Origin of the sequence: Sphingopyxis selenitireducens (genome assembly GCF_051550705.1) — a bacterium.
GTDB lineage: Bacteria > Pseudomonadota > Alphaproteobacteria > Sphingomonadales > Sphingomonadaceae > Sphingopyxis.
Map to the genome: position 1 here is coordinate 57,672 of NZ_JBPULG010000001.1, position 57,223 is coordinate 114,894.

The window sequence follows — 57,223 nt, forward strand, 5'->3', positions numbered from 1 at the left end:
ATGGCGATCGATGCCGCGGAAATCGCAATGATGGCGTTGACGAAAATGCTGATGATGATCTGGGTCATCCCCAAGGCAAGCGCCTGCCCCAATATGCTGCCATGCGCCGGATCGATGAACTGCGGTAGCAATGACAAATACATTACGGCGATCTTGGGGTTCAGCAGATTGGTCAGAAACCCCATGAGGAAAAGCTTGCGCGGACCGTCCCGAGGCAGGCTTCTGACCTCGAAGGGCGAGCTTCCGCCGGGACGGACCGCCTGCCACGCGAGCCACACCAGATAGAGAGCGCCGGCAATGCGGATGGTGTCATAGGCAAAAGGCACCGCCATCACGAGGGCGGTAATGCCGAAAGCAGCACAAAGCATGTAGAAGACGAAACCCAGCGCGACACCGCCGAGCGAAATCAATCCGGCGATTCGTCCCTGAGTGATGGACCGCGATATGAGATAAATCATGTTCGGCCCGGGTGTCAGGACCATGCCCAAGGCGATGGCGGCGAAGGTCAACAGGCTGGCCATGTCGGGCATATGCTCACTCCATTTTCAAGGCTGCCGGACGCGGTGCTTCTTTAACCCTAAGGCTGGATCCCCACCGGCGGGGCGTCATCGTCGAAGAAGGCGCAAGAACGTCCGCATGTCTTCGGCAAGCAGCTCGAGCTGTAGCGCATATCCGATGCCGCAAATCGACAAGAACCTTATCGGCAATTGCCAGCGAGAGGTCTCATTTCAAAGCAGGGCAATAATTTGTTCCCGCCAAAGGGACTTGGAAATCATATTTGCCAATTCAACCATTCGCCCGGTTGCAGCGCCGTCACGGATGGGCCGCCCGGACGGCTCGCATCATATAGGGCGGCAAGAGGGTCGGGCACTTCGGCGTAACCGTCGGCGCCAACCACTCCGTAATGGATCGGCACGATCCGCTCCGCACCGAGGATTGTGGCCGCGGCGAATGCCTGTTTCGGCGTCAGCACAGCGGGTTCATCCGTCGCTGGCTTGCGCCACGAAAAGGCGGCGCCGTTGATGGGCAAAAACGCGGCGTCAAAAGAACCGAACTGCCGGCCTGCGCGCCACCAGCCACCATGCATCATCGTGTCGCCGCCATGGAATATTCGGCGTCCGCCCCCCGATACGACCCACGAAACCTGAAGATCCCCATAACCATCCGACGCGGGAACCGGAGTTGCGGTAAAATCTCCCAATATTTGCGGCTCCCAAAGTGGGCACGACCGCTGGCGCACATTGTCAGGAAGCCCGCTGATCGGCTGCGTTCCGGCGGCATATGCCAGCGTCCCGCCCCTTTTCAACGCTGCGGCAATGGCGATGGGATCCCCATGATCCGAATGCCCGTGCGTAATCAGGACAACGCTATCGCCAACCGGGTCGTCCACGGCAATCAGCTTGTCGGGAAGAGAAGCTCCCCAGATAGCCGGGTCGGTCAGCGGATCGATGAACAAGGTCGCGGTCGGCAATTGCAGACGGATGCCTGCCCATGCCAAACGCTGAATGCGCAGCCGGGACGGCGTCGTGGCGCGCACGAAGGGACATCCCAAAGAGGCGACTGCCGCTGCGGCAGCGATTCCCCCGGAGATCATTTGCCGCCGACTTGTGGTCTCGCCGGCATCCCACGAGGAAGGGAGGTTCACAGGAGATTGAAACCGATGAGCCGCACGCCCGACTCCGTCCGCGGCTGGTGCTGACTGTCCGGACCGAAATGGAGATATGTACCGACACCGAACCGCTTGTCGCCTTCGATTACTTCGCCATCGAGAATGAAGACGTCTTCGCCGCCTTCGCGATGATGGTCGACATGCGGCCACACACTGCCGGGCGACATTTCGACGATCCAGGTGCGGACACCGGGACGCGAGGGCAGATCGCGGCGGATGCACCCGGGGCCGATGACGATGGCTTCGCAGGCGTCGAACGATATGGGGGTGAGCCCCTTTGGCTGAAACATGATTTTCTCCTCAGATCGCGCGCACTCTATGAATCGCAAGATCGTTTAGATAGTTTGTCAGGCGCCATGCTTCTGTGCGAAAAACTCACGGCTTGCGATCAGTCAGGGGAGTAGAATTTGTTGAACGTCCCGTCTTCAGAGGCCTTGATCGCTGCGATTGAAGCCGCCCAAACAGGGTCGATGACCGCAGCAGCAGAACGACTCGGCATAACGCACGGCGCTGTCAGCCGCCGAATATTATCGCTTGAGCAATGGCTCGGAACGCCCGTATTCGAACGGCTTGGCCGCGGCGTGCGGCCGACGCCCCAAGGTCTCATTTTCCTGCGCCGCGCTGAACGATCGCTCAACGCAATCGAAGCGCTTCGGTCCGAACTTGGCAGCCGGCACGATACCGGCGCGATCCGCATTTCGGCGCTTCCATCGATGGTCCGCCTATGGCTGATGCCGCGGCTACACCGCTTCGAAGCGATCGTCCCGGGACGCACGATAGAAATCATTCCCGAACATCGTCTGGCGCATGTCCAGAGCCGGGACATGGACATAGCGGTGCGATACGGCACCGGATCCTGGCCCGGCGTCGAGACACATCTCCTCTTCTCCGACATCGCCATTCCCGCCGCGACACCCGAACTGGCGGGGCGATTGACCGGGATTTCAGCGCGGGGCCTGATGAAAGAGACACTATTGATCGACGGCGACAGCTCCGATTGGCAGGAATGGAGTCGTCGTGCCGGTATCCAAAGAGCCCTGTTGGGATCAAAGCGCCAATTCCTTGATCACGACGTCGCGATCGAAGCCGGCCGCCAAGGACTTGGTGTGATCTTGCTGCGCGCACCGATGGCGGCCTCGGCACTCTATGACAAAAGCCTGCAAGTCCTGCCTTTTCCCGCCATATTGAGCATGCGCGGACATTATCTTGCGGTTCGGGCAGGCGAACGTCGTCCGGACGTACTCGCGCTGGTTGACGAATTAAGGTCAATCGGCGCAGAAGCCACGGCGCATTTCAATTTAGCCTTTCCCCAAATTGCCGCCCAAGTCTTCGGCACGCAAGACAAGTAGCTTCGCGGGCCATTCACCGCCAATGAGACATCGAAAAACACAGCCTGTGCCGCGAAATGCCGATGCGAGACGGTGTCACCAACGCAGCTCGACCACCCAGCCGCCTCGCCTTCAATCCGTAATTTGCCGCTCCAGGATCGATTTGTCATGCCTGTCTATTAGACGGTGCAACCCTGATCCTCACGGCCAGTCATGGCCGCGAGCGGATAGTCCGCTTTTCGGCATCAGACCGGCATAGGCGACGTTTAGCAGCAGGTGGTCGTGTCAAACGGCGCGGCCTCTTTGCGAAAACTATCTAGTTTCTCGCATTCCAATTCTAGGTACAGGCGGCAAGCATGGCGAAATAGCGATCCAAGCGGCGGCCGCGCGGGACTCCCCTCGGGAGAAGAGTCGAATGAAGAAAATCTTGATACTTGCCATCGCGCTCGTTGTCGCATCGTGCGGGCAGTCGGCCATCGGCTACGCAACCGAGGCGGATGGGGGCACTCTGTCGGTCGAGGAGCACCGCCTCCTGTCATTCGCGAAGGCCACCCTCACTGAAGAGGTCGGAAGCTCCCACGAGCTCCAGTTCAGAAACCTTGCATTTGGCGACATCTCGGTTTGCGGAGAATATGCTCTAACGGAGCCCGGGGCCGCGATCGAGTTCGACAAGTTTCGATACGCGGCGGGCAATGTCATGCGCCGCACCGACCATGAGAGACACCGGAAGCTACTGCTGAATTCCGGACACACAGAAGCGGAGCTTAAGTCGATGCTCGACGATTTAGATCAGTTTTGGAAGGAATGCCAGAGAGTGGCCCAGCGAACGGATTGAAGACATACAGCGCTTCTGGCCGGTCGCGGACAGTCGGCTTTTTTTCCGCGATCCGCGATAGCTGCCATTCACCCGTTGCCAATTGATAGAGATGCCTCCTAGGTCGAAGCAATGCTTAGGAGAATGCAGTTCACGGGGGGTTGGCGAGGCTATCAGGCTCGCGTGCTCGACGAGATGGAAAGCCATTTCGGCGATAGGCGGCTTCACGTTGTCGCCGCACCCGGCGCCGGGAAGACTGTACTGGGATTAGAGATCATTCGCCGGATCGGGCGGCCTGCCCTTGTTTTTCTCCCACCGTCGCGATCCGGGAGCAATGGCTTCAGAGATTGTGCCCCCTCTTTCATCACGAACCTCCGCTGACATCTGCCATTTCGCGCGATCTCGCCGATCCACGCGAATTGACGTTGAGCACTTACCAGGCACGAGGCGATCCATCCGGGACGGCGATCAGATAAAGGCCGCGCTCCAAAGCTTGTAGGGTTTGGCTTGCGGCTTGGCTTGGGCGACAGCGGTGGCGCTCAACGGCATGGCGATGACTCCTGACGGTAAGTTGGGCTTTTTTAGCTACCGTCAACCATGCAAACAGGGGCTGGGATGCAACAGGGCGCCCTGAGACGCCAGGGGCCGATAAGCCTTTGATTTCAAATCAAAGCCCTGTTTCTCTTGGAATATCTTGAGATGTTCTGATGAGAACAAATGGTGCCCGGGGACGGATTCGAACCGCCGACACTGCGATTTTCAATCGCATGCTCTACCAACTGAGCTACCCGGGCGACGCTGCTGCGACCGGATGGTCGTGCTGGCGAGCGGCGGCTATAGGCAGGGCTTTCGTGCATGTCCAGAGGCTTTGTTGCGGCTTTTTGCGCGCTTAACCTTCATCGAAACGATCATCGTCGGCAGTGCCGTCTGGCGCCTGATCGACAGGCACGCGATAGCCTTCGCCGAACCAGCTCAAAAGGTCGCGATCACGGCAACCGCGACTACAAAACGGTTTGAATTCTTCGACGCGCGGCTGGCCGCACAGCGGGCAACGGCGCGGCTTGGCGCTCGTATTATTGGGCATGCCCCACTCCTTTTGTTTCGGCGTCGGCGACCAACGCCACCGGCCGGCCGGTGCGTTTTTGCAGCGCATCGATCCATGCAGGCCGCGCAGCGATATAATCCACTACGACCGGACGCGCCGTCAGTTGCAGCGCCCCTGCCCCCACGGCCCGCTCGGCGTGGCGCAGCAGCAGCGCGGCATCGGTCGCCACGGGGTCGAATCGCACCTGCTCGATCAGCGAGGGCCGGTGACGGCGGCGAATGATCTGCATCAGCCCAAAGCCGTTGACCCCGGTGCGCTCAAACGGCTGCGGGAGATGTTCGTCGATCAGCGCATCAATCGCCAGTCGTTCGGCGCGGCCGCCAAGCGAGGGAAAGTCGATGCCGATCGATCCCCCGACGTCGCAGCAGCGGATGACGTGGACTGCCGCCTTCGCCCCTGCTTGCGCGAGCGCAAACGCATCCCCCTGCCCATCGATGTCGATCAGCAACATCGCCGGGGTCGCATCGACCCAGAGCGCGCCGCCAGCAAACGGCCAATGGCCGGTGCGGATCTGATCGATGAGTTCGGACCAGCCCGCCTGTTCGAGCGCGTCCGTATCGGTGGTTCGTACCGTAACGACAGGAGCCTCGCTCGCGGCGATTCGCGCGCGCAGGTCCGGGCCATCGGTGACGATTGCGCCGCTTTCAGCGAGCCGGGTGCGCGCAGGCTTGTCACGCCCGCGTTCGCGCAGCGCCATGCGGGTGACTTCGACGATCAGCGTCGTACCGATGGAGGTTGCGGGCGGCATTTCGGCGAGCGTCGCCGTCGGCGTCCCCGGCCATTCGAGTGCGACCAGCGCGCCCTTGCCGCCGCGGCCCGCGTCGATCAGTTTTGCGGCAACGATGGCACCAATGCGTGGCCCCTCGCCGTCGCGCTCGATCCGGGCTTCGATGATTTCATCATTTTCGACCAGCGCAGCTCTCGCCTCGCCGATCCCGGCTTCGTAGAGCCATTCAGCCAAGGGCTATTCCTGCGCTGGTCAGCAACACCCCGGTTTCATAAATCGGCAGGCCGACGACATTCGAATGGCTGCCCGAAAGAAAGCGGACGAAAGTTTCGGCGCGGCCCTGGATCGCATAGCCGCCCGCCTTGCCCATGCCTTCACCGCTGGCGACATACCAGTCGATGTCCGCAGCGGTCAGCACCTTGAACGCAACGACGGTATCGACGACGCGAACGCGCGCACGCGCGTCGGTGCCGACGACGCAAATACCCGAATAGACATGGTGGCGCCGGCCAGAGAGCAGGCCGAGCATGCGGCGCAGATCCGCTTCATCAGCCGGCTTTTCCAATATACGGCGTCCGACCGCAACGGTCGTATCGCCCGCGAGCACGACCTCATCCGATGCGCGCTCGACCGCGAGCGCCTTGCCCTTGGCGAGCCGCGCGACATAGTCGCGGGGCAGTTCGGCCTTCAGCGGCGTTTCGTCGATATCGGGAGACGCGATGCGCGCCGGTTCCACCCCGATTCGCGCCAGCAGCTCGCGGCGACGCGGCGAAGAGGAAGCGAGCACCAGCGCGGGAAAGTTCGCCGCGCTACTCACTTGAAGCGATAGGTGATCCGACCCTTGGTCAGGTCATAGGGCGTGAGTTCGACGAGCACTTCGTCGCCCACCAGCACACGGATGCGGTTCTTGCGCATCTTGCCGGCAGTGTGACCCAGAATCTCGTGGTCATTTTCCAGTTTGACGCGGAACATCGCGTTGGGAAGCAGTTCGACCACCTGGCCGCGCATTTCCAGAAGTTCTTCTTTCGCCATCAATCCTCAGTCGGGTCAAAATCGGTGATGCGCGCCCATAGCCGCGATTGCGGAAAAAGGAAAGCTGGCATCAATCGGCCGGATTATGCCTGGCGAGAAACGCGTCCAGTCGGTCGAACCAGTCTTTCTGATTCAACGGATTGACCAGTCCATGCCCCTCATCGTTATATACCTTATATTCATAATGGGCGTGGCCGGCCTTTTTCAACGCCTCCACATATTTCTTAGACTGGCTGATCGGCACATTGCTGTCATCTTCCCCATGGGCGATCAGAACCGGCCGGGTCAGCCGCGCCGCCAGCGCCATCGGCGATACCGACGTCAGGTCCAGCGCTGCGTCGCCGGTCACTCGCGCTTCCCAACTGGCGCGCCCCTTTTTCGAAAGGAAGCGCCGATCATATTTCAGCATCGACGTCCAGTCGGCCACTCCGGCAAAGCTGGCCGCGCAGCGGTAGCGCTCGGGATTGCGAGTAGCCGCCCAAAGCGCCGCATAGCCGCCATAGGATGCGCCAACGACGCAGACGCGTGATTTGTCGATGATTCCGTCCCCGGCCAGCCAGTCCATGCCGTCGTCGAGATCATCCTGCATCTTCAGCCCGATCTGTCCGCGCCCCGCATCACCAAAGTGCGTGCCATAACCACCTGAGCCCCGATAATTGGGCTGTAATACCGCATATCCGCGATTGGCGAGCAATTGCACCTGCGCGTCATATTCCAACTTGTCGCGTATCCCGTAGGGCCCGCCGTGCGGATAGATAATCAACGGCAGGTTTTTGGGATCGCGTCCCTTGGGCAGCGTCAGATAGGCAGGGATTTCCATCCCGTCGCGCGCCTTGTACGAGACCGCCTTGGTCGCCGCCAATTGCTCCGGCGGCAGGCTGACTTGCAGCGAACCCAATATTGCCATTTGGCGCGTTGTGCGGTCGAGCAGATAATAAACGCCGGGATCGTCGGGCGCGGTGCCGAGAATCAGCATATGCTGACCATCGCGGCTACGCGATGTAACCCATGCCTGTTGCCTGGGGATCGCACGGTCGATCTGGGCCTGCTGAGTTTTTTTGGCCTCGTCGAACCAGTGCACCCGATCGCGATCATCGGTGTAGCTCACACCTTCCAGTGCCGATCCGTCGTCATTTAACCAATAACTATCAATATCATAGCGATCATGGCCATAAACCAGATCGCCGACTTCGCGGGTGCGGTAGTTGAATTTATAGAGCGCCTGACGGCCTGTTTTCTTGTCGCTGAGGATATAGCCGTCATCCGATCCCCGAACCACACGCGCGACGTTGATCCAGTCATTCTCTTCATCGGGCCGCACAGCGCCGATCAACGCGAATCGCTCTTCGGCGGCGCGGCGATAATAATATTTGGATTTCCGGTCTTCCCAGCCCACGCCGATGCGGACGATGCCGGCCTCGTCGGCATACCATTCCCACACCGGCGGCCGCGCCTTGACGATTTCGGTCATCTTGCCGTCGGCCAGCGTCACCCGAAAGACCGAGGGATAGTCATAGATCGTCTTCTGGATCGACAGCAGCAGATATTCGCCGTCGGGATCGACGAACAGGACATCGTCGCCCTCCAGCCCCTGCGTCTTGCGGCGGATAACGCGCGTTTGCTTTGTGGCTATATCGTGCAGGAGCAGGAGAGTGGCCCGCGCCTCTTCGCCGAAATAGATTGTGTTCAGGCCCACGGCGATAAGGATACGATCGTTGCCGGCCCAGCGGATCCAATCCAGCTCGGCCTTTTCAGGAACCTCGAACGCCACTTTTTTCGTCGTGTCGACCGGACGAAAGGCAACATAGGTTTTGCCGTCCGCCTGCTCGCGATAGAGGATGCGCTTGCCGTCAGGCGACAATTTTACATTCGAAAAAACGGGCAGTTGAGCAAGATCGGCAGTGGAAATACGTGCCGGTTTGGCGGGGGTCGCGGCCGTGACCGGCGATGCCGATTGCGCGGCCACCATCGACGCAGCGCCGAGCAAAGCAAACGACACCGACAGTGTCGTCATATATCTTGATATCATCGAATCCCGCCCCATTTCCCCTGGATGCAGGATTGTCCATTATTGTTTTGATTTTCAACCTTTATTGAAACGGCGGACAATTCTCCAGCCAACGGTCTTCGCCCAGGCATAGCTTGGCCAGCGCGGCGGCATCGCAGGGTCGAGCCCCATGCGGCGCAGCGCGGCATTGGCGGCGTGCGCTTCGGATTCGCGATAACTCCATTCGCTGCGCCAGGTGATCGACAGCGAGATCGACGGCGTATCACCATTGGTGACGAAATGCGGTGCCATGACCGGCATCAATACCGCGTCGCCCGGCGCCAGCGGCACCTGCTGCGCGGCATCGTGATAGTCATCGTGCCACGGAAGGTTTCGGTGACCGCCGGTATGATAACGCTCATGCTCGCGGCGATGCGCGAAGCGTTCGTCGCCGGCGGGCCAGACGTTCATTACTTTCGTGCCCTTGAGCTGGAGCAGGATATTATGCTCGGGATCGAAGTGGAACGGCGTGATCGACCCGGGCGAGGAAACGAAGATAAAACCTTGCGGCGTCAACATTGCGCCAGTGCGCGGCTCGACCACCGGCTTAAGCTCCGCGAGCAAATCCATCAGCAGCGTGCGATAGGCCGCTTCGCTTTCGATATTCTTCAGCACCGCCCAGCTGCGGTTTGTGTCGATCGTGCGGATCGTTTGACCAATCGACAGACCGTTCGAGGGCACATCCTCGGGGCGGATGCCGATGGGAACGTCACCCGGGTTAAATTCGACCTGCCCCGCAGGCAGGCTTTCGGCGAGCAACGCAAGCGCTTCGAGCGAAAGCAGCGGATGATCCGGCAAATGATGGTGCAGCAGGCCCGCTTGCGCCGGATAGAGCCCCGTCATCCGCTCCAGCGTTTCGGCGGGAAAGACGGGCGCCGCGATGGTTTTGCGTGCAATCATGACTCTTCCTGCGACGAGGGTGCGGCGGGCATGGGTCTTTTCCAGCGACGCCAGGCACGCTCGGCCCGGACCAGCGCCGAAAAGCGTAGCCGGTCGGCGACGCCCGAGAGCGGGACATTGACCCAGACGAGCCGGCGCCGTTCGCGCCACACGCTATCGATCATCGGATGATCGGGAGCGGCGCAGCTGTCGACCCAGTCGATCCGAGCATCGTCCAGCAGGTCGAGGTTTGCCTGTTGCAGCAACACCCCGGGGGAGAAGCGCGCATAACCTTCATCAAAGGCGGTCTTGAACGAAAAGCCGCCGGGCGGGCAGAGAAAGTTGATGAGCATGGCGAGCGGCCGACCATCGAGATCGATCGCACGCATATCGAGCTTTCCGGCGTTCGCCGCAGCCGGCAATATCGCGCGAAACCATGCCTCGGTATCATTCTGGCTGGCAAGCGCCGACCCCGCGCGCCCTTTCCAGCCGCGCGCTTCGAGTGCAAGAAACGCGTCGATCCACGACGTGATCGCCTCACCCGGCTGCCAACGGCGGAACGTTACTTTACCCTGCTCGGCCAGCCGGTTTGCCTGCCGCCGCAATTCCTTGCGCTTCTTGGCGCGAACCGCAGAGTCCCAATAATCCTGGGGTGAGAGTTCGCTTTCGAGCAGCGCGCGTTCTTCGCGGTGGACAACCACCGCCGCGCCGCTGCGAACCCTTGCGACGTCGACCAGCGCGCGGTGCAGGGGCCCGTCCTCGGTCAGACGCGGTACATGGACCAGCGTTCGCGCCCAAGCCGATGCATCGCACCAGCCAAGCAGGATCGTCCAGAACAGGCTTTCCAGACCCGCACGCACCAGCGGGCTACCGTGAAAATGATTGGGATGTATCCAGCCAGTGACATGGCGCAGCGGCAGGCGGCCATAGCGGTGCGCGAACGCGAGCGGCATCACGCCGATCACCGCCCCGTCATGACCGTCTCGCACCATGACAAAACGCGCACGGCGTTCGGGATCGAGCAGGTGCAGTGCCGATTGCAGGCACCAGCGTTCGGCAAAGGGATTGGGCTCGCTAGCTTCGTCGGCCAGCCGGTCCCACGCCGCGGCAAGTTCGGGCGAAAGCGCGAGCGGGTCGACGATACGCACCGTGATGGGCGCAGCGGGGACAGCATCGACGGGAAAGGCAGGATGGACCGTCATCGGTAACGCCTCTAGCAGCGAGGCGTTAAAAACGGGTGGCGACGCACGTCAAATTCCGAACAATTTGGCCAGCGATTTTTCGAGCATGAAGAATTGCCAGATCAGCCGGCCATGATCGCGGCGACCCGACTGGTGCGCGGCGACAATCCGCTCGATTTCCGCCATATCGAACCACCCCGACCGCGCGAGCGTCGAGGAGGTCGCCAAGGCGCGCGCCTGTTCGACTAGCGGCCCCCGGAACCATTGCGACACCGGCGTCACAAACCCCATTTTGGGGCGATAGAGAATGTCATGCGGCAGATAGCGTTCCATCGCCTGCTTCATGATCGCCTTCCCCGTCCCGCCCTTGACCCGCATCGATGCGGGCAGGCTCGCGGCGAATTCGACCAGACGATAATCGAGCAGCGGCTCACGCGCCTCAAGGCTGACCGCCATGCTCATCCGATCGGTCTTGGTCAATATGTCGCCGGGCAACCAGATTTTGAGGTCGGCATATTGAGCGCGGTCGAGCGGTTCGCGCGCCGGGGCGTCGTGCATCGCCCTCCAGTATCGCGTCTCGGCGACATGATCGCCCAGCGCGTGGTGCGCGGCATCGTTGAACAGGCGCGTGCGTTGCTGGAGCCCGGTGACGCCGACCGCCTCGGCATAGCCCTCAGCCCCGCTTTTCGACAGGCTGGCCAGCGTCGCGCGTGCGCGCAGCGGGCGTGGCGCCCAGTCCATCTGCGGCCAGACGCGCGCGAGCGGCCCCAGAACGCCGCGACGCAAAAAGCCGGGGATCAGCCCGCGGAGCCGTTCTTCCTGATGCTGAAACACCAGCCGGCGGTATCCGGCGAACGCTTCGTCGGCACCATCGCCCGACAGCGCCACAGTGACGTCCTCGCGCGCGAGTTCGCACACACGATAGGTCGGCAAGGCGCTCGCATCGGCAAAGGGTTCGTCGAACATATCGGCGATCCTCTCGACGAGCGCAAAGTCGCTTGCCGACACGGTGCGCGTGCGATGATCGGTCGCGAAACGCTCGGCGATCTGCTGGGCATAGGCGGTCTCGTCGAGTGCGGCCTGATCGAAACCGATGGTGCAGGTCTTGACCGCCTTCGAACTTGCCTCGGCCATCAACGCGACGACCGCGCTGCTATCCACCCCGCCCGACAGAAAGGCACCGAGCGGAACGTCGGCGACCATGCGATCGGTCACCGCCTGCCGCATCAACCAGGTCAGATGCTCAGCCGCCTCGCCTTCGCTCGCCCGGACGCGGCGCGAGAAATCGGGCGCCCACCAGCAGGTCGGCGACGGAACCGGCTTACCGCGCTCGAGAAGCAGAAAATGGCCTGCGGGCAATTTTTCCACGCCGGCGACGATGCAATTGTCATCGGGCACATAGCCAAAGGCCAGGAAATCCTCGATCGCGGTGAGGTTCGCTTCCTGCCGGAGCAAGGGGTGGCGGAGCAGCCCTTTCAATTCCGACGCAAAGGCGACCGACCCGTCGGACAGGCGGACATGGTGGAGCGGCTTGACCCCCAGCCGGTCGCGCGCGAGAAACAAGCATCCGCGCGCATGATCGTGGAGCGCAAAGGCGAACATGCCGTTGAACCGCGAAAGGCAATCGGGTCCCCACTGGCGCCATGCGGCGATAATGACTTCGGTATCGCCGCTGGTGCGGAAACGATGGCCGCGATCCTCCAGCTCGGTGCGCAGTTCCCGGAAATTATAGATTTCGCCATTGTAAGTGAGCGTGACGAGCTCGTCGTCGCTCGCCATCGGCTGCGGACTGCCCGCGATATCGATGATCGACAGGCGCAGGTGCGCAAGGCCGACGCCGGGCGCGGTCCATTCGCCCGATCCGTCAGGGCCGCGGTGCTGCATCGGCGATAGCATCGCACGCAGCCGCGCAGGATCGACCGGCTTGGCCGTTTCCAGATGATAGATACCCGCAATCCCACACATATATTTGTGGCTTAGCGGGTTTTGAGCGCGCGGTCAGCCATTGCCTGCGCTCCGCCCGATGCGGCGACAAAATCGGCGATCGCAGCATCACCGCCCTGCCCCGTCTCGCTCGACACAATCAGCGACAGCGCGCGCGGATCGCCACCGAGCAACCGAGCCTTCAGGCCCATGAATTTAGCCCGGCGCGGGCTGCCGGTGACGCGGCCATCGACGACATACCAGGTCGCGGCGTCGCGCAGCACCGGGCCGGGGTGAAGCAGGCGTTCGGTCCTGGCGCCGTCGACCGCGGCTAGCGCCGCGCTCCATGCCCATCGGCTGTCGGGATCGACCGCGCCCTGGCCATAGCTCACAACCTCACGCCCTTCGGCTTGCCGTTCGTAACCACCGATCGCGACGGCGACGCGTCGCCCGCTGGCGTCTATGAAATGGCGCAGCAACCGCTGATCGGCACCATCGAAACGCGGTGTCCATGGCGCGCCGCCCGCACGTGCGTCGTTCCAGCCCGACGGCGTTTCGATCATCATCGTCGCGGGCAAGGGCGCGGCGCGGCCGCCGACAAGCGCCGCCCACGCCATAAAGACCAGCGGCAACGCAAGCGCAGCGGGAAGCACCGTCCTGGCGGAGCCGGCGAAGCGCACAGCACCTTCCAATCCAGCGACATCGACCGCGAGGTCATTGGCGGGACGATCGAACCAGCGCCGCGCGACGAGCATCACGATCAGCACGACAAGGCCGAAGAAAATCCAGCCGTAAAAAATATGGTCGATCCCGCCCGCCGCTTCGATTCCCCAAATCTCGGCGGCGACCATCGTGCCATAGGCACGAAGCGCATTGGCGAAGATCGTCGTTGCGAGTGCCGACACGACGAAGACGATCCGCCGCGTCCAGCTTTTGAAACAGAGATGTGCGGCAAATACCGCGTAGGCGAGCATCGCGATCAGGAAATTGACCCCCGAACAAGCCTCGGCAACCTCGAAGAAGCCCGCACGCGTGGTGATAAACACGCCCTCCATTTCGGCCTGCAAACCCGACAGGTGGAACAGGAGGACGCTGATATGCGCGGTCAGGGTCTGGAGCAGCGGGACCAGTTCCTCGCCAAACGGCACAAGCAGCAGCGCGTATGCGAGCGGAAAGAGCAGCGCGCGAACGAGCTTTTCGCCCAGAGTCGCAGCCACCGCGCCCTGCAGCATCAGCACCAGGCCGAACTGCCTGAACAGCGCGACCCCCGCCGCTTCGCCGACCAGCCACGCCAGCCCTGCGCCTGCGATCCAGACCAGCGCCGGCCACCAATAGGTGGGCGTCAGTGACCGGATCAGCGGTACGCGCAGCGACACCAGCCAGCCAATCATCGGCAGCATCAACAGGCAATGGGTGAAGGTCGAACTATGCCACCAGAGGCCCGCCATGTCAGCGGCATCACGATAGAAAACTGCGAGCATCGCCCCCGCGAGAAGCGCGAGTGCGGTGAGGTGGCGTTGCCAAGCCGTCATGCCCCCAGCCCCAGCAAGTTGCCGAGCGGTGACATCCGGGCGTCCCAACCATAGCGCGCGATCATCCGGCGGCGTGCCGCAACGCCCATTTGCGATGCGCCTGTCGGATCATCGAAGATAGAGCAGACGGCATCGGCGAGACCCGGCGCATCGTCGGCAACGCGCAGATGTTCGCCGGGCGCCGCGTCGATGCCTTGGGCTGCGGCGGCGCTCGCGACCACGGGACGCGCCATCGCCATCGCCTCGAGCAGCTTGTTCTGCACTCCGCGCGCGAGAAGCAGCGGCGCGACGACGGCATCGGCGGTGGCCAGCCAGGGGCGAACGTCGGCCACCTCGCCGGTTACGATCACACCGGGCGATTTTTCAAGCGCGCGCACCTCGTCGGTCGGCGCACGCCCGACGATAGCGAAGCGTGCCTTCGGATGATGCGCGCGGATCAACGGCAGGACATCGGCAGCGAACCAGCGCACCGCGTCGATATTCGGACGGTAATCCATCTGGCCGGTGAAGACCGCAAGTGGCCCCTGCCCCGCGCCGACCGGATCCAGCGGGACGGCCGGGTCGAAACGATCGGTGTCGATACCATTTTCGACCGCGTGGACGTTGTCGGTGCCGAGGCCACTGCGCTCGCGGAACAACGCCGCCTCGGCCTCGCTAACGAACAGGCTGGCGTCGGTGCGGCGAGCGATTTCAGCCTCATAGGCGCCCAGCTTTCGCGCTTCGCGCGCATGGACCCAATGGAGCGGCTGGCGTTTGTCCTGTTCGGCATAGGTGGCGAACTTAGCCGAATCGACGTCGACGAAATCCATGATGACCGGCCCACCAAAATGCGCCGGCAGATATTGCGCCATCTGCCCCGAAAAGGCTACTATATGGGTTATTTTGCCGTCGCTCAGCAGCTTGCCAACGCGCCGCGCGATCGCGCTATTTTTGAACAAATGGTTCGAGACGGGTTCGCCGCGCAGCACCGCCTGTGCCAAGGCGACGGGGCGCGACACGTTGCGCACCTCGACGCACAGGCTCGCGCACAGGGGCGCCATTTTGTCGCGTGCAAGCGCCGCATCGGCGGCATTGTCGGCGAGTGCCGCGACATGGACCGGCGCAAGCTTCGCCAACGCCTCGAACATGTGCCAGCTGCGGATGCGGTCGCCGCGGTCGGGAGGCCAGGGCGCGCGGTGGACGAGGAACAGGATTTCGGCCATCAACCGAGCCCGCGCGCGATCAACGGACCGATGCGGTTCGCAGCCCACAATGGCAATCGCTTCCACAGGTCGACCTGCAGCCGATATTTGGCGCTGGTCGGATTGGTATCGCGCGGCTTTTCGCCCGGCGCGAGCCAACGCGCGTAGACGAGTGGCTGGGGTTCGAAGCCCCAGTTCTTCTTGTAGGCGAAGGGGCCGGTTCCGGCTTTCGAGCGGCCGAAATCGAAGCGCGTGCAACCTTTCGACCGGGCGTGGCGCATCAGGGCGAAATACATGAGTTCATTGGCGCGCAGCCGCCGGGCGTCGGCGGTGCCGCCGCCCCAATAGGGCATGACGGTGCCGCGCCAGGTGAGACTGAGGACGCTGGCCACAACTTCTCCATCGTTGCGCACATCGAGGATGTCGGCATCGTCGCCAAATGCGTCCATTACTTGTGAAAACAATGACTTAGGGAAAACTGGGGTGCCCAGATTGCGCACGCTCGTCGCATAGGTTCGATGGTGGGCGGTCCGGTGCGCTTCATCGCGTCCGGTGGAGACCGTCAGACCGCTGGCCAGCGCCTTGCGAACCTCGGCGCGCTGTTTGCGCGGAATGGCGAGCAGTTCGGCGTCATCGTCGGCGGCAAGGTCGCGCGCGAAACCGGCGTAGACGCCCTCTTCGCGGTGCCAGCCGTCGGTATCTGGAAGCGGGCCGCCGCGCAGTTCGACCGACGGTACGCCGAGCGATTTCGCAATATCGGCCGCGCCTGCAGCAAGCGTCGCCGCGACCGCATCATTGTCGGCGAGGATGCCGCCGTCGACCGCGAAACCGCTGGCGACCAGCGCCTGCCCGAACAAGGGCGAGCGGATATGATGGAGCGGCAGGAGGCCGGTCAGCGCTCCATGGGCGTCGCGCGCGGTTACCAGATAGCATTGGTGGCCCGTCGCCCTGGTAATCGCCTCGCACCAGGCGCGGCTATGGAACGGCCTCGCGTGCGGATGCGCCGCGACATAGCTGTCCCATGCGGCCGCATCGGTCAGCGGCACCGCAGCCGTCATCGGCGCGTTCACGCCGCCGCGCGCCACGGCTGAGCGCGGGTCTGCTGCGCGGCGAGGAGCGCATCGGCGCGCGTCCATTCGAAATCGCCCAGCAGCCGCTTCAGCTTGCCCGCCATCGCCGACAGGCCGCTGTAATGGCGTATTTTCGATTTCAGCGGCGCATCGGCGACGCGCGGCTGGCCGGGGTCGATTTCCCACGGATGAAAATAGAGGATCGCCGGATGACCTTCCGCATTCATTCGTGCGATCGCCCAGCGGGTGAAAGCATAGGGCAGCATACGCATGAAGCCGCCCCCGCCCGCGGCCAGGGTCCGCCCCGCCACGCTTGCGGTCGTCACCGGCCATTCGACCAGATCGCTGTCGGCTAGTGGGCGCCATGCGTGGCGCGGACTTTGCGGCCAGCCATAATGATCATGCACGACGGGCGCGACGCTGCTGGAATAGGCATAGCCTTGTTCGGCGAGCACCGCATGCGCCCACGGGGTGCGCTGATCGACAGAAAAGCTGGGCGCGCGATAGCCGCGGATCGCGACGCCGCCCAAATCCTCGAGGATCAGCTGGGTTTTCCTGAGGTCGGCCGCGAAGCTGTCGGCGGTCATGTTGAACACGCGCTGATGATCATAGCCATGGCTGGCGAGTTCGTGCCCCGCCGCAACGATGCGCCTGATCAGCGCCGGATAGCGTTCGGCGACCCAGCCGAGGGTGAAGAAAGTGCCGGTGACGCCGGCATCGGCGAAAATCTGCAGCACCGCGTCGCAATTGGCCTCGACCCGGCACTCGAGGCGCGGCCAGTCGCTGCGGTCGATCGTCCGTTCAAAGGCGCCGACCTGAAACCAGTCCTCGACATCGACCGACAGGCCGTTCTGCATCATATCTCACCTTCATCGGTCCGTCGCCGGACGATGCTTAACCCGTCAGGCCGCCCAAGTCTGTGACGATGCCGGATCGGGGGCATTTTCGGGATCGCGTTCGACCCATTCGATCAGCAAATCAATCACCCGGCGCAGCGCGGCATCCTGTTCGGTCAGCCGCGCCTCGAGGCCCGTGATCTGCTCTTGCAACGCCGCCACATGCGCTTCGTCGATCGCGGCGGCGGGTGCGGCGGCAGGCGCGGCGGCAGGCGCCAGTTCCAGCACATTATCGTCGGAGGCAGACGGGGCCAGCGGCGCCGGCGCGACCGCCTTTGGCCATTCGGACGGCGTTTCGGCGGTCGGCGCGGTGACGGCGGCGGCATAGGCGACCAGCTGGTCGATCGGCGGCTGCGGAGGCACGGGCGCGGTCTGATCGAGGCCGCGATCGGCCTCGATCTCTGCAACCACCGAGCGGACCTGCTGGCCGGTGATGCGGTTCATTTCCTCGACCGCACCATAAAGCAAAAGGCGGCTGACCAGCACGTTGAGCTTGCGCGGCACGCCCGCGCAATAGTCGAAGATTTCCTCGAACGCGTCGGGGCTGAAGCTGGGGTTGCCCGTCCAGCCGACCTTGCCGAGGCGGTGCAGGATATAGGGTTCGACCTCCTCCGGCTCCATCGGGTCGAGATGATGGGTCGCGATCACGCGCTGGCGCAGCTGTTCCAGCGCCGGCGAATGGAAGAGCGTCTGTCGGAACTCGGGCTGGCCGAGCAGGAAGATTTGCAGCAGCGAATGACCGCCGAGCTGGAAGTTCGAGAGCATACGCAGCTCTTCAAGCGCAGAGATGGCAAGATTCTGCCCTTCGTCGACGATCAGCAGCGTCCGCTTTCCGGCGCGCGCCTGTTCGCGCAGATATTGTTCCATGGCGCGCAGCAGTTCGGCCTTGCTATGCCCTTCCCACTCCAGCCCGAATTGTTCGGCGACGAGGCGGAGAAGATCGTCGCCCTCGACCTGCGTCGACACCAGTTTCACCGCAGTCAGGCGGTTGGGGTCGATCGTGTTCATCAAATGGCCGACGAGCGTCGTCTTTCCCGCGCCGACATCGCCGGTGATGACGATGAAGCCTTCGCCCTGCGCCAGCCCATAGCCGAGATAGGACATCGCCTTGCGGTGCGTTCCGCTCTCGAAATAGAAATGCGGATCGGGGGTCAGCTGGAACGGGCGTCCGGTGAAGCCATAAAACTGATCGTACATCGTAAAATTCCTGTTTCGGGATCAGAAGTTGTAACGCAGACCCACCAGGGCTGATCCAATAAGTTCGCTGTTGAAGCCATTCTGGTCGAACGCATCGAGGCTCGCTCCCGCGCTCCCCGTCAGGCCGCGCCAGAAGCGCCTCGAATAGGTTGCCGACAGACCCGCCGACTGGACATCGCTGACCCCCGGCGACCCATTGTCGAAATAGTTGAGATAGCCCGACAGGGTGAGGTCGGATTCGGCGTCGAGGCGGCGCCCGGCCGAGAGGAAGAGATAATAGCTCTGATCGGTGATGCCGTTGAGCATGGCGATCGGCGACAGGCGCGGCGTGAGCAGGCGGCGGCGATCATAACCGACCCCGACACCATAGCTCCAGCCGCCGAAGCGCGACGACAGCACCGCCTGGATACCCTGATTGCGATATTGCGCCGAGATCGCGTTGCCGATCCGGTTGTTGAGGCAGCCGCCGCCCTCTTCGCCGAAGACGCACGGATCGACATCGCCGTCGATCGGATTGCGCGTCGGGTCGAATTGGGTCGGGAGGGCCGACAACCCGCCCGACAGCCCGCGGCCGAAGCTGGACAATCCGTTATAAACATCGACTTGCACCATCGTCGCATGGTCGGCGCGATAGGAAAAACGGCCGGTATAAATCGTGTCGCCATAGCGGTGGCCGATGCTGGCGGTCAGCGACGTGCGGCGGCTCGGCTGCCAAAGCACCCCGGCATCCCAGATCAAACCGTCGGTATCGAACGACAATTTGCGCGGCGACGATTTGTCGGTGACATAGCGGCCGTTGCCATCCAGCACGGGGATGCCATTGCCATCGAGCAACGGGTCGCGCTGTCCGATTTCGATATTTTCATAGCCGACGCCGCCGAGCAGCGCGACCGTGCGGCTGATCGGCACCGTCACGTCGGCGCGGGCGAATTTGCCCTCATAACGCTGATCGAGCTGGCTGGCGTCCTCGCGGTCGTAGCCCCCCGACACTCTCCAGCCGAACGGCAGGTCGCCCGGCCGCGCGCCGACGCTGGCCCACGCGCTATGGTTGGTCGAGCTGTCGAAGACATTTTGCGCCACCGCGCCCGGCGGCAGCAGCGCGGGGGTTTCGACATCGACCTTGCTATAGCCGAAGCGATAGCCCGCCGCGACGTCAAGCCCGCCGATTCTGCGCGCCAGCGTCGGCCCCGCATAGACCGAATAGAGATTGGCGACATTGCTCGACCGGCCGTTGATGATGCCATTGCCGGCGCCCTGACCGTCGGCGCGGGTGCGCGTCGCAAGCGCCCCGGCTTCGATATTGAGGCCGCGCAACAGCTGAAGATTTCCGCGCGCAAGACCGCTGATCACATCCTGATCGCTCATCCCCGCCGTCAGGCCGAACTGATGTTCGTACCGCAGCGTTGCAGACAGTTCGACGCGGCGCGTGACGACCGCGGCATCGACCCCGACCGCGACGGTCGTATAGGTCAGCACGTCCCCGCCATTTTTGAGGTCGGCAGTCAGCCGTTGATCGATCGAGAGATAGGGGCTGACATCGACCTGACGCAGGCCACGCGGGCGCTTCGCCTCACCGCCGTCCGTGTCGGCGGCCGCGCGCGGCCTGTCCTGTCCGCCCTCGCCGGCATCGCCCGAAAATTGCGCATGCGCGCCCGTCGCCGTTCCGGCAAGCAGCAGCGCCGCGAACGCGCCCAGCGGGCGTATCGAGGATTTCCTGTAATTCACGCGGGTCCGCCCTGTCCGTAATAGGTGCCGAAGCGGCGGCCGCCCGGCGAGAATTTGACCCCGTTGAGGAGCAGCTGGATATGCGGGCAACCGCCCATCAGCCCGATCGCGTCGCGCAGTCCGCTTTCCAGCGTCTGATCGGCGCGCACGACCATGATCAGCTGGCCGACATGCCCCGCGAGTACGGCGGCGGGCGATGCGGCGAGCACCGGCGGCGAATCGAGAATGACGATGCGCCCCGGGACGCCCTGTTCCAGCTGCGTCAACAGGGCCTCGGTCCGTGCTGAGGCGAGCAATTCGGTGTCGTCCATATGCTGCATGCCCGCCGGCATGACCTTCAGCCCCGGCATGTCGGTCTGGATCAGGCAGTCGCCAAGCGGCAGATGCGGATCGGCGAGCGCATCCATCAGCCCCGGTCCATCCTCCAGACCCAAGGCTTCGAGCACGCTGGGCTTGGCGATGTCGGCGTCGATCAGCAACACGTCATGGTCGGCCTCGGCCGCGAGGCTCAAGGCCAGATTGACTGCGGAGAAGGTCTTGCCCTCGCCGGGATTTGCCGAAGCGATCAGCACGCGGTGGCCGCGCGGCAGCGCGGGGCGTCCCACGCCGCCCGCGAAATTGCGGATCAGCTCGCGCTTCACGATCCGGTATTCTTCCGAAATGCCGGTGACGGGCGCGCCGGGAACGACCATGCCGCGCGCGGCGAGCCGGGCGCGGTCGATCGTGCCCTGCCGCGTCGGAACGATGGCGGGCGCGGCGCGGGCGATATCCTTGCGCGGCGACGGTCGGGCAGCAGGTTCGACGGCGGGTGCGGGTTCGACGACCGCCGGTGCGGGTTCGACCTGCGGCGTTTCGACCACCGGTTCCGCGACCGGATCCATCCTGCGTGCCTTTTTCACTGGCTCGGGCGGCAGTTTCGACACATCGATCGTCGGCGCATTGGCCACGGGGTCGATGCCGAACATGTCGGCGGCGCGTTCGAGCAGCGACGGCGGGCGTTTGACGGGGCGTTGATCGGTCATTTTCTTCTTCCCCGTCACGCGACCAGGCCGCGTTGGATGAACTCGGCAGCCAGCAGCAGCGCATAGAGGCCGACGAGCGCGCCGGTGCCGCCCGCGAGCCAGACCAGCTTTTTGCGCCGGTCGACATGGCGTTCGGGCGTGACGACTTCGGTGATGGATCCGATCACCGGCAGTCCGCTGGCGCGTTCGAGCTTCGCCGCGGTCGCATAGCTGGTACGCACCTGCGACAGGGCGAAAGCGACGCCGATTCCGGCGCCGATGCCAGCGAGCAGCACCAGCGTCAGGAACAGCGGCCGGTTGGGCGATGCCGGGCTGGTCGGTTTCGACGGCGGGTCGAGCAGTTCGACCTTGATCGCATCGGTTTCGGTCTGCACTTCGCCGCGCAAACGCACCTGTTCGCGCTGGGACAGCAATTTGTCATACTGCGCCTTGAACGCGGTATATTCGCCGTTGATCCGGTCATATTCGGCGGCGATGCCGGGGTTCTGGATTTGCTGCGACGTGACTTTGGCGATTTCGGCCAACAGCTGCGCCTTGCGTGTCGACAGCGCGCTGACCGTCGCCTGACGTTCCGCGCGCATCGCCGAGAGCGAGGCATAGGCGGGATTTTGTGCATTGCCGCCGCCGCTGGCGCCCGGACCTTCGCGGTCGGCCATGGCCTTCAGTGACGCAATCTGGCTTTTGAGCGCAATCACATCGGGGTGCGCGTCGGTAAGACCGCGCGACCGCATCGACGACAGTTCATTCTGCGCCCCGGCGAGTTGCTGGCGCGCGACGCCGCCGCCGACGCTGCCCATGCCGGGAACATTGATCGTCGCGGGGGTCGAGGCGAGCTGACCGTTGGCGGCAGCTAGCTGTGCCTGCGCCGCGATCATCTGCGAATCGATCTGGCTCAGTTCGGAGCGCGCGGCTTCGACCCGCTGCGCGGGCGAACCCGAGCCGCCGGGGATCAGGCCGATATTCTGCGCCTCGAATGCCGCACGGCGGGCCTCGACCTCGCGCAGCGCCTTTTCGCGGTCGGCGATCTGGGCATCGAGGAATTTCAGCCCCTCGCGCGCGTTCATCCGGCCGCCGCGCAGCTGATCGTCGCGAAACACGGTGATCAGGCTGTCGAGAATACCGCTCGCGAGTTTTGCATTGTCGGCGTCCGACAGGCTGGTGACCGCGACGCTGGAGGTGAGTTCGAAGATATTTTCCTGCTGCGGAAGAACCTTGATGCTGCCCCGCAGCATGGAAACCGCGCCGGCCTTTTCGCGCTCGCTCGCACCCGCAGGGAGCAGCCCGGTGGTGACCGCGACCTTTTCGAGATTGCGCGCGCTGGTCAGCGTTTCGCGGATCTGGTCGATCTGCTGACGCCCGGACGAGCCCGCCTGGACTTCGTCCGGCAGGATTTCATTGACGTCGACGAGCAGCCGGGCACGCGAATCATAGCGGTTCGGGATCGACGCGACCGCCAGCCAGCCGAGGATGCAAATCCCCCATGCGACCGCCAGCACCTGCCACCGGCGCGTCCAGACGCTGTGCAGCGCCACCCGGAATTCGTCGTAAAGGCCATTCATACTCTGGTCTCAGTCTCGCTCGGCGGATCGGAAGCCCGGGGCTGCGTCCGCGTCAGAACATGCTTTCGGGGATGATGATGACATCGCCCGGCTGAAGCCGGACGTTCGCCTTGATGTCGCCACGCTTGATCAAATCGTTGAGGCGCAGGCCGAATTCCTGCTGCTTGCCGCTGCCCTTGTCATAACGCACCAGCCGCGCCTTGTTGCCCGCGGCATATTCGCCGAGCCCGCCGACCGCGATCATCGCGTCGAGTACGGTCATATTGGCGCGGAACGGGATCGACGCCGGCTTTTCGGTGGCGCCGACGACCCGCACCTGCTGCGAGAAGGTGCTGTTGAAGCTGGTGACGATCACGCTGACGATCGGGTCGGTGATATATTGGCTGAGCTGGAGCTTGATGTCCTGCTGCAGCATCGTCGGCGTCTTGCCGGTCGCGGGCATGTCGGTGATCAGCGGGGTGGTGATGCGCCCGTCGGGACGCACCTGAACCTTGCCGCCCAGTTCAGGATTGCGCCACACGAAGATCTGCAGCTCGTCGAGCGGGCCGATGATATATTCCTCGCCCGGTCCTTCCTGGTTCTGGACGAAGGTCGCGCTGGGAAGTTGCGGCGCGGCGCCGCCGGCGCCCATGCAGCCGGTCAGCGTGGTCGCGGCGATGCCGCAGACCAGCGCAGCGCGAGCGGCGCGGAGCGAGGGAGAGGAAGCCATAAACCATCAACCTTTCGAGCCGTCAGCGGTCGCCGCAGCCCAAATCCTTGCGCGGCAACCATTAATCAGGTTCAATCCTTGCGCGAAAAGGGTGAACATAATGTTAGGATTGAAATAAATCCGGACCACACTCCGGAATCAACGTCCCGAAACGGGACAGATATGCCGTTTCAAACGAGCATTTCGCGCGCCGGCCCCTGTCCCAGAAACGCGGCGGGGCTGGCCGAAGCCCCATAGGCCCCCGCTTGAAAAATCGCAACCAGGTCGCCCACCCCGGCAACCGGCAGCGCGACCTGATCGCCCAGCCGGTCTAGCGGAGTGCACAGGCAACCGACGACGGTCACCGTTTCGGCGGACGCGATGCCAAAGCGGTTCGCGACCGCGATCGGATAGTTGCGGCGGATCACGGTACCGAAATTGCCGCTCGCCGCGAGCTGGTGATGAAGCCCGCCGTCGGTGACGAGGAAGGTTTCGCCATGACTGGTCTTGCGGTCGATTATGCGGGTCAGGTAGACGCCAGCCTCGGCCACCAGCCAGCGCCCGAGTTCCATCGCAAAGCGGCTGCCGGCGAGCGCCGCATCCCGCTTTTCCAGCGTTTCGGCCAGCGCCGCGCCGACGGCAGCGGCATCGACCGCCGTGTCGCCGGGGAAATAGGGAACCCCCATTCCGCCGCCCAGATTGACCAGCGGCGGGACCGCGCCAACTTCATTCGCCAGCCGCGCCGCGAGCGCCACGGTCTGCGCCTGCGTGTCGGCGATCGCCGCCGCATCGAGTGCCTGCGAGCCTGCGAAAATGTGAAAGCCCCGCCAGTCGGCGCCCGAGGCGATCAACCGCCGCGCCAGCGCCGGAACCTCGGCGGCATCGACCCCGAAGGGCTTGGCGCCGCCGCCCATCTTCATCCCCGACCCCTTGAGGTCGAAGTCGGGATTGACCCGCACCGCAAGGCGCGGCGCGATGCCGAGCCGCGCGGCGATCGACAGCGCGCGGTCGGCCTCGCCCGCCGATTCCAGATTGAGCGTCGCGCCCGCCGCAATCGCCGCCTCCAGTTCGCGGTCGCGCTTGCCGGGACCGGCGAAGCTGATGTGTCCGGCGGCCATCCCGCTGTCGATCGCGGTCTTGAGCTCGCCGCCCGAGGCGACGTCGAACCCGTCGACCAGCCGCGCCATGAAGGCGAGCAGGGGCGCATAGGGATTTGCCTTCATCGCATAATGAAGCTGCACCCCGCCCGGCATCGCCGCGCGCCATTCGGCAACCCGCGCACGAAGCATCGCGCTGTCATAGACGAACAAGGGGGTGTCGCCCGCCGCGTCGACCAGCGCCTCGGCGCGGTCGCCGCCGATCAGCAGCATCTCATCGTCATCGGCGGCAAAGCCGTGCGGGATCGGTCCATGGGGTTTCATGGCGCCGTCCCCTGCACCCAATCGGCGGAAATCGCCACCCGGTCGAGCTTGCCATTGGGATTGCGCGGCAGATCGGGGCGCCATTCGATCGTCTGCGGCTGCATGAAATTGGGGAGGTTCTGGCGCAGCCATGCCGTCAGTTCCTCGCCGCGATCATCGCCCTTGCCGCGCACAATCAGGATGATCGCGGCGCCGAGCCGCGCGTCGGGGACGCCAAAGGCCACCGCCTCGTAAATCAGCCCCGATGCGATGGCCGCCTCTTCGACCTCGGTCGGACTAACGCGATTGCCCGCGGTCTTGATCATCGCATCGGCCCGGCCGACGAAGTAGAGCAGATGATTGGCGTCGCGGCGCACCGTATCGCCCGACCATACCGCCATCCCGCCATATTCGGACGCGCGCGGCGCGGGTTTGAAACGCTCGGCGGTGCGTTCTGCGTCGTTCCAATAGCCCTTCGCGACGAGCGGCCCGCAATGGACAAGTTCGCCCGCCTCCTCGTCGGCGGTGATCGTCCCGTCGGGGCGGCACACCAATATCTCGGCATGCGGGATCGCGCGGCCCATCGAGGTCGGATGGTCGGCAACATATTTCGGCTCGAGATAGGTCGACCGGAAAGCCTCGGTCAGCCCGTACATCGGATAGATATCGGCGTTCGGGAAAGTCGCACGCATCGCGTCGATCAGCGACGGCGTCAACGCGCCGCCGCTGTTGGTCAACCGTTTGAGCAGCGCGGCGGCCTCCGCCGGCCACTCGCTTTCGACAAGTTGCACCCAGAGGGGCGGCACCCCGGCAAGCGTCGTGATGCTGTGCCGGGCAACCGCCTTCACGACGTCGCGCGGGGTCAGATAGTCGAGCGGCGCGACCGCCGCCCCCGCGTACCAGCTCGAGAGAAGCTGGTTCTGCCCATAATCGAAACTGAGCGGCAGGACGCCCAGCAGCCGGTCGTCGGGGGTCAGTTGCAGATAGGATGCGACGCTTTCGGCGCCCAGCCACAGATTGGCGTGGCTTAGCATCACCCCCTTGGGCCGCCCGGTCGAGCCGCTGGTGTAAAGGATCGCGGCCAGATCGTCGGGCGCGGCGTTCGACGGCGGCAGGCCTTCGCCGCCCGAATCGATCGCCGCTTCGGCCATCTTCGCATCCTGCATCGCGCATCCCGCCGGGCGCGCATCGCCCAGCATGTCGGCGCGCGCGGCGTTGGTGATCAGCAGTTTCGCGCCGCTGTCGGCGAGGATATGCGCAACCTGCGGCCCCTTGAGCAGCGGATTGACCGGCACATGGATCAGCCCGGCACGGGCCGCGGCGAGCGGCATCAGGCAGGCAAGCCGCGTCTTGGCCGTCCAGCTTGCAACACGCTCCCCCGGCCCGCCCGCCTGTTCGCGCAGCCACGCCGCGAGGCGCCCGACCCCGGCATCGAGGTCGGCGAAGCGCGTCACCTGTCCGCCGATCAGCAGCGCAGGCGCGTCGGCGCCGCCGCAGCGGGCAAGATGGTCGATCGGACGCGAAGGAGGGTTTTCGGCTTTGGTCATCGGCTGTTAGGACTGCGGTGATAGAGGGCCGCACGATGCAAGGAAACGGTGAAGATCAGGCTAATGATAATGTCTTGCCCGCGACAGCGCGCGCGGCAGGCTTTGTCTCGCCCTTTGATCGCGCGCCGTGGTTCGCCCTGTTGGAAACGCATGGATTTGCGGGCCGGGGCCGCTTCGATGCGCGCGGAAGTGCGGGATCGGTCACGGCGTGGCTTCCGCTGCGGATCGAGACACAAGGCGTCTTTTCCGGGCTGACCAACTGGTACAGCTTTGCGATCCGGCCCCTGTTCACCGGCGAGGGCGACCGAAGCGCCGCGCTGTCCGACCTGTTCGCGAAGCTGCGCAAACGGGCGACGCGGCTGACGCTTTATCCCGTCGCCGATCCCGACGATCTGACCGCCGCGCTGCGCGGTGCCGGATGGTGGGTGAAGGCGACCCCCGCCGGCGACCGCCACTGGCTCGATCTCGGCGATATGGACCATGACGCGTGGTGGGCCAGTCGTCCCGGCGCGCTACGCAACACCGTGCAGCGCAAGGCGAAGAAGGGCGTCGTCGATATCGAATTGCTCGCGCATTTCGATGGCGATGCATGGGACGCCTATGAGCATATTTATGCCGCAAGCTGGAAGCCCGAAGAGGGCCACCCTGCCCTGCTCCGCGCCTTTGCCGAAAGCGAGAGCGCGCGCGGCACCCTGCGCATGGGGCTTGCGCGCATCGACGGCGTGCCCGTCGCCGCGCAATATTGGACCGTCGAGGACGGCACCGCCTTCATCCACAAGCTCGCGCATGTCGAAGATAGTTTGAAAGCCTCGCCCGGCACCTTGCTGTCGGCGGCGCTATTCCGTCATGTCATCGAAACCGACGGCGTGAAGCGGGTCGATTTCGGCACCGGAAACGACGGGTATAAACGCGACTGGATGAACCGGCACGATCCGCTGTGGCGTATCGAGGCTTTCAATCCGTCGCGGGTCGCGGCATGGGGACCGGCATTGAAGGCCTTTGCGCGTTCCATGCTGAGGAAAGACACGTGACCGATACAGCTTCCGTCGATGCCACCCTGCGCGCGCTGCTCGCCGATATTCTCGGCCTTGGCGAGGAACGCGCCGCCGCGCTGACCGCCGACAGCGGGCTGTTCGGCGAACTGCCCGAATTTGATTCGATGGCGGTCGCGACGGTGCTGACCGAGATGGAAGACCGGCTGGGCATCATCATCGACGATGACGAGATCGACGGCGAAATTTTCGAAACCTATGGCAATCTGCTGGCATTTTCGCAGCGCAAGGTTGCCGGCTGAATCTTGTTCGGGGGCGCATGAACGAACATCATCTGCGCATCCACCCCGCTGGTCCCGGCGCGCGCGCCGCCACGATCCTGATCGTCCCGCCGCTGTTCGACGAAGCGAACCGCACCCGCCGAACCCTGTCGCTCGCGATGCGCGCGCTCGCCGCGCAAGGTTTTGCGAGCGTGCTGCCCGACCTGCCGGGGCAGAATGAAAGCCTCGTTCCGCTCGAAGACGCCGATCTCGCAGGCTGGCAGCGCGCGCTCGCCGATGTCGCGGATGCCATCGACGGACCGGTCATCATCGCATCGCTGCGCGGCGGCGCGTTGATCGACCATCTCGCGAAAGCCGATGCATGGTGGCGGCTCGCCCCCGTTGGCGGCGCTTCCTTGCTGCGGACCCTGATGCGCGCGCGCGTCGCCGCCGATCGCGAGGCGGGCATCACCGCGTCGCTCGAAAGCCTGCAGGACATGGCGAAGACCGAACCGCTGGCGCTCGCGGGCAATCGCCTGTCGCCAGCGATGGTCGCGCAATTGGGTGGCGCCGAGGTCCAGCCCGCCGCGCCGCTCCGCACCGTCACCCTTGGTCATGGCGACGATGCGATTGCCGGGACGCCATTGTGGCTGCGCGCCGAGCCCGGTGAAGATCGCGCGATGGCCGGCGCCATCGCCGCCGACGTCGCCGCATGGAGCAAATCATGCGGCATCAGCTGAGCTTTGCCTGCAACGGCGACATGCTCGCCGCGAGCCTCGACGAGGCGCCGGGCACGACCGGGCTGCTGATCATATCGGGCGGCAATGAAGTCCGCAGCGGGGCGCATCGCGGCATGGCGACGCTGGCGCAGCGCGTCGCGGCGGCGGGATATCCGGTGTTTCGTTTCGACCGGTGCGGGGTCGGCGACAGCGAGGGCGAGAATGCGGGCTATACCGGCAGCCGCGACGACATCGCCGCCGCAATCACGGCCTTTCGCACGGCCGCTCCGCACGTCACGCGCGTCGTCGCTTTCGGCAATTGCGACGCGGCGAGCGCGTTGCTGTTGCACCAGCCGCTGGCGCTCGATGCGCTGATCCTCGCCAATCCATGGACCTATGAGAGCGATGATGAGGAGGAGACGGACGAGCCCGCGCTGCCGCCATCATCGGCGATCCGCGCCCGCTATATGTCGCGGCTCAAGGACCCGAAAAGCCTGCTCCGGCTGATCAATGGCGAAATTGATTTCAGGAAGCTGGGTCGCGGCCTGTTGGCGCTCGGCAGATCCGCGCCGCCGTCTGCGCCCGATAGCCTGCCCGCGCGGCTCGATGCGGCGATGGCAACGCTCGCCTGCCCCGCGACGATCCTGCTCGCGACTGGCGACCGGACGGCGCAGGCCTTTGCCGGGAATTGCGATACGGGGTCTCTGCCCGTGGAGCGCCTTGCCAGCCCCTCACACAGCTTTGCGGGCGACGATGCGGATTGGTTGGTCGAGCGGATTTTGGCGACGCTCGGATCAGCTCAAGAATAGGATTCGCGCAGAGGCGCAGAGGACGCAGAGATTTTTTTGGTTCGCGCGGAGACGCGGAGACGCGGAGACGCGGAGAAGAAATGGGGAGCGGCGAAGCCGCTCAATATTGTTCCGGTGCGAACGTCCAAATCGACGAACGGGGTCGCCCGAAAGCCACCATATCCCTCCGCGTCTCCGCGTCTCCGCGCGAACAATCTCTTCTTCTCTGCGTCCTCTGCGCCTCTGCGCGAATATCTTCAAATCAGCTCGAACAGTCCGTCGCCCCGCGAAGGCGAGAGCCGCTGGCAGGCTTGCGCACCACCGATAGCGGCCCCCGCCTTCGCGGGGGCGACGGGCTAATTTATGCGTTGTCGGCGTTACGCGTCGACCAACGCGTGATATTCGGCTTCGGCGAGGAATCGCTCGGCGTCGAGCGCGGCCATGCAGCCCATGCCGGCCGCGGTGACCGCCTGACGATAGACTTTGTCGGTGACATCGCCCGCCGCGAACACGCCGGGGACCGAGGTCAGCGACGTGCCCGGAGTGACTTCCAGATAGCCGTCGGCGTCCAAAGGCAATTTGCCCTTGAACAATTCGGTCGAGGGGCTGTGGCCGATCGCGACGAAGCCGCCGTCGGTCGCCTCGTGGCTCGCCGCACCGGTTTCGGTGTCGATCAGGTCGACGCCGACCAGACCCGATACGCCTTCGCCCGCGACGAAACGGTCGACCTTCTTGTTCCACAAGACCTTGATCTTCGGATTGGCGTGCAGGCGGTCCTGCAGGATTTTTTCGGCGCGGAGGTGATCGCGGCGGTGGATCAGCGTCACGTCATCGCTGTGGTTGGTGAGGTAAAGCGCCTCCTCGACCGCGGTGTTGCCGCCGCCGATCACCACGACCTTTTTGCCGCGGTAGAAGAAGCCATCGCATGTCGCGCACGCCGACACGCCCTTTCCGCCCAGTTCCTGCTCGCCCGGAACGCCAAGCCACTTTGCCTGCGCGCCGGTCGCGATGACAAGCGTTTCGGCGATATAGACGTCGCCGCCGTCACCGGTGATGCGGAACGGACGCTCTGACAGATCGACGTCGATGATCGTGTCCCAGATCATGCTGGTGCCCACATGCGTCGCCTGTGCGGTCATCTGTTCCATCAGCCACGGGCCCTGCACCACCTCGGCAAAGCCGGGGTAGTTTTCGACGTCGGTGGTGATCGTCAGCTGACCACCCGGCTGCAATCCCTGAACGACGATCGGCTTCATCCCCGCGCGCGCGGCATAGATGGCGGCCGACAGGCCGGCGGGGCCCGAACCGAGGATCAGCATCTTGGTGTGGTGGGTGGTGGGCATGACAATCCTTCTAAGTGGCGGGCATTTTGCGTGGCGGGATGCGCCTAAATGGGTGTTGCCAACCGCGCTAGCAAGGGACAGGCTGCGCGCCAAGGGGAGAGAGTGCCGATGGCGAGCTGGTGGGAAAAACATGGGGTGCCGCGCCTGATCAAATGCGCCTGCTCGCAGGGGCAGATCATGAAGGCGCGCAGCAAGGTCGTGCCGCATGCGGCGGGCAACGTGCTGGAACTGGGCTGCGGCGGCGGGATCAACATGGAATTTTACGTGCCCGGGCGGATCACGAGCTTCACCGGGCTCGATCCCTCGCCCGAATTGCTGGAAATGAGCCGCGAGGCGGCTGCTGCGCATGGGATGGAGGCCGATATACAGGGCGGCTTCGGCGAGGCGATGCCCTTTGCCGATGGCCGTTTCGACACCGTCGTCACGACCTTCACCCTCTGTTCGGTCGCCAGTCAGGCGGCGGTGCTGTCCGAAATCCGCCGCGTCCTGAAACCCGGCGGGACCGCGCTGTTCCTCGAACATGGCGGCGCGCCCGATGCCGGGGTTGCGACATGGCAGCGGCGGATCGAACCGCTGTGGCGGCGCATCGGCGGCAATTGCCACCTGACCCGGCCGATTTCGGAAGCTTATGAACAGGCGGGCTTTGCGGTCGATCGTCAGGGCGCCGCCTATATGCCCAAGACCCCTCGCCCGTTCGGGTGGGTCGAATATGGCGCGGCGCGGGTGGCGGGTTAGTCGGCCTCTTTCTCGCCAACCTCGACCAGCCCGTGGCCGACGCTGACGCGCTCGTCGAACACGAAACAGCTGCCGTTCCAGCGGCTGTCGCTTTCGGGAACCTGCTCGAGATAGGCGAGGATGCCGCCCTTCAGATGCGCGACGTCCTCGACGCCCTCGGCGCGCAGGAAAGCGGTCGATTTTTCGCAGCGGATGCCGCCGGTGCAGAACATCGCGATGCGCTTGCCCGCAAAGCGATCTGCATTGGCGCGCCACCAGTCGGGAAACTCGCCAAAACTGCGCGTCTCGGGGTTTTCGGCGCCAGCGAAGCTGCCATAATCGACCTCATAGGCGTTGCGCGTGTCGATGACGACGGTGTCCGGGTCGTCGACCAGCGCGTTCCAGTCGGCGGGCGCGACATAACGGCCGACATCGCGCGCGGGGTCGATGCCGTCGACCTTCAGCGTGACGATTTCCTTTTTCAGCCGCACCTTCAGCCGCTGAAACGGCGGCGCGGCGGCGGCCGAATATTTGACGTCGAGCCCGGCGCAGCCCGGGAGCGCGCGGATGTGGTCGATTACTGCCGCAATACCGGCGGCGCTGCCCGCGATCGTCCCGTTGATGCCCTCGCGTGCGAGCAGCAACGTGCCTTTGACACCCTCTGCCGCGCAGAGATCGAGCAAGGGCTGGCGCAGCACGGCGGGGTCGTCAAAGGGCGCGAACTGGTAAAGGGCGGCAACGGTATGAGTCATTTCCGGGGCCTATAGCGGCGCCGGGCCGCGAACAAAAGCCGCCGTCCCTGCGAACTTCAGCCGAACGGATCGCCCCGGCCCGTGGCATATTGCGCCATCGCCATCGTGGTCCATTGCGCGTTGACGCGGATACAGCTGGGGAAAACGCTGGCGTCGGTGACGAGGACATTGGTCGTGCCATGAACACGGCATTCGGGATCGACGACGCCATATTGCGGATTTTCGTTGATCGCATTGCCGCCGTGCGGGTGGCTGCTCGACAGGGTGACATCATCCTGTTCGCGGATCGCGGCGGCGAAAAAGGCGTCGATGTCCATGCCGCGCGTGATCACCTGTCCGCGCGCCAGCGCCGGATAGCATTCGATCGCCCCGGCTGCGAAATGCACCTTGGTCAGCGTCGCCATCGCGCGGCGCAGCACCGGCAGATCGTCGCTGGCATCGAGCCGGAATTCGAGCTTGCCATCCTTCACCTGCCCGCGCCGGTCGGCGGGAAAGAGGATTCCCGCCGAATGGACGCGGCCGAAATTCTTCATCCGGTTGGCATGGTCATCGAACCAGCCGGGCATCAGCGACGCCATCGACATCGGCGGCTGAAAATGGCTTTCGAGCAGGAAGTCGCCGCAGTCGACATAGCTCGACATCTGATCCTCGTCCCACGCATTGCCGCCGACGCCGCCCGGCATCAGCGCGACGACCGGCGAGGCGACATTGAGCGAAACCTGATAGCCCGTCCCCGATATGTCGCTGCGGTCGAGCAGCTTCGACGAAGCGATCGTTCCGGCGGCGACGATCACCCCGACGCGGGCGCGGACGAGCGTTTTTGTCCCATCGGGCAGCACCAGCTTCACCGCCTCGGCCTCGCGCCGGCCGTCGACCGCCGTCTGCCAGACGATCTTCTCGGCCTTGGTTTCGGGAAGGATGCGCGCGCCATGATCGCGGCACGCGGCAGGCAGGTAAGTTTGCGCGACCCCCATGCGGCGGCCATAGGGGCAACCCGAATTGCAATAGCCGCAATAGGAACAGGCGGTCGGCGTGTTCGGCGGGCCGAAATTCTTGGCGAACCAGTCGGCGACCGCGCGCTGATCGCGGGGGTCGGTCGAGGCCGCGGCATAATTCGCCCAGCCGTTGATCAGGTGCGGGCCATTGTGACGCCCGCTGCGCGGTTCGATCTTCGCAATCCCGAGCCGCGCCTGCACCGCGTCATAGCTGGCGTGGAACGCCGCGGCATCGACCGGCGCGCCGATGCTCGCCCATTTGGCGAGTATGTCGAGCGCATCGGGGTGCGTCCGCCCCGCCTCGTTGACGCGCAGGCAGATGCCATTGTTGATCGTCGACGACCCGCCGACGCAGCGCCCCTGAAACACCACGAAATCACGGTTGGTCGAGGTTTGCAGCGCGCCATGCTTGTAGAGGTTGGCGACCATGTCGAGTTCGTGATGGGTGATGTCGTGTGAGGGATAGAATGGCCCCGCCTCGACGATCAGCACCTTATATCCCTGTGCCGCGACATTATACGCCGCGACCCCGCCGCCCGCGCCCGACCCGATGACGATCACGTCATATTCGTCGTCGAGGGTGGCTGCGTCCAGGATATGCGAAGGGTCGATCTCGCGGCCGTGGACGGGCTCGATCGGCACTTCGCCCGGCCCGCGCTGGCGGAATTTGGGCAAGGTGAAACCGATTTGGGCATGCACCGGATTGGCGGCGTTGGCGTCCTGATCGCCCGCATTCCAATGACCGTAATAGCAGGCGTAAACGATCCCGCGCAGCCGCGCCATGTCCTGAAACAGGTCGATCTGGCTGTTCTGCAACCGGTCGGCGAGCTTGTCGGCGCGGCCCGCGACATCATCCTCGGTGAAGAAAGGCCCGCCGAGCACCAGCTCGGTCGCCGTCAGCGACAGGCGAATCTCGTCGAGCTTGGTCCCGCCGACCTTGTCGAACAGGTCGCAGATATTGGCGACGACCTGATCGGCCGAAATCGCCATATCGGCATTGTGGAACAGCGCCTCCGTCAGCGCCTTCAGAAATTTGAGTTGCCCGAAATTAAACGGTGCCGCCATCGCCTGTCCCCTGTTTTTCCGTGTCGCAATGCCGACTTATAATGGGTCAAGGCAAGGGCGTATTGTACCGGAACGGCGGCTTTGGGGCGGGAGGCGGACGGTCAGCACTGGGCAATGGGTTCAGGAAAAATCAGGTAATGCGCCACTAAAACACGCGATCGCAGCGATAAGATGCATCAAAGCTACAACGACGGTTGGAAGATAATTCTGCCGAACAACGGTCCATCCCATCAACGCTCCGTAGATTGGAAACTGTAGCAAAGCGGTCGAGATGGACAACGTTCCGACACGATTTTCTATGAGAGTCAACAGCATGGACGTCGGGAACACGCTGCAACATAGCCCCCGTGTCCCGCGCCGCCCGAGATGACAGCGACAAAAATGGCGGGAACACCAATCAGTGCGCCTATAACACCGCCCGCGAGCATCCCCCTGAAAGAAGATATTGAATCGGCTTTGGAGTTGTCCATCGGCAAGGTCGTCCAAATCTAGCGCGAGTGGTTTCTAACCCCGATAATCGACGTCCGCAATCGGTCGAAAGCGACCGGCTACTTGACCTATGTCGATCGCCCGGGTTCCAAGCATAACACGGATTTCTGCGCTGCGTAGATTTCGGAATTTCGGCGGCGTCAGACCCGCTCTCGCGAGCCGTCGGGAGCAGCGATCACCCATGGAATTTTTGGGTCAGCGAACTCGCGCCTCAAGACAATGTACCAGGACGGCACCGTTGAAATCCATCACCTTCTCCTCATGCTGGTTGAAGACCTCGACATATGAGGTGGCAATGCCCTGCCCTGGCGTCGAGCGCCGCAGCCGCTTGGTGTCGAAGCAAGTCGTGATCGACAAGGTGTCGCCGGGATATACCGGCCGCCTGAGACGCATTTCGCGGATACCCAGACCGGCAATTGGCGTGAAAGCAATCGTCTTCCAGTAGTCGACCTGGAGCCGGCCCGCGATAGCCAATATATGGACTCCGCTGGCGGCGAGCCGCTCGAAGACCGGGCTCGTCGCGCCGATCTTGGGGTCGAGATGCATAGCTTGCGGGTCATAACGCCGGGCGAACTCGAGCACTTCCTCCTCGCTCACCGCATAGCGCCCAAAGCGACAGATTCGGCCAATTTCAATCTCTTCGAAGCGCAACGTCATTGATCGATTGTCCCTTTCAGCCTTGATATCCGAACCTTGCAGATTCATCATTGAAACAACAATACGCAATTTGTATCATTATCTCAAATTTGATGATTGAACAAAATGCAGGATGAGGAACGACACCGGATGGAAGACACAGCCCCCGTCACACCGCCCCGCAATTCTCTCTTGTACGATATTTCGACAGCCATCCATGCGGCGCGGTGCGGCCCAAAACGTCGGCGCAGCGTCCTTCATTGCAAGGGCCTTATATGAACGAGACACGCGGCGCCGATACCAGCATCGAAGCCCTGCACCCTAGCGCCGCGCAATTGCTTGCGAACGTCGATCTCCACGGCAAACTTGCGGTCATTACCGGAGGATCTGGCGGCATCGGCCTCGCCACCGCCGCAGCGCTTGCCCGGGCTGGCGCGGACATCATCATCGCCGCGCGACCCGGCGCAAAACTCGATCAGGCGCTGGCGACACTTCGCGCTCGCGCTGCGGGCCAGGTGCTGGGCATATCGGTCGACCTTTCCGACTTGACCGCGGTCGACCGGTGCGCCGCAGCCGTGCTGGACCTCGAGCGACCGATCGATATGCTGATCAACAATGCAGGAGTAATCGGTCCAAAGACGCTCTCTGCGGCCGGCATCGAAACGGGCTTTATGACGAATGTCGTGGGCCATGCCGTGCTGAGTTCAGGACTCGCTCCGCGGCTCGCGGCGGGCGCGCGCATTGCCTGCCTCAGTTCCTTCGGGCACCATTTCTCACCCGTTGTCTTCGACGACATCAATTTCGAGCACCGCCCCTATACCGCATGGAGCAGCTATGGTCAGTCCAAGACCGGATGCTGTCTGTTGGCGGTAAAGCTGAGTAGTGCGCTGGCGTGGCGCGGCATCGACGCCTTCAGCCTCCACCCCGGCGCCATCTCGACGGACATGACCCGGGATATGGTTCCCGCAGATTTCGAGGAAATGCGCGGCAAATCGGGCGCACTCGAGCCTACGGACTATCTGACCCCGGATCAGGGTGCGGCGACGACGATATGGGCGCTGACCGAGCCAAGCCTCGCCGGGCGAGGCGGCCTTTACCTGCAGCGCTGCGCCGTTGCCGAAATCATCGACCAACCCAATTACCGGACCGGCGTCATGCGCTATGCAATCGATCCCGACGCGGCCGAACGGTTGTGGGCCAGCATCGAAGCCATGACCGGCCGGACACTGCCACTGTAAGGGGGCCCCGCCCCAATTATTCGTCGCCCTTTCTGGCGGGCGCATGTCCGTCGGAGAGAGCAGGATCGGCCTTACGCGCGACACCGCCGACAAAGGTGCGGATTGTCTGCACGAACATCTGCTCATCATCCCAGCGATTGGCGCGCAGAGCGCGATGGAGGTTGGGATAGGCGCGCGGATCGGCGGCCGGCGGCGCGCCGTCCGCCCGCGCCCTTTCGGAGGCCGCGAAAACCGCCGCGCCGAACGTCAGCTTCTCGATCCCCTCGATCAACAGCATATGGACATCGACCGGAAAGGGGCATTGGCGCATCCATTTTTCATAAGCTTCGAGAAAAATTCTGCGCGGGGCAAATTCGAGGATCAGCGGTGCCGCCTTATAATGGAGGAGGATCGTGCGGCGAGTTCGCACGCAAATGTCGACGAGCGCATCTTCCCAGTCACCCGAGGCGACATCGTCGGGAATCTCGACTTCGCGCAGGAGGGAAAGGACGACCTCCCCGAACAGTTCGGACTTGTCCTTGAAATGATAATAGAGCGACGGCGCGCGAACCCCGATGCTCCGCGCAACGATCTCCAGCTTGAAGCCACCGAGGCCATGCAGGTCGATCGTGTCGAGCGCCGCGCGTATCACCCGCTCGCGCGTTATGACCGGCTTGTTGACCATAGCCCGCTCAAAGCTCCCCTGTTCCGGTCGAATCCACGATGCATCCAGTCCGCCGTCAAATCACGAGACGCCGCCAATGCGCTCGGCGGCTAGCCAGGCCATGGCCATCGTCGGCGCTGCGGTATTTCCGGCGGGAATGACAGGGAATACCGAAGTGTCTGCGATGCGCAACCCGTCAAGGCCGTGAACCTTGAGATCGGGATCAACGACCGATGTGCAGGGGTCACGGCCCATCCGGCACGAGCCTACTGCATGATAGCCGCACGTTCCCTGCCGCCGAAAGGCGTCGAGGATCGCCTCATCCGAAACGACGTCCGTGCCGGGGATGGTTTCCTGCGATATCAACCGGGCGAGCGGCGCCTGAGCGACAAAGTCCCGTATCGTGCGGACGGCGTCGACCATTACGCGCCGATCTTCCGCAGTGTCGCCATAGTTGCTTTGAATGACGGGCAACTCCTCCGGATCGGTGGAACCGATATGCACGCTGCCGGCCGATGTCGGGCGCAGCGGGAAGACCCCGATATGCATACCGGGAAGCTTTTCGACATTCTCGCGATTGCCGTCGGGGTCCAGCGAATAGGCGGCGGGAAAAATCTGCACGTCGGGTCGAGGCGCATCAGGCCGCGACCGAAACCAGGCCACCTGTTCGTAAACGGCCTCTGCAAGCGGTCCGCGACGCCGGGTCAAATAGGCCACCAGCGCCCGTCCCAGCCGCCATCCATGATAGCGCTTGTTGTCCGAGACATCCGCTGCAAGACGCCACTGCATCGCCAGCGCACGGTGTTCGAGAAGATTTTCGCCGACGTTCGCATTGATATGGCGAGGCTCGATACCGAGCGCATCCAGACGGCGCGCGTCACCGATCCCCGAGCGCTCCAATATTCCTGGCGTCGCCAGCGCCCCGGCGCACAGGATGATGTCGCGCCGAGCGGCCAAGGTCGCACGCTGGCCGTCCTTCAGATATTCGACCGCCTGGGCTCGTCCGTCGACAATGACAATCCGGTCGACGGTGCAATTGGTCATGACGGTCAGGTTCGGCCGTGCCATTGCAGGCCGCAGGAAAGCGGTCGCCGCACTGACGCGCACGCCGCCATCGACCATGCACGGCGCAAACCCTATCCCTTCGATATCATCGGGCGCATTGACATCCTCCTTCCACGTCCAGCCCATCGCGCGACCGGCCTGCCCGAAGGCTTCGAACAGAGGATCCGACCGACCAGGAAGCGATAATCGGAGCGGACCATCCCCGCCCCGCGCCTCATTCGCGCCAAGCGGATGCGCCTCGATCGCGGCATAGGCTCTCGCAAATTCCCGCCAGTTCCAGGCGTCACTCGACAGGCTGGCAAGCTCATCAAAGTCGGCTGGCTGCCCACGCACATACATCATGCCGTTGATCGACGTCGAACCGCCGAGCACCCGGCCGCGCACCCATCGTTCGGGCACCCCGGCGTTCGCCTCTTCGGGCGTGGTCATATAGGGCCAGACGAGGTGCGTTCCGCCGAGAAGCTTCGCGAACCCCTTTGGCACGCGCAGCAGCGGACTGCGATCAGCCGGACCCGCTTCGAACAGCACCACCGAAACACCGGGATCTTTCGACAGCCGGTTAGCCAGCACGCAACCCGCGGCACCGCCGCCGACAATCACATAATCGGCATCCATCCATCTTCCCCTTGCCCAAAAACCTCATCGAAGTTATTTTCTAATTCTATTAGACAAGTCGAATCGTCAAGAGGAACGTAAAAATGCAGGCAATCTTCATCGATTCATCAGGCAAGCGCACCGCCGCCACCCTTGTTGACGGTGAAAGCCTGATGACCGCGGCCCTTCGCAACGAGATCGAGTGGATTCGAGGCGATTGCGGCGGATCGATGGCCTGCGGGACGTGTCACGCTCACGTGATTCAGGGGAATCAAGACCTGATGCCCGCCAGTGAGGATGAAGCTGACCTGCTGTCGGGAGAGATGGACTGCTCGAAATCCTCACGCCTCCTTTGCCAGATCGTCGCGACACCATCCTTGGACGGCCTCATCGTTCGCGCACCCGACTTCGGCATTTGAACTTATCTAATCATATTATAATTTGAACGGGAGAATATTGATGACCAGCGCCGACACGAACATTCCCGGACATGTCGCCCCCGACCGCGTATTTCCATTTGATATCTATAGCGACGTCAGACTGGGCGAAGAGCTTCACGCCACCTATCGGACTTTGCATGACGATGCGCCCAGCCTGTTCTGGACCCCGGCCAACGGTGGCCACTGGGTCGCCACACGCTATGATGAAATTGCCGAGATTGTCCGCCAGCCTGAAAATTTCTCGGTGCGCGAGGCCCAGATTCCGCGAATTCCCAATCCGCCCCGCTTCATCCCTTTGAGCCTCGACCCGCCTGAAAACGCCCCTTATCGCAAGGCGCTGACGCCCTTCTTTTCGCCCAAGGCCGTCGCCGCGCTGGAACCGCGAATTCGCCACTTTGCCCGATCGCTGATCGACGAAGTGCTGGAAAAGGGATCGTGCGATTTTGTGCGCGATATCGGCTCGCGCTTTCCAGTATCCGTTTTCATGGAACTCATGGGCATGCCGCTGGAGAAGCTTCGCGAGTTCAAAGACATTGCCGATCAGTATTTCCGCGCCCGAACCCCCGAAGAATATGCTGACATGTCGGGACGGATCATCGTTCTGATGACCGAGTTGATTGAAATGCGGCGCGCCAAACCCTGTGGCGACCTTGTCAGCGAGATGGTGCAGTTCCAGATTGAGGGGCGCCCCATCTCGACGCCCGATCTACAGTCGCTGGCGCTGCTGCTGTTTCTCGGCGGAATGGACACCGTCGCCAATATGTCGGCTTATCTCTATCGCCATCTCGCCACCGACACCGAACTTCAGGCTCGGCTGGCCGCCGATGCGGCGCTCATTCCCCAATTTGTCGAAGAAGGCCTGCGCAGTTTCGGCGTGATCAATACGCCGCGCATCATTGCCCGCGACTGCGAACAATTCGGCGTCCATTTCAAAAAGGACGAGATGCTGCTCTGCCTGCTTCCGATGGCGGGCCGCGACGATCGGCACAATGCCGACCCCGATCGCTTCGACATTGATCGCAAACGCAAAGACCATCTCACCTTCTCGTCGGGGCCCCATCTTTGTCTCGGGCACAATCTGGCTCGCCTCGAATTGCGTATCCTGACGGAAGAATGGGTCAAGCGCATCCCGGCCTTCCGCTGGTCCCCTGACCACGCCCATCCCAGCCGGCATGGCATGGTTTTCGCACTCGAAACGCTGCCGCTGGAATGGAAATGACGATGTCCGACACACCCGGCTTTTCGATGCTCGTTGGCGGCGAACTGATCGACAGCGACCGTCATTTCGATGTGATCAACCCGGCTACCGGCGGCGTCCTCGCGGCGTGTCCCGCAGCCGGCCCCGCCCTGCTTGACCGGGCCATTGATGCGGCCGCCGCTGCCCTGCCTGCGTGGCGCGACATGCCGATCGAAGGGCGAAGAGCGGTTCTTCGCGCGGTCGGCGATACGCTCGCTGCCCATGCGGCAGAGCTGGCGGAACTGTTCACGCGCGAACAGGGTCGCCCCCTTGCGCTGGCGCAACAGGAGATCGCCGGCGCCGGTGAATGGTTCCACGGCGTCGCGGCATTTGATTTGCCGGTGGAGGTCGTCGAGGACAGCCTGACCCGAAGGACGGAAATCCATTGGGAACCGCTTGGAATCGTTTGCGCGATCGTGCCCTGGAATTTTCCGGTCATGCTCGCGGCCTGGAAACTTGCCCCGGCCCTGCTGGCCGGCAATTGCGTCGTCCTGAAACCCTCACCGTTCACGCCGCTCACCACACTCCGGATCGGTGAATTGCTGCAATCAGTCGTTCCCCCGGGTGTGCTCAATATATTGACCGGCACCGACGAGCTGGGACCGATGATGACGGCACATCCGGGATTTACGAAAATATCCTTCACCGGCTCGAGCGAGACAGGGCGGCGCGTGATGGCGACGGCCGCGCAGGACCTGAAGAATGTCACGTTAGAGCTTGGCGGCAACGACGCCGCGATTGTTCTGGCGGACAACGACCCCGAATCGATTGCCGACGCGCTTCTGTTCGGCGCCTTCTTCAATTCCGGCCAGATCTGCATGGCAACGAAACGTCTTTATGTTCATGATGCAATTTACGACGCCGTTCGCGACGCACTGGCTGCGCGCATCGCGCGGGCCCCGGTGGGAAATGGCCTCGACGAGGGCGTGCTGTTCGGACCGGTGCAGAATCGCCCGCAATATGAGCGGGTCCTGCAGCTTCTGGAAGATTGCCGGACCAATGGCTATTCGCTGTTGTCCGGGCCTGCCCCCGAAGCGAGCGAAGGCTATTTCCTCCCGCTGACAATTGTCGATAATCCGCCCGAGGCAAGCCGGGTCGTCCAGGAAGAAGCCTTTGGTCCGATCCTTCCGATGTTGCGTTTTGCGTCGACGGACGATGTTATCACGCTGGCGAATGCGAGCCCCTATGGCCTCGGCGCGACGGTCTGGTCGCGTGATGTCGAGACCGCTGTTTCCGTTGCGAAACGGCTCCAATGCGGAACGGTCTGGATCAATCACAATCTGGACGGACACCCGGAGATGACCGTTTCGGGTCGAAAGCAGTCAGGGATCGGCACGGAAAACGGGGCGAGCGGGCTTCGCAGCTTTGCGACACCAAAGGCCATCCTCATACCCAAATAAGATATATTGACATTTATCGTCTCATTGTCTCAATAGCGCCAAGACGGAGTCAGGATAAGGCTCGATGTCTGGGAGGATTGCATGTTGATTGAAAATTTTGTCTCGCGCCTTGCCTTGTCCGCTTCGGTGGCAGCGCTCACCGCGGCCCCGGCTTTTGCCCAAGACGCCGCCCCCGTCGAAAGCGCCAGATATGACGAGATCGTCGTCACTGCGCAGAAGCGCGAGCAAAACCTCAACGACGTCGGCCTGACGATCACCGCGATCAGCTCCGACGCACTGCTGAAACAGGGCATCTCATCGGTTGACGATCTTGCGCGCGTAGTTCCCGGTTTTGATGCGGCGACGACGCCGATCGGTTCGCCGGTCTATTCCTTGCGCGGCGTCGGCTTCTACGACACGACCCTTGCGGCGACGCCGGCGGTCACCATCTATGTCGACGAAATTCCGCTCGCCTATCCCGTCATGGCTGCCGGAGCGAGCCTCGACCTTCAACGCGTCGAAGTTCTCAAAGGGCCGCAAGGTACGCTGTTCGGACAGAATAGCACGGGCGGCGCGATCAACTATATCGCCGCCAAGCCGACCGACAGCTTCGAGGCCGGTCTCAACGCCAGTGTCGCGCGGTTCGGGCTTATCGAACTCGACGGCTTCGTGAGTGGCCCGCTGACCGAAACGCTGTCGGCTCGCGTGGCCGTCGCCGCCCAGCAGGGCGGCGCCTGGCAGCGCAGCTATACCCGCGACGACAGCCTCGGCGATCGGAACTTCCTCAACGGACGCCTGCTACTCAACTGGGAGCCGTCGTCGTCCGCGCGTTTCACCTTCGGCCTGAGCGGCTGGAAGGACAAGTCGGAGATGCAGGCCGGACAATATGTCCAGTTCCGTCCGCTCCTTCCCGCCGCCGTACTCCCCGAACTTCGCGACTATCCTCTGGCTCCCGATTCCATCCGGGCCGCCGACTGGTCGCCGGGCGAATGGCGCCGCGACAACAGCATGTTCCAGGTCTGGGCTCGCGCCGATGTCGATATCGGCACCGCAACGCTCACGTCGCTGACCTCCTATTCGCAATATGACCGCGACGAACGGGTCGATTCCGATGGCATCGCGCTACGCATCGTCGACCGTGTCGCATCGGGAAAAATCAAGGTCTTCAACCAGGAACTGCGCATCGCGGGCGACGCCTCGCAGGACCTGCGCTGGATCCTCGGCGTCAACTATAGCGCCGACAAGACGAGCGACTTTAATCTCAGCGACTTTTCCGACGCATCCGCCGCCTTCGCAACGGGTCGATATGCAAAGAATATCACCTTTTTCTCGCGGCAGAAGTTCCGCTCGCTCGGAGCCTTCGCCAATCTGGAATATGATCTGGCTCCGTCGGTAACGATCAAGGCGGGTGGCCGCTACACCGATACGAAGCGCGATTATGTCGGCTGTTCACGCGATTCCGGGGATGGATTGACCGCCGCAGGCTTCGGCGGGCTGTGGAGCACACTGAGCGGCCACCCGGTCCCGATCGCGCCCGGCGGGTGCATCACGCTTGTCGATCCGGTCAACTTCGTACCCGGTGTGGTCGAAGATACGCTGAAAGAGGATAATTTCGCCTGGCGCGCGGGGATCGACTGGCGTGCCAGCAACGACCTGCTTCTCTATGCCAACATCAGCAAAGGCTATAAGGCGGGCGCCTATCCGACAGCTTCGGCGACCACGGTGGCGCAATATACGCCGGTCCCGCAGGAATCAGTGCTCGCCTATGAGGGCGGCTTCAAGGCCGAGTTACTTGACCGGGCGGTCAATGTAACCGGTGCGATCTATTATTACGACTATAAGGGCAAGCAGATCCTCGGACGCATTCCCGTCCCGGTCTTCCGCTCGCTCGATGCCCTCGTCAGCGTTCCGAAATCGAGCGTTTTCGGACAGGAAATCACGCTGAACATCCGCCCGGTAGAGGGACTCGCGTTCGAGACTTCGGTGGTTCATTCGAAGGCGACGATCGACAAATATTCGGGCTACACCGACCTTGCCGTCCTGACGGTTTTCGATGATACCGAAATGCCCTTCGCGCCGAAATGGGAAGTAACCTCGCGCCTCGACTATGAGTGGAATGTGAGCAGCCGGATCGACGCCTTCGTTGGAGCAAACCTGCGTTACCGCGGGTCCACCTTTGCCTATCCGGGCGAGGACACGACCTTCCGCATCGACGATTATACCACGCTCGATCTGCGCGCTGGCATCACCTCACCCGACAAGGGCTGGACATTTTCGCTCTGGGGCCGGAACGTCACCAACAGTTCCTACTACAATAACATCCAGCGGCAGGTGGATACGGTCGTGCGTTTCATGGCCAAACCCGCGACTTATGGCGCGACACTAAGCCTGCGCTTCGACTGAGGACGGGAATGACGACGGCGAGCCTCGATGTCCTGAAGGACATATTGCATGCGCATGCGGCCACTTCCCCGGACCGTATCTTTGCGGTCTTTCCCGATCGGGGAAGCTGGACCTATCGCGATACGCTCGACGTCGCCCAGCGAACGGCAGCCGGGCTGAGGCACCTCGGGGTCGAAAAGGGCGACCGGGTCTTCACCTGGCTGCCCAACGGCCCCGAACTGCTGCAGGCCTGGTTCGGGATCAACTATCTCGGCGCGGTCCATTGCCCGTGCAACCTGGCATGGCGGGGCGACATGCTCAGCCATGCCATCGCGGTTTCAAACGCAAAACTCGCCGTCATTCACGCCGACCTCCTGCCGCGGCTCGAAGGGCTGCCTCTACACGCGCTGGAGCGCATCCTGGTCGTCGGCGGTCCCATATCGCCGGGTCTGCTGTCCGTTCCGCTCGTGTCGGCATCGATCCTCGACACCCATGCGCCGATCGTGAACGACGACACGATCGAGGCTTTCGACGCGATGCAGCTCATGTTCACGTCGGGAACCACCGGGCCTTCCAAGGGTGTGCTGTCGTCCTACGTCCAAGCCTCGCACTTCCTCGGACCGCCGAATCCCGCATCGGCCGATGCCGATGCGCGTTTCTTTCTGGTGTTGCCGCTCTTCCATTCGGGGGGGGCGGCTTCGGTCTATGGCATGCTGAAGCACGGCGGATCGGTGGTCGTACCAGAGGGATTTCGCACGGCGACCTTCTGGCCACTCGTCCAGGAAACCGGCGCGACCTCGACCACGCTTGTCGAGCAGATGGCGGCCTTCCTGCTCGCGCAACCCGACAGCGCGACCGATCGCGATACACCCCTGCGCTTCGCCAATATCGCGCCATTGGGTACGACGGGAAAACGTTTCTCGGAGCGGTTCGGCACGGAAATCTGGAGCGCCTACGGCTCGACCGAGATCGGAACCGCACTGACCTGCTTCGATGCCGAGGCACCGACCGGCGCAACGGGGCGCGTGCGGGACGGCTATCAACTACGGATCGTCGATGCGAATGACATGGAAGTTCCCGTGGGATCGAGCGGCGAACTGGTCGTCCGGCACGACGCCCCCTGGCGCATGCTGACAGAATATGCCGACGACGCTGCGGCCACCGCACGCTTGTGGCGCAACGGCTGGCTGCACAGCGGCGATATTTTTCGGCGCGACACCGACGGATGGTATTATTTCGTCGACCGGTCAAAGGATGCCATCCGCCGCCGGGGTGAGAATATTTCATCCTTCGAGGTCGAGCGCGAACTGCTGCGCCAGCCCGGTGTTGCCGAAGCGGCGGCGATAGCAGTTCCCGACGGTCATGCCGAAAATGAAGTCATGGTCTGTGTCGTCGCAAGGGAAGAGACGATCGACTGGGCGATGCTGGTCGAGCAATTGCGCGCCGCCATGCCGCATTTCATGGTCCCCCGCTATTTTCGGCAGATGCAAGAGTTCCCGCGGACGGCCAATGGCAAAGTTCGCAAGGACGCGCTGCGCGCCGAGGGCGTCACTTCATGTACCTGGGACCGCGAGGCGGCGGGCATCATTCTCAAGGCCGAACGAGTTGGAACTGGAGATCGGTGAGCCCTCCGGCTAAGGGCAGGTCGGGAGCCATTGATGACTGATAGCAGTGAAAGCCGGAACCCGGCGGGACGGAGTGCCCCGGGACGCAAACAATCGAGTGAACAGGCGATCATCGCCGCGGCGCAGCTATGCTTCGAACGCTTCGGGATAAAGAAGACGTCGATGGAAGACATCGCCCAGGAAGCGGGTGTGTCACGCGCGACGATGTACCGGCACTTCACCAACAAGGATGCGATCGTGGAAGCGATCAGCATCGTCGAAGCCGAGAATGTGAACCGGCAGATCCGCGCACAGCTCGCCGGCCGCGCTTCGCTCGAGGACACGCTCGTCGAATGCATGTTCCTCGCCACGCGCATCGCGCATGAAAACAGCCATATCCGGGTCCTTCTCGACTATCCCGGCACCACTTCGGTCAACGCGCGCCCCAATTCGGTCGCGCAGCAGCGCCAGCGCGCCATGTGGGGCAACCTCCTCCAGAGCGCGGCCCAGCGCCACAGCTTTGCGGCCGACCTGGAGATCGACGACCTGGTTCGCTGGCTTCTACAGTCGCAGGACATGTTGTTGCGAATGGTGGAGGCGGAGGAAATACCCGATGCCGAACTACGCTGGTTTATCCGCCGCTTCGTAGTTTTCCCCATGCTCGATCGAGCCAAAGGCACAGTCTAATCCGTTTGCAATGATACAAAATATGTGTCACTGTCTCACCATTACGGATGAGGACAAGATGATGCAGCAAGACAAGACGCGTTCGCTGACCGAAAGCCAGATTTCCGCAATCCTGGCCCTGCCCGAACATGCGGACGCGGTGATACCGACCGATGAAGCGCTCCAGTCCGCGCATGTCTATACCGATCCCGCGCATTTCGAACGCGAGTATCAAAAGCTTCTGAAACGCGTTCCCATTCCGCTCACGGCTTCGGCCGCGCTGCCCGAGCCGAGGATGGCCTACGCCCATAATGATATGGGCATTCCGATCCTTTTGACCCGCGATGCGGACGGGATCGTGCACGCCTTCCTGAACGCCTGCACGCACCGCGGCGCCAAGATCGTCGACAATAGCGAACCACATAATTGCGCCCGGATGACCTGTCCCTTCCACGCCTGGACTTTCGGGCTCGACGGCAGCCTCGTGGCGCTGCCAAAAAAAGAGGCGTTCCCGACGCTGGACAAAAAGGAATATGGTCTGCGCCGCTTGCCGGTCCGCGAGGCGGGCGGGATCATCTGGGTTGGTCTCGACCCCGAATATGAACCCGATTTCAGTGAGGCAACGGGTGCGATCGCTGCAGATTTCGACGCCTTCGGCATCGGCGACATGCATTTCTATGGCCGCCGCCGCTTCGACCTCGCCGCCAATTGGAAAATCCTGATCGAGACTTTTCTCGAGACTTATCATGTCCCGCCGCTGCACCGCGACACGGTGGCTCCGCATTTCGCCGAAGTACCGACATTGATGACCCATCTGGGTCGAAACTCCCGCCAGACGACCGGCCGTTCGCATTTCAAGCGCGATAATTTCGAAGTCGACCCCGACACGCTCCATCGGCACGTGACACACGCCTATCATCTCTTTCCGACCGCTGTGCTTGTGACCAGCCCCTATCATATGAACTTCATCACGATGATGCCGCGCGCCGCCGACCGGACGATCGCGGATTGCATCATGCTGACGAAAGAAGAGCCAAAAACCGAAGAGGCCAAGCGGCTCTTCGAAAAAACGATCGAGTTTAATTTCGAAAAGGTCTTCGGTGCGGAAGATTTCCACGCGGCGCAACTGGTGCAGGAAGGCCTGTCGTCGGGGGCGCTGAAGACGGTCCGTTTTGGCGGACTGGAAGCCGCGCTCGCGACCATGCATCGCAATATCGACGAAATACTGGCGCGCTGAGCCCACGCCCGTATCGGGTGCACAGCCCTTCAAGGCCAATATCGATGACCGAAGACGATCTGCCGACCGGCGGCGAGGAGCGCTATTGGCGCGCACTCGCGGCTGGCCGGCTCGAATTGCCGCGCTGCGCGGGCTGCGATAGCTGGCACTGGCCTGCAGTATGGCGCTGCGGCACCTGCGGTTCATGGGATCATCGCTGGTCGCAGCATCTGCTCGCCGGCACTGTCTTCAGCTGGACGCGAACGTGGCACCGCTTCGCCGGGACCGAAGCCTTCCCCAGCCCTTTCGCGCCGGTCGTCGTCGCGCTGGCGAGCGCGCCGGTACGGCTCGTCGGGGTGATCGAAGGCGACGAAGATGGCTTGACGATCGATGCGCCGGTGACCGGCCGCATCGTGGATGGCGCGTTCGGCGCGCGGCGCATTCCCGCGATCCGGTGGACGCTTGCATCATGACGGTTTTCCGTGGGGCGACCGCAGTGGCTGGCGTCGGCTATCGCCAATATCGCCGCGGCACCGCGCCGATGCCGCCGCTCGGTCTCCTATCGGCGGTGCTCGCCGATGCCTGCAACGATGCAGGCATCGCGCCGAGCGACATCGACGGCTTTGTGTCCTATGGCGAAGACAGCACTGAACCCGTACGCCTGATGCCCGAACTGGGCACCCGCGAGATCAGCTGGTCGGCGCAGGTGTGGGGCGGCGGGGGCGGCGGAATCGCCGGCGCGTTCGGCGTCGCCGCTGCAGCGATCATTTCCGGGCAAGCGCGTATCGTCGCGATCTACCGCGCTCTCGCCGAGGAAAAGGGTGGACGCCTCTCCGCTTCGATCATGGAACATCATCTTAACGATCATATGCTCGGCGCGGGTCTGATCGCGCCGGCACAGCTCTGCGCGCTTCGTGCGCGCCGCCTCTTCGAGCGACACGCCGTACCCGAGGCGCTTTGCGAGGAGTTGGCCCGCGTCTCCTATTTTCACGGGAGCCGCAATCCCGACGCCCTGGCTTTCGGCAAGCCCCTCGATATTGCGGACTATCGCGGCGCGCGCAGTATATCGGAGCCCTTCCGGCTCTTCGACTGCTCGCGCGAGAATGACGGCGCCGGAGCGTTGTTGCTCGTCTCCGCAGACCATGCGCGCGATCTTCGAAAGCCCGCCATATCGCTGCTCTCCGTCGCGCAGGGCGCGCGCCGCGGCTGGGGCGATCTGCTCGAAAATGATGCCGAGCATCTTTATGCCAGCGGCGGTTTCCAGGGCTTGGCCGACCGGCTCTATGCTGGCGCAGGGCTGACCCCGGACGACATCGACGTCGCCCAGATCTACGAGAACTTCCTTGCGCAAGGCATCGCTTCGCTGATCGATCACGGTTTCTGCACGCATGAGAGTGCCGCGGACTTTATCCGGTTCGACAATCTCGTCGCTCCGGGCGGGCGGCTGCCGATCAATACATCGGGCGGCAATCTCGCGCACGGCTTCGTCCACGGGATCGGCCTCGCGATCGAGGCGGTCCGGGTCCTGCGCGGCGAATCCGCCAATCCGGTTCCGGGCGCACGAACCTGCCTGCTCGCGGGCGGCCCGGGAGCCCCCACTGTGAGTTCCGCCATTTTCGCCGTCGATCCCTGACGGCGGCTCGGCAAGGCATCGATGGCGACCGCCAGAAAGCCGTCAAACCGCCAGGAAGGAAATGAAATGACCTCCGCAGTCGAAGAGCATGGCCCCGTGCGGCTTATCCGCGTCAGCGCAGCACCACATGGCATTCTCGACGCAGCAGGCGCGCGAAACCTGCTCGCGGTATTCGAAAGCGCCGCCAGCGATCCGGCAGCGCGCGCTATCATTATCGCGGGCGGCACCCCCGGCGCCTTTATCCGTCACTATGACCTTGCCGCGATTGCCAAGGCAGCCGACGCGCTGCGCGCAGGCGCGATCGAGCCCGAAGCCTTTCTCGATGCCGATTTCGCCCGCCTCACCGACCGGATCGCCGCCGCGCCCGTGCCCGTCATCGCCGCGATCAACGGGCTATGCATGGGGGGTGGTCTCGAAATCGCCCTCGCGTGCGATATTCGCATTGCACAAAAGGATGTCGAACATATCGGCCTGCCCGAAATCCGTATCGATATCTTTCCCGGCGGGGGCGGAACGCAGCGCCTCGTCCGGCTGATCGGCGAAGCTGCCGCCCTCGACATGACGCTTTGCGGCCGCACGGTCACAGCGCGCCGTGCCTATGAACTCGGCCTCGTCGGCGAACTGGCCGCCGACGCGGTGACCGCAGCTCTGACCCTTGCCGGCGCTCTTGCGCAGCGCGATGCCGGCGCCCTTGCCGCCATCAAGCGGCTCGTCCGCATGGCGCAGGACCGCCCGCTCGCGACGGGGCTCGCCGACGAGCGACTGGCCTTCGCCGGACTGCTCGCAACGAGCGATCAGGCGCTCGACACGATCCGCAACACGCTCGCATCGGGGGTCATGCTCGAAGAGCTGGAGCTGTAAAGCTCATTTCGCTGCGCGCTTCGGCACCGGGACATAGATGCTTTGGGGCGCCATATATTCGAGGAAGCCCTCCAGCCCGTTTTCGACGCCAAATCCGCTCTGCTTGTGACCGGCAAAGGGCGTGTCGGCGCGCAGGGTCAGGTTCTGATTGATCCAGACCGTCCCGGTCTCAAGCCGCCGCGCGATCTGGACCGCCTGCTCGACATCGGACGACCAGACCGCGCCGGCCAAGCCATATTCGCTGGCATTCGCCCGCGCGATGACCTCGTCGAGATCGGTGAAGCGCAACATCGGCAGCACCGGCCCAAAGGCTTCCTCCTGCACGACCGGCGAATCCTCCGGCGGATTGTCGACGATGGTAACCGGGATGAAATAACCCTCACCCTCGGGGCCTGCGGATCCCTCGATCAGGTTGAGCCCCTCGGCGCGTGCTCCGTCGATCAGCGCGGTAACGCGTTCGAACTGGCGGCGGTTCTGGAGCGGGCCCAACACCGTTCCCTGCTCGCTTCCATCGCCGAGCTTGACGGCCCGCGCGATCGCCGCGAGCCGGTCGCGTAGGGCGTCATAGATGCTGTCATGAACATAGAGCCGCTTCGTCGCAACGCAGATCTGGGCACTGTTGTAGAAGGCGCCGAAGAAAATCTTCTGCGCGACATCGTCGAGATCGACGTCGGGCATCACAATCGCCGCATCGTTGCCGCCAAGCTCGAGCGTCAGGCGCTTCAAATCCCGCGCCGCGCTCTCCATCACGCGCTTGCCGGTTGCGGTCGAGCCGGTGAAGCTGATCTTTGCGAAGCCCGGGTGCGACGTCATTTTCGGCCCGAGCGCATCGCCGCCGGAGATGATGTTGAGCACGCCGGCGGGAAAAACATCCTTCAGAAGCTCGCCGATCTTGAGCATGCAGAGCGGTGTGAACGGCGACGGCTTGAGTACGATCGTGTTGCCCGCCGCAAGTGCGGGCGCGATCTTCCAGATCGAGAGATTGACGGGGAAATTCCATGGCGAGATCGCACAGACCGCCCCGAGCGGAACATAGTGGGTCTCGATGCGCTGCCCGTCACCCTTGTCGACGATGTGGACCGGCGGCTCCATCGCGCTGAAGGCACGCAGCCATGCGATTCCAAGCCCGATCTCCGCCTGGGCGCCGGCGGTCGGCCGCCCCTGCTCGCGCGTGAACAATCGTGCAAGTTGCTCGCTGTGGGCGGCGAGCAAGTCGGCAGCGGCGCTCAGCCGCTGCTGGCGCTCAGCGATCGGCGTCGCGCGCCATTCCCCGAAGGCGCGACGGGCGGCAGCGACCGCGCGCTCAAGGTCGGCGTCTCCGCAATCGGGCGCCGCAGCGAAAGTCCGGCCCGTTGCGGGATTGATGACATCGATCGTGGCATCGCCCGCGACCAGTTCGCCGTCGATCAGCATCGAATAGGAGCCGCCAAAATCCATTTTTCTCTCCGTTGAGCCAAGCTCGCTTAAATAGACATTTAAATGGTGATTTAAATGCGCGTTTGAACGCCGTCAACCCGGCGCTTCGCGAGATTGTGGGGCGCCCATTGGTCACGACGCGCCCCACCTTGGAACAGGCGCAATATTGACACAGATTAAATGCTCATTTAATTGCGAGTTAAATATGGTTTTAACTTCTGCCAGTGGATGGAGAGCCTTCAGATGAGCAAGCTGAACCCCCAAACACCGATCCTCGTGGGCGTCGGTCAGGTGATGCGAACGTGGGATTCTGCCAGCGGAGGCGATGCGCCGAGCCCGCTCTCGCTTCAGGTCGAGGCCGCAAAAGCAGCGCTCGCGGATAGCGGCGCCCCGGCCGAGCTCGCAGCGACGATTGACGGCATCGTCGTCGTCCGCTCGATGCTCGATTCGGTCGAAGGCGCGCGCCAGCCCTTCGGGCGCTGCGCCAACCCGCCCGCTACGCTCGCTGCCGAGCTCGGTATTTCAGGGACGTGCTGCATCTATTCGGTGGTCGGCGGCGACCAGCCGCAGGCATTGGTCAACGAGGCTGCCGAGGCGATTTTCGCGGGCGATGTCGATGCCGTGCTGCTGGCGGGCTCGGAAGCCACCGCAGCCATGAAACAGGCGCTGCGCGCACGGAAGTCTCTGGACTGGTCGCGCACCGTCGACGGACCGTGGCAGGATCGCGGTCTCGGAGACGCCCTGCTCTCGGATTATGAGCGCGCCAACGGGCTCGGCGCACCAACGCAGACCTATCCATTGTTCGAGGAGGCGCTGCGCGCACGTCTCGGACTTGATCGCGACGCCTATGCCGACATCATGGCCGAACTCTGGGAGGGATTTTCGGCGATCGCAGCGACCAACCCCCATGCCCAGTTCCCCGATGCGCGTTCGCGCGAATATCTGAAAACCCCAAGCGAAGGCAATTACCGCGTCGCCGATCCCTATCTCAAATGGCACGTCGCGCAGGACGCGGTGAACCAGGGTGCGGCGGTGATTCTGACCTCGGTCGGCGCCGCCCGCAAACTCGGCATCGTGCCCGAGAAATGGATCTTCCTCCATGGCTATAGTGCGGCCAGGGACAGGCTCGTGACCGAACGCCCCGATCTGTCGCGCTCGCGGGCAATCGAAGCGACGTTGGGCGACGCGCTCGCCATGGCCGGAAAGTCGGCGGCCGACATGGCGCATCTGGATCTCTACAGCTGCTTTCCCTGCGCTGTCCTGCTCGCGGCCGAGGCGCTCGGCGTTAACTGGCGCACCGTGCCATGCACCGTCACGGGCGGCCTCCCCTTCTTTGGCGGCGCCGGTAACAATTATTCGATGCATGCGATCGCAACGATGGCGGAGCGCCTGCGAGCAGTTCCCGGCAGCTTCGGCCTCATTCTCGCCAATGGCGGTTTCCTCTCCAAGGAAGCTGCAGGCATCTATTCGACCCAACCTGCGGCGGGATGGAAACCGCGCGTGGATAATGGCGCCCAGCGCGCGATCGACGAAGCACCCGCACCCCCGCTGCTCGCGGAGACCAGCGAGGCGGTGGTGGAGGCGAGCAGCGTCACCTGGAAGAAGGGCTCTCCCTCGCGAGGCTATATTCTGGCTTCAAACGGCAAGGGCCGCATCCTTGCCCGTGTGCGCACAGGCCATCGTGCGACGCTACACAGCCTTGGCGCCGAAGATGCGGTCGGACGCAGCGTCCGCATCACCCACGAAAACGGCGTCAACTATCTCGAGGCGAGCAGCCCGCTCTGCGCACCCGTGCCAGCCGGGGCGCTCCCGGCCCGGCGTTTCGACCATATCCTCCTGGAGCGGCGCGGCCCTGTCCTCGAGGTGACGCTCAACCGGCCCACGGCCATGAACGCGCTTTACAGCGCGGTCCATTTCGAGCTGCACGAGGTCTGGGACATGTTCGAACGCGACCCCGACCTCTGGGTGGCGATCATAACGGGTGCAGGCGACCGCGCCTTTTGCAGCGGCAACGACCTCAAGGTCACTGCGAAGGGCGGTGACCTTACCATGCCGCGCACCGGGTTCGCGGGGCTTTGCGAGCGTTTCGACCGCACCAAGCCGGTGATCGCGGCCGTCAACGGCGTCGCGATGGGCGGCGGGCTGGAGATCGTCCTCGCCTGCGATCTGGCCGTGGCGGAAGAAAAGGCGCGTTTCGCACTTCCCGAGGTCCGGGTCGGTCTTTACGCCGCCGCCGGCGGGGTTCAGCGCCTGACCCGCCAGATCGGTCGCAAGGCCGCGATGGAGCTCATCCTGACCGGCCGGCACTTCGATGCGGCCGAAGCGCTCGGTCTTGGCGTGATCAACGAGCGAACCCGCGATGGCGGTGCACTGGAAGCGGCGCGGGCGCTCGCCGCGCGCCTCCTCGAAAACTCGCCCTCGGCGATCCGCGCCTCGAAGGAAGCGCTGAACAAGCTGGAGGAGCTGGAATCGCTTGAAACGGCGATGGCAGCGAACAGCCGAATATTCGGCCGCCTGATGCGCACCAAGGACTTTCGCGAAGGCCTCACCGCCTTTGCCGATAAACGCAAACCGGAATGGAGTGGATCATGATTGCGGCAAACGACGGCAAAGCGATGCTCGAGGGAATCAAGATTGTCGATCTGACGAGTGTCGTCTTCGGTCCCTATTGCACCCATATCCTCGCCGACCTTGGCGCCGAGGTGATCAAGGTCGAAAGCCCGCGGTCGGGCGATGCCTATCGCTGGTCGGGCAAGGCGGCCATAACGCCCGGGATGAGCCCCGCCTTCATGGCGATCAATCGCGGCAAGCAGTCGGTGGCGCTCGATCTCAAGCAGCCGGACGATCTTGCGGCGATGAAAGCATTGCTCGCCGACGCTGACGTCTTCGTGCTCAATGTCCGCGGAAAGGCGGTCGAACGGCTCGGGCTGGACTATGAAGCCGTCAAGGCGATCAACCCCGACATCATCTATGCCCATTGCGTGGGTTTCGGGCAGGATGGGCCCTATGCCGACCTCCAAGCCTATGACGATGTCATCCAGGCCGCGACCGGCACCGCAACCTTGCTTCCGCGCGTCGACGGCAACCCCAGCGCGCGATACCTCCCCTCGCTGATCGCCGACAAGGTCGCGGGACTCCACGCCGCCTATGCGGTGCTCGCGGCGATTATCCACAAGATGCGGACGGACGAAGGACAGAGGATCGAAATCCCGATGTTCGAGGCCTTCACCAATTTCATGCTGCTCGAGCATTTGGGCGGGCTCAGCTTCGATCCGCCCAATGCCCCCGTTGGCTATTTCCGTCAGATCGACCCCGACCGGCAGCCCTTCCCGACCAGTGACGGCCATATCAGCATCGTCGCCTATACCGACGAGGCCTGGCCTCGCGTGTTCGATCTGCTCGGCAAGCCGGAATTTCTCGAGGACGAGCGTTTTGCGACCCGCAAGGGACGCACGGTCCATCTCGCGCTCCTCTATCAGGAAATGGCCCGCCTCACCCCACGCTTCACGACCGCCGACCTTGTCGCCAAATGCCATGCCGCGCAGATTCCGGCGCAAGCGGTCCGCGACATCGGTGACATCATGAACGATCCGCATCTCGCCGCCACGGGCTTTTTCGCGCGCCAGGAGCATCCAAGCGAAGGGGGCGTATTCGCCATGGCGCACCCGGTGCGCTTCGACACTCCCCTACCCTGCCAGACCAGGTCGGCGCCGCAGCTTGATGCCGACGGTCCGCGTGTCCGGGCATCCTTGACGAAAGCAGAGGAAGGCTCGACAGGCGATCCATGACAAGCAGCCACGCAAGCCGCGCCGACACGCCGGACCGCATCATTGCGGCTGCGCGCGAACTCATGACCGAAAAGGGTCTGCTCGATGTTTCGCTTGCCGAAATCTCCCAGCGCGCCGGGACCAATATCGCGCTGGTCAGTTACTATTTCGGCAATCGCGAAGGGTTGATGCTCGCGCTTGCCGAAGTCGACGGCGCGCGCGCGACGGCGCATCTGGCTCGCCTGCTCGCTGCCGACCTCTCGCCTTCCGAAAAGATCGAGGCGCATATCCGCGGGCTGATCGATGCCTATTTCGAACGCCCCTATCTCCACCGTCTGCTCCAGAAGCTGCTCCGCGAAGGATCGACCGAAGTCTCGACGCGCATTGGCACAGCGCTCGTCGAGCCAACGGCGCAGGCACGGCGCACGATCATCGAACAGGGCGTGGCCTCAGGCGAATTTCGTGACGTCGACCCAAGCCTTCTCAGCTTTGCGATCGATGGCGCTTGCTCGCATATCTTCTCCTCGGAGGCGGGCCGACGCGCCGTCCTCGGCAAGGGCGACATCGACCGCGATCTCAAGGATCGGTACGCTCGGACCGTCTCGGACCTCGTCATCCAAGGGTTGCTCACACGTTGAACGGTCGAGGTTGTAGACCGTCCGGTTCTCTTATTCGATGAGCAGGACGCTTCGTTTCCCGCCGCAGGGCAGTCCAACTCCGCTTTTTCACGTGACGACAGCGACGTCCGGGAGTGACTTCCGCCGCTTTCGGCGACGTACTCAACAGGGCGTAATTCAACCAGAACCGACGGCCGCTTTTGTCCGCAACAAAACGGGCCGGGGACGACGACAACCAGACGCAATTACGGACAGGAAAGTCACGTAATTCGGCCTCAGAATGCTGAGATGGGTACGCGCGCGCAACTCCGAGAGCTAGTCCATTCAACCCATTGCATATCTATCTGCCTGCGATATGGTCACATGGGGACTGTGGGGGTTTCAATGAAGCGATATGTTCCGCTGGCGACGGCGGTTGGACTTTGTCTGGTTACGTCACCAGCATTGGGACAAAATTGTCCCGAGGTCGAAACCAGCCGGGCTCGGCTGGTCGAATTTCGGACGACGAAATCCCAGCGGCTTGCCCAGCTTCAAGAAGCCGAAGCCAGCGGCCCGAAAACAATCGACGATCAGGACCGTCTAAACCAGCTGCAAACTGCGCGGCCTGGGGAGATTGCCGCACAGCTCGCCCGGTTTCGACAGGATCAGACCACGAAACGCACCCGGCTGCTGAGCGAGCGAAATCAGCGCATCGCGGAAATCGCCAACCAACGCAATGCGGCCATTGCCCGCAACGATGCTGAGTTGGCCGCGCAGCAATCGAAATATAATGATTTGGTCGCCAAAGGCCCCCAGATCGGCGATATGGACGCCCAAGCACAGCGCGCAGCGGATCGCGAAGGTGAATTGGTTGCCGAGAAGCGCCAGGTTATCGCCGACCTGCGCAGCGGAAAATTCTGCTCGGAATGTGGACGTTCGGCTTTCGAGATCGAGAAAGGTGGCGGGCAAACCTTTGAGCAGCACCTCGTCTCGGTGAGCGGCTATGCGGTGATGCGGCCTGAGCAGATCCAGGCCCGCTCCGATTCATACGACCAGCAGATTGCACAAGCGCGGCAATCCTATCAGGATATCCAAGGAAAGCTGACAAAGACCCGCAGCGATCACCGAATTGCAGTCGATACGGCGCTGGCAGCAGTGACCCGCCTCAAGGTCGACGGCCCGGCGGCCGTGATCAATTTCGAACAGCAGCA

At 63.4% G+C, this 57,223-nt stretch carries 52 protein-coding genes and 1 tRNA gene (2 of these 53 only partly in view); 23 read left to right on the forward strand and 30 right to left on the reverse strand.

From position 1 onward, the window contains the following. The 3 genes from ACSYDV_RS00235 to ACSYDV_RS00245 form a co-directional block, all read right to left on the reverse strand. Positions 1-530: the 5' portion of a LysE family translocator gene (locus ACSYDV_RS00235; RefSeq protein ID WP_438321729.1), read on the reverse strand. Its footprint begins 103 nt before the window's first position; the window shows 530 of its 633 coding nt (coding positions 1-530); the start codon lies at positions 528-530; the stop codon falls past the left edge of the window. A gap of 242 nt (positions 531-772) precedes the next feature. Further along, the gene (locus tag ACSYDV_RS00240; RefSeq protein ID WP_438321730.1) at positions 773-1,537 is read right to left on the reverse strand and encodes an MBL fold metallo-hydrolase; all 765 of its coding nucleotides are present in this window, start codon (positions 1,535-1,537) and stop codon (positions 773-775) included. Positions 1,538-1,641: 104 nt separating this feature from the next. Then, the gene (locus ACSYDV_RS00245) at positions 1,642-1,959 is read right to left on the reverse strand and encodes a cupin domain-containing protein (RefSeq protein ID WP_438321731.1); all 318 of its coding nucleotides are present in this window, start codon (positions 1,957-1,959) and stop codon (positions 1,642-1,644) included. Positions 1,960-2,103: 144 nt separating this feature from the next. Between ACSYDV_RS00245 and ACSYDV_RS00250 the strand changes: the two genes are divergently transcribed. The 3 genes from ACSYDV_RS00250 (at position 2,104) to ACSYDV_RS00260 (ending at position 4,192) form a co-directional block, all read left to right on the forward strand. Beyond that, positions 2,104-3,018 carry a LysR substrate-binding domain-containing protein gene (locus ACSYDV_RS00250; RefSeq protein ID WP_438322811.1) on the forward strand — a complete coding sequence of 305 codons (915 nt, stop codon included), beginning with the start codon at positions 2,104-2,106 and terminating at the stop codon, positions 3,016-3,018. A 394-nt stretch (positions 3,019-3,412) separates the two neighbouring features. Beyond that, positions 3,413-3,832: a hypothetical protein gene (locus ACSYDV_RS00255; RefSeq protein ID WP_438321732.1), complete on the forward strand. Its 420-nt coding sequence runs from the start codon at positions 3,413-3,415 to the stop codon at positions 3,830-3,832. 123 nt (positions 3,833-3,955) lie between these two features. Continuing rightward, positions 3,956-4,192, forward strand: coding sequence for a DEAD/DEAH box helicase family protein (locus tag ACSYDV_RS00260; protein WP_438321733.1), 237 nt, complete (start codon positions 3,956-3,958; stop codon positions 4,190-4,192). A gap of 337 nt (positions 4,193-4,529) precedes the next feature. On the opposite strand, the gene ACSYDV_RS00265 is transcribed toward ACSYDV_RS00260, so the two are convergent. The 20 genes from ACSYDV_RS00265 to ACSYDV_RS00360 all read right to left on the reverse strand — a co-directional run bounded on the left by ACSYDV_RS00265 (position 4,530) and on the right by ACSYDV_RS00360 (position 26,522). Next, positions 4,530-4,605 (reverse strand) — tRNA-Phe (locus ACSYDV_RS00265). Between the two features lie 95 nt (positions 4,606-4,700). Next, on the reverse strand, positions 4,701-4,895 hold the full coding sequence (locus ACSYDV_RS00270) for a DNA gyrase inhibitor YacG (RefSeq protein WP_438321734.1): 195 nt from the start codon (positions 4,893-4,895) through the stop codon (positions 4,701-4,703). Then, a complete protein-coding gene (locus tag ACSYDV_RS00275; RefSeq protein ID WP_438321735.1) occupies positions 4,885-5,877 on the reverse strand; it encodes a ribonuclease in 993 nt (330 codons plus the stop codon). The genes ACSYDV_RS00270 and ACSYDV_RS00275 overlap by 11 nt, the downstream gene beginning before the upstream one ends. Further along, a complete protein-coding gene (locus tag ACSYDV_RS00280; RefSeq protein ID WP_438321736.1) occupies positions 5,870-6,460 on the reverse strand; it encodes a Maf family protein in 591 nt (196 codons plus the stop codon). The genes ACSYDV_RS00275 and ACSYDV_RS00280 overlap by 8 nt, the downstream gene beginning before the upstream one ends. Then, a complete protein-coding gene (infA, locus tag ACSYDV_RS00285) occupies positions 6,457-6,675 on the reverse strand; it encodes a translation initiation factor IF-1 (protein WP_010162480.1) in 219 nt (72 codons plus the stop codon). The genes ACSYDV_RS00280 and infA overlap by 4 nt, the downstream gene beginning before the upstream one ends. 70 nt (positions 6,676-6,745) lie before the next feature. Then, the gene (locus ACSYDV_RS00290) at positions 6,746-8,689 is read right to left on the reverse strand and encodes an alpha/beta hydrolase family protein (protein WP_438321738.1); all 1,944 of its coding nucleotides are present in this window, start codon (positions 8,687-8,689) and stop codon (positions 6,746-6,748) included. A 69-nt stretch (positions 8,690-8,758) separates the two neighbouring features. Further along, the gene (locus ACSYDV_RS00295) at positions 8,759-9,622 is read right to left on the reverse strand and encodes a cupin-like domain-containing protein (protein WP_438321739.1); all 864 of its coding nucleotides are present in this window, start codon (positions 9,620-9,622) and stop codon (positions 8,759-8,761) included. Next, the gene (locus ACSYDV_RS00300; protein WP_438321740.1) at positions 9,619-10,803 is read right to left on the reverse strand and encodes a GNAT family N-acetyltransferase; all 1,185 of its coding nucleotides are present in this window, start codon (positions 10,801-10,803) and stop codon (positions 9,619-9,621) included. Before ACSYDV_RS00300 ends, ACSYDV_RS00295 begins: the two co-directional genes overlap by 4 nt. 48 nt (positions 10,804-10,851) lie before the next feature. Beyond that, a complete protein-coding gene (locus ACSYDV_RS00305; protein WP_438321741.1) occupies positions 10,852-12,747 on the reverse strand; it encodes an XrtA/PEP-CTERM system amidotransferase in 1,896 nt (631 codons plus the stop codon). An 11-nt stretch (positions 12,748-12,758) separates the two neighbouring features. Then, positions 12,759-14,237, reverse strand: a complete 1,479-nt coding sequence (gene xrtA / locus ACSYDV_RS00310; protein WP_438321742.1) for an exosortase A — start codon at positions 14,235-14,237, stop codon at positions 12,759-12,761. Beyond that, the gene (locus ACSYDV_RS00315; protein ID WP_438321743.1) at positions 14,234-15,439 is read right to left on the reverse strand and encodes a TIGR03087 family PEP-CTERM/XrtA system glycosyltransferase; all 1,206 of its coding nucleotides are present in this window, start codon (positions 15,437-15,439) and stop codon (positions 14,234-14,236) included. Before ACSYDV_RS00315 ends, xrtA begins: the two co-directional genes overlap by 4 nt. Then, positions 15,439-16,476: a FemAB family XrtA/PEP-CTERM system-associated protein gene (locus ACSYDV_RS00320; RefSeq protein ID WP_438322812.1), complete on the reverse strand. Its 1,038-nt coding sequence runs from the start codon at positions 16,474-16,476 to the stop codon at positions 15,439-15,441. Before ACSYDV_RS00320 ends, ACSYDV_RS00315 begins: the two co-directional genes overlap by 1 nt. 8 nt (positions 16,477-16,484) lie before the next feature. After that, the gene (locus ACSYDV_RS00325; protein ID WP_438321744.1) at positions 16,485-17,348 is read right to left on the reverse strand and encodes an XrtA system polysaccharide deacetylase; all 864 of its coding nucleotides are present in this window, start codon (positions 17,346-17,348) and stop codon (positions 16,485-16,487) included. Positions 17,349-17,390: 42 nt separating this feature from the next. Further along, positions 17,391-18,581 (reverse strand): XrtA/PEP-CTERM system-associated ATPase, encoded by a 1,191-nt coding sequence (locus ACSYDV_RS00330; protein ID WP_438321745.1) that lies wholly within the window; start codon positions 18,579-18,581, stop codon positions 17,391-17,393. Positions 18,582-18,602: 21 nt separating this feature from the next. Then, positions 18,603-20,306, reverse strand: coding sequence for a hypothetical protein (locus ACSYDV_RS00335; RefSeq protein WP_438321746.1), 1,704 nt, complete (start codon positions 20,304-20,306; stop codon positions 18,603-18,605). Beyond that, positions 20,303-21,328 carry an AAA family ATPase gene (locus ACSYDV_RS00340; RefSeq protein ID WP_438321747.1) on the reverse strand — a complete coding sequence of 342 codons (1,026 nt, stop codon included), beginning with the start codon at positions 21,326-21,328 and terminating at the stop codon, positions 20,303-20,305. The genes ACSYDV_RS00335 and ACSYDV_RS00340 overlap by 4 nt, the downstream gene beginning before the upstream one ends. Before the next feature lie 14 nt (positions 21,329-21,342). Further along, a complete protein-coding gene (locus ACSYDV_RS00345; protein ID WP_438321749.1) occupies positions 21,343-22,887 on the reverse strand; it encodes an XrtA system polysaccharide chain length determinant in 1,545 nt (514 codons plus the stop codon). Between the two features lie 52 nt (positions 22,888-22,939). Next, positions 22,940-23,518, reverse strand: coding sequence for an XrtA/PEP-CTERM system exopolysaccharide export protein (locus ACSYDV_RS00350; protein ID WP_438322813.1), 579 nt, complete (start codon positions 23,516-23,518; stop codon positions 22,940-22,942). Between the two features lie 248 nt (positions 23,519-23,766). Then, positions 23,767-24,996, reverse strand: coding sequence for a pyridoxal-dependent decarboxylase, exosortase A system-associated (locus ACSYDV_RS00355; protein ID WP_438321750.1), 1,230 nt, complete (start codon positions 24,994-24,996; stop codon positions 23,767-23,769). Beyond that, positions 24,993-26,522 carry an acyl-CoA ligase (AMP-forming), exosortase A system-associated gene (locus ACSYDV_RS00360; RefSeq protein ID WP_438321751.1) on the reverse strand — a complete coding sequence of 510 codons (1,530 nt, stop codon included), beginning with the start codon at positions 26,520-26,522 and terminating at the stop codon, positions 24,993-24,995. Before ACSYDV_RS00360 ends, ACSYDV_RS00355 begins: the two co-directional genes overlap by 4 nt. 74 nt (positions 26,523-26,596) lie before the next feature. Between ACSYDV_RS00360 and ACSYDV_RS00365 the strand changes: the two genes are divergently transcribed. The 4 genes from ACSYDV_RS00365 to ACSYDV_RS00380 are packed head-to-tail and all read left to right on the forward strand — an operon-like array spanning position 26,597 to position 29,302. Continuing rightward, on the forward strand, positions 26,597-27,553 hold the full coding sequence (locus ACSYDV_RS00365) for a GNAT family N-acetyltransferase (protein WP_438321752.1): 957 nt from the start codon (positions 26,597-26,599) through the stop codon (positions 27,551-27,553). Continuing rightward, positions 27,550-27,816, forward strand: a complete 267-nt coding sequence (locus ACSYDV_RS00370) for a phosphopantetheine-binding protein (protein WP_438321753.1) — start codon at positions 27,550-27,552, stop codon at positions 27,814-27,816. Before ACSYDV_RS00365 ends, ACSYDV_RS00370 begins: the two co-directional genes overlap by 4 nt. Positions 27,817-27,833: 17 nt before the next feature. Further along, positions 27,834-28,514 carry an alpha/beta hydrolase family protein gene (locus ACSYDV_RS00375; RefSeq protein ID WP_438321754.1) on the forward strand — a complete coding sequence of 227 codons (681 nt, stop codon included), beginning with the start codon at positions 27,834-27,836 and terminating at the stop codon, positions 28,512-28,514. After that, positions 28,499-29,302: a hydrolase 1, exosortase A system-associated gene (locus ACSYDV_RS00380; RefSeq protein WP_438321756.1), complete on the forward strand. Its 804-nt coding sequence runs from the start codon at positions 28,499-28,501 to the stop codon at positions 29,300-29,302. The genes ACSYDV_RS00375 and ACSYDV_RS00380 overlap by 16 nt, the downstream gene beginning before the upstream one ends. Positions 29,303-29,658: 356 nt before the next feature. Here the strand turns inward: ACSYDV_RS00380 and trxB are convergent, their stop codons facing one another. Then, positions 29,659-30,624, reverse strand: a complete 966-nt coding sequence (gene trxB, locus ACSYDV_RS00385; RefSeq protein ID WP_438321757.1) for a thioredoxin-disulfide reductase — start codon at positions 30,622-30,624, stop codon at positions 29,659-29,661. A gap of 108 nt (positions 30,625-30,732) precedes the next feature. On the opposite strand from trxB, the gene ACSYDV_RS00390 reads away from it, so the two are divergent. Beyond that, entirely contained in the window at positions 30,733-31,359 is a 627-nt protein-coding gene (locus ACSYDV_RS00390; protein ID WP_438321758.1) for a class I SAM-dependent methyltransferase, read from the forward strand. On the opposite strand, the gene trhO is transcribed toward ACSYDV_RS00390, so the two are convergent. The 3 genes from trhO to ACSYDV_RS00405 form a co-directional block, all read right to left on the reverse strand. Further along, positions 31,356-32,090 (reverse strand): oxygen-dependent tRNA uridine(34) hydroxylase TrhO, encoded by a 735-nt coding sequence (gene trhO, locus ACSYDV_RS00395; protein ID WP_438321759.1) that lies wholly within the window; start codon positions 32,088-32,090, stop codon positions 31,356-31,358. The genes ACSYDV_RS00390 and trhO overlap by 4 nt on opposite strands. Positions 32,091-32,146: 56 nt before the next feature. Continuing rightward, positions 32,147-34,150 (reverse strand): GMC family oxidoreductase N-terminal domain-containing protein, encoded by a 2,004-nt coding sequence (locus ACSYDV_RS00400; RefSeq protein ID WP_438321761.1) that lies wholly within the window; start codon positions 34,148-34,150, stop codon positions 32,147-32,149. Between the two features lie 684 nt (positions 34,151-34,834). Beyond that, positions 34,835-35,365 carry a MaoC/PaaZ C-terminal domain-containing protein gene (locus ACSYDV_RS00405; protein WP_438321762.1) on the reverse strand — a complete coding sequence of 177 codons (531 nt, stop codon included), beginning with the start codon at positions 35,363-35,365 and terminating at the stop codon, positions 34,835-34,837. Positions 35,366-35,550: 185 nt separating this feature from the next. On the opposite strand from ACSYDV_RS00405, the gene ACSYDV_RS00410 reads away from it, so the two are divergent. After that, positions 35,551-36,513, forward strand: coding sequence for an SDR family NAD(P)-dependent oxidoreductase (locus ACSYDV_RS00410; RefSeq protein ID WP_438321763.1), 963 nt, complete (start codon positions 35,551-35,553; stop codon positions 36,511-36,513). Between the two features lie 16 nt (positions 36,514-36,529). On the opposite strand, the gene ACSYDV_RS00415 is transcribed toward ACSYDV_RS00410, so the two are convergent. Beyond that, positions 36,530-37,177 carry a TetR/AcrR family transcriptional regulator gene (locus ACSYDV_RS00415; RefSeq protein WP_438321764.1) on the reverse strand — a complete coding sequence of 216 codons (648 nt, stop codon included), beginning with the start codon at positions 37,175-37,177 and terminating at the stop codon, positions 36,530-36,532. Between the two features lie 60 nt (positions 37,178-37,237). Next, positions 37,238-38,836, reverse strand: a complete 1,599-nt coding sequence (locus ACSYDV_RS00420; RefSeq protein WP_438321765.1) for a GMC family oxidoreductase — start codon at positions 38,834-38,836, stop codon at positions 37,238-37,240. An 83-nt stretch (positions 38,837-38,919) separates the two neighbouring features. On the opposite strand from ACSYDV_RS00420, the gene ACSYDV_RS00425 reads away from it, so the two are divergent. The 10 genes from ACSYDV_RS00425 to ACSYDV_RS00470 all read left to right on the forward strand — a co-directional run bounded on the left by ACSYDV_RS00425 (position 38,920) and on the right by ACSYDV_RS00470 (position 50,233). Next, a complete protein-coding gene (locus ACSYDV_RS00425; RefSeq protein WP_438321766.1) occupies positions 38,920-39,234 on the forward strand; it encodes a 2Fe-2S iron-sulfur cluster-binding protein in 315 nt (104 codons plus the stop codon). Positions 39,235-39,274: 40 nt separating this feature from the next. Next, entirely contained in the window at positions 39,275-40,474 is a 1,200-nt protein-coding gene (locus ACSYDV_RS00430; RefSeq protein ID WP_438321767.1) for a cytochrome P450, read from the forward strand. Positions 40,475-40,476: 2 nt separating this feature from the next. Continuing rightward, positions 40,477-41,892: an aldehyde dehydrogenase family protein gene (locus ACSYDV_RS00435; protein ID WP_438321768.1), complete on the forward strand. Its 1,416-nt coding sequence runs from the start codon at positions 40,477-40,479 to the stop codon at positions 41,890-41,892. An 81-nt stretch (positions 41,893-41,973) separates the two neighbouring features. Next, complete coding sequence (locus tag ACSYDV_RS00440) at positions 41,974-44,274, forward strand: TonB-dependent receptor (RefSeq protein ID WP_438321769.1); 2,301 nt, start codon at positions 41,974-41,976, stop codon at positions 44,272-44,274. A gap of 8 nt (positions 44,275-44,282) precedes the next feature. After that, positions 44,283-45,878 (forward strand): AMP-binding protein, encoded by a 1,596-nt coding sequence (locus ACSYDV_RS00445; RefSeq protein ID WP_438321770.1) that lies wholly within the window; start codon positions 44,283-44,285, stop codon positions 45,876-45,878. A gap of 33 nt (positions 45,879-45,911) precedes the next feature. After that, complete coding sequence (locus tag ACSYDV_RS00450; RefSeq protein ID WP_438321771.1) at positions 45,912-46,544, forward strand: TetR/AcrR family transcriptional regulator; 633 nt, start codon at positions 45,912-45,914, stop codon at positions 46,542-46,544. Positions 46,545-46,602: 58 nt separating this feature from the next. Next, positions 46,603-47,760, forward strand: a complete 1,158-nt coding sequence (locus ACSYDV_RS00455) for an aromatic ring-hydroxylating oxygenase subunit alpha (protein WP_438321772.1) — start codon at positions 46,603-46,605, stop codon at positions 47,758-47,760. A 44-nt stretch (positions 47,761-47,804) separates the two neighbouring features. Continuing rightward, a complete protein-coding gene (locus ACSYDV_RS00460) occupies positions 47,805-48,212 on the forward strand; it encodes a Zn-ribbon domain-containing OB-fold protein (protein ID WP_438321773.1) in 408 nt (135 codons plus the stop codon). Further along, positions 48,209-49,372, forward strand: a complete 1,164-nt coding sequence (locus ACSYDV_RS00465) for a thiolase C-terminal domain-containing protein (RefSeq protein ID WP_438321774.1) — start codon at positions 48,209-48,211, stop codon at positions 49,370-49,372. Before ACSYDV_RS00460 ends, ACSYDV_RS00465 begins: the two co-directional genes overlap by 4 nt. Positions 49,373-49,438: 66 nt before the next feature. Further along, the gene (locus ACSYDV_RS00470) at positions 49,439-50,233 is read left to right on the forward strand and encodes an enoyl-CoA hydratase/isomerase family protein (RefSeq protein WP_438321775.1); all 795 of its coding nucleotides are present in this window, start codon (positions 49,439-49,441) and stop codon (positions 50,231-50,233) included. Positions 50,234-50,236: 3 nt separating this feature from the next. Here the strand turns inward: ACSYDV_RS00470 and ACSYDV_RS00475 are convergent, their stop codons facing one another. Continuing rightward, entirely contained in the window at positions 50,237-51,670 is a 1,434-nt protein-coding gene (locus ACSYDV_RS00475; protein ID WP_438321776.1) for an aldehyde dehydrogenase family protein, read from the reverse strand. A 222-nt stretch (positions 51,671-51,892) separates the two neighbouring features. On the opposite strand from ACSYDV_RS00475, the gene ACSYDV_RS00480 reads away from it, so the two are divergent. From ACSYDV_RS00480 to ACSYDV_RS00495, 4 genes are all read left to right on the forward strand, one after another. Beyond that, a complete protein-coding gene (locus tag ACSYDV_RS00480; RefSeq protein ID WP_438321777.1) occupies positions 51,893-54,241 on the forward strand; it encodes an enoyl-CoA hydratase-related protein in 2,349 nt (782 codons plus the stop codon). Then, on the forward strand, positions 54,238-55,437 hold the full coding sequence (locus tag ACSYDV_RS00485) for a CaiB/BaiF CoA transferase family protein (protein ID WP_438321778.1): 1,200 nt from the start codon (positions 54,238-54,240) through the stop codon (positions 55,435-55,437). Before ACSYDV_RS00480 ends, ACSYDV_RS00485 begins: the two co-directional genes overlap by 4 nt. Further along, entirely contained in the window at positions 55,434-56,054 is a 621-nt protein-coding gene (locus ACSYDV_RS00490) for a TetR family transcriptional regulator (RefSeq protein WP_438321779.1), read from the forward strand. The genes ACSYDV_RS00485 and ACSYDV_RS00490 overlap by 4 nt, the downstream gene beginning before the upstream one ends. A gap of 363 nt (positions 56,055-56,417) precedes the next feature. After that, positions 56,418-57,223: the start of a hypothetical protein gene (locus ACSYDV_RS00495; protein WP_438321780.1), read on the forward strand. The gene runs 997 nt beyond the window's last position; 806 of the gene's 1,803 nt are visible here — the first part of the coding sequence; its start codon is at positions 56,418-56,420; the stop codon falls past the right edge of the window.

What these genes read in the sequence shown, in the direction of transcription:
- ACSYDV_RS00260 (WP_438321733.1), top strand. Translation starts at nt 3,956, where the DNA reads ATGCAGTTCACGGGGGGTTGGCGAGGCTATCAGGCTCGCGTGCTCGAC.
- xrtA (WP_438321742.1), bottom strand. Translation starts at nt 14,237, where the DNA reads ATGACGGCTTGGCAACGCCACCTCACCGCACTCGCGCTTCTCGCGGGG.
- ACSYDV_RS00465 (WP_438321774.1), top strand. Translation starts at nt 48,209, where the DNA reads ATGACGGTTTTCCGTGGGGCGACCGCAGTGGCTGGCGTCGGCTATCGC.
- ACSYDV_RS00410 (WP_438321763.1), top strand. Translation starts at nt 35,551, where the DNA reads ATGAACGAGACACGCGGCGCCGATACCAGCATCGAAGCCCTGCACCCT.
- ACSYDV_RS00415 (WP_438321764.1), bottom strand. Translation starts at nt 37,177, where the DNA reads ATGGTCAACAAGCCGGTCATAACGCGCGAGCGGGTGATACGCGCGGCG.
- trxB (WP_438321757.1), bottom strand. Translation starts at nt 30,624, where the DNA reads ATGCCCACCACCCACCACACCAAGATGCTGATCCTCGGTTCGGGCCCC.
- ACSYDV_RS00460 (WP_438321773.1), top strand. Translation starts at nt 47,805, where the DNA reads ATGACCGAAGACGATCTGCCGACCGGCGGCGAGGAGCGCTATTGGCGC.
- infA (WP_010162480.1), bottom strand. Translation starts at nt 6,675, where the DNA reads ATGGCGAAAGAAGAACTTCTGGAAATGCGCGGCCAGGTGGTCGAACTG.
- ACSYDV_RS00345 (WP_438321749.1), bottom strand. Translation starts at nt 22,887, where the DNA reads ATGAATGGCCTTTACGACGAATTCCGGGTGGCGCTGCACAGCGTCTGG.
- ACSYDV_RS00300 (WP_438321740.1), bottom strand. Translation starts at nt 10,803, where the DNA reads ATGACGGTCCATCCTGCCTTTCCCGTCGATGCTGTCCCCGCTGCGCCC.
- trhO (WP_438321759.1), bottom strand. Translation starts at nt 32,090, where the DNA reads ATGACTCATACCGTTGCCGCCCTTTACCAGTTCGCGCCCTTTGACGAC.
- ACSYDV_RS00485 (WP_438321778.1), top strand. Translation starts at nt 54,238, where the DNA reads ATGATTGCGGCAAACGACGGCAAAGCGATGCTCGAGGGAATCAAGATT.
- ACSYDV_RS00420 (WP_438321765.1), bottom strand. Translation starts at nt 38,836, where the DNA reads ATGGATGCCGATTATGTGATTGTCGGCGGCGGTGCCGCGGGTTGCGTG.
- ACSYDV_RS00340 (WP_438321747.1), bottom strand. Translation starts at nt 21,328, where the DNA reads ATGACCGATCAACGCCCCGTCAAACGCCCGCCGTCGCTGCTCGAACGC.
- ACSYDV_RS00360 (WP_438321751.1), bottom strand. Translation starts at nt 26,522, where the DNA reads ATGACCAAAGCCGAAAACCCTCCTTCGCGTCCGATCGACCATCTTGCC.
- ACSYDV_RS00470 (WP_438321775.1), top strand. Translation starts at nt 49,439, where the DNA reads ATGACCTCCGCAGTCGAAGAGCATGGCCCCGTGCGGCTTATCCGCGTC.
- ACSYDV_RS00270 (WP_438321734.1), bottom strand. Translation starts at nt 4,895, where the DNA reads ATGCCCAATAATACGAGCGCCAAGCCGCGCCGTTGCCCGCTGTGCGGC.
- ACSYDV_RS00375 (WP_438321754.1), top strand. Translation starts at nt 27,834, where the DNA reads ATGAACGAACATCATCTGCGCATCCACCCCGCTGGTCCCGGCGCGCGC.
- ACSYDV_RS00425 (WP_438321766.1), top strand. Translation starts at nt 38,920, where the DNA reads ATGCAGGCAATCTTCATCGATTCATCAGGCAAGCGCACCGCCGCCACC.
- ACSYDV_RS00305 (WP_438321741.1), bottom strand. Translation starts at nt 12,747, where the DNA reads ATGTGTGGGATTGCGGGTATCTATCATCTGGAAACGGCCAAGCCGGTC.
- ACSYDV_RS00450 (WP_438321771.1), top strand. Translation starts at nt 45,912, where the DNA reads ATGACTGATAGCAGTGAAAGCCGGAACCCGGCGGGACGGAGTGCCCCG.
- ACSYDV_RS00390 (WP_438321758.1), top strand. Translation starts at nt 30,733, where the DNA reads ATGGCGAGCTGGTGGGAAAAACATGGGGTGCCGCGCCTGATCAAATGC.
- ACSYDV_RS00455 (WP_438321772.1), top strand. Translation starts at nt 46,603, where the DNA reads ATGATGCAGCAAGACAAGACGCGTTCGCTGACCGAAAGCCAGATTTCC.
- ACSYDV_RS00430 (WP_438321767.1), top strand. Translation starts at nt 39,275, where the DNA reads ATGACCAGCGCCGACACGAACATTCCCGGACATGTCGCCCCCGACCGC.
- ACSYDV_RS00320 (WP_438322812.1), bottom strand. Translation starts at nt 16,476, where the DNA reads ATGACGGCTGCGGTGCCGCTGACCGATGCGGCCGCATGGGACAGCTAT.
- ACSYDV_RS00245 (WP_438321731.1), bottom strand. Translation starts at nt 1,959, where the DNA reads ATGTTTCAGCCAAAGGGGCTCACCCCCATATCGTTCGACGCCTGCGAA.
- ACSYDV_RS00315 (WP_438321743.1), bottom strand. Translation starts at nt 15,439, where the DNA reads ATGGCCGAAATCCTGTTCCTCGTCCACCGCGCGCCCTGGCCTCCCGAC.
- ACSYDV_RS00350 (WP_438322813.1), bottom strand. Translation starts at nt 23,518, where the DNA reads ATGGGCGCCGGCGGCGCCGCGCCGCAACTTCCCAGCGCGACCTTCGTC.
- ACSYDV_RS00380 (WP_438321756.1), top strand. Translation starts at nt 28,499, where the DNA reads ATGCGGCATCAGCTGAGCTTTGCCTGCAACGGCGACATGCTCGCCGCG.
- ACSYDV_RS00325 (WP_438321744.1), bottom strand. Translation starts at nt 17,348, where the DNA reads ATGATGCAGAACGGCCTGTCGGTCGATGTCGAGGACTGGTTTCAGGTC.
- ACSYDV_RS00330 (WP_438321745.1), bottom strand. Translation starts at nt 18,581, where the DNA reads ATGTACGATCAGTTTTATGGCTTCACCGGACGCCCGTTCCAGCTGACC.
- ACSYDV_RS00490 (WP_438321779.1), top strand. Translation starts at nt 55,434, where the DNA reads ATGACAAGCAGCCACGCAAGCCGCGCCGACACGCCGGACCGCATCATT.
- ACSYDV_RS00295 (WP_438321739.1), bottom strand. Translation starts at nt 9,622, where the DNA reads ATGATTGCACGCAAAACCATCGCGGCGCCCGTCTTTCCCGCCGAAACG.
- ACSYDV_RS00290 (WP_438321738.1), bottom strand. Translation starts at nt 8,689, where the DNA reads ATGACGACACTGTCGGTGTCGTTTGCTTTGCTCGGCGCTGCGTCGATG.
- ACSYDV_RS00400 (WP_438321761.1), bottom strand. Translation starts at nt 34,150, where the DNA reads ATGGCGGCACCGTTTAATTTCGGGCAACTCAAATTTCTGAAGGCGCTG.
- ACSYDV_RS00475 (WP_438321776.1), bottom strand. Translation starts at nt 51,670, where the DNA reads ATGGATTTTGGCGGCTCCTATTCGATGCTGATCGACGGCGAACTGGTC.
- ACSYDV_RS00445 (WP_438321770.1), top strand. Translation starts at nt 44,283, where the DNA reads ATGACGACGGCGAGCCTCGATGTCCTGAAGGACATATTGCATGCGCAT.
- ACSYDV_RS00480 (WP_438321777.1), top strand. Translation starts at nt 51,893, where the DNA reads ATGAGCAAGCTGAACCCCCAAACACCGATCCTCGTGGGCGTCGGTCAG.
- ACSYDV_RS00255 (WP_438321732.1), top strand. Translation starts at nt 3,413, where the DNA reads ATGAAGAAAATCTTGATACTTGCCATCGCGCTCGTTGTCGCATCGTGC.
- ACSYDV_RS00440 (WP_438321769.1), top strand. Translation starts at nt 41,974, where the DNA reads ATGTTGATTGAAAATTTTGTCTCGCGCCTTGCCTTGTCCGCTTCGGTG.
- ACSYDV_RS00435 (WP_438321768.1), top strand. Translation starts at nt 40,477, where the DNA reads ATGTCCGACACACCCGGCTTTTCGATGCTCGTTGGCGGCGAACTGATC.
- ACSYDV_RS00355 (WP_438321750.1), bottom strand. Translation starts at nt 24,996, where the DNA reads ATGAAACCCCATGGACCGATCCCGCACGGCTTTGCCGCCGATGACGAT.